59 protein-coding genes (1 of these 59 running past the window's edge) are annotated in these 57,671 nt (G+C 49.0%); 14 read left to right on the forward strand and 45 right to left on the reverse strand.

Annotation, left to right across the window (positions count from 1 at the left end):
• Window positions 1-263: 263 nt before the first annotated feature.
• The 5 genes from ACKTSF_RS06795 to ACKTSF_RS06815 form a co-directional block, all read right to left on the reverse strand.
• Entirely contained in the window at window positions 264-503 is a 240-nt protein-coding gene (locus ACKTSF_RS06795; protein ID WP_407887839.1) for a cytochrome b5 domain-containing protein, read from the reverse strand.
• A 146-nt stretch (window positions 504-649) separates the two neighbouring features.
• Window positions 650-853 (reverse strand): cold-shock protein, encoded by a 204-nt coding sequence (locus ACKTSF_RS06800; RefSeq protein WP_011668621.1) that lies wholly within the window; start codon window positions 851-853, stop codon window positions 650-652.
• 193 nt (window positions 854-1,046) lie between these two features.
• Complete coding sequence (locus ACKTSF_RS06805; RefSeq protein ID WP_407887841.1) at window positions 1,047-1,655, reverse strand: alpha/beta hydrolase; 609 nt, start codon at window positions 1,653-1,655, stop codon at window positions 1,047-1,049.
• An 11-nt stretch (window positions 1,656-1,666) separates the two neighbouring features.
• Complete coding sequence (locus ACKTSF_RS06810; protein WP_407887843.1) at window positions 1,667-1,987, reverse strand: hypothetical protein; 321 nt, start codon at window positions 1,985-1,987, stop codon at window positions 1,667-1,669.
• Window positions 1,988-2,064: 77 nt separating this feature from the next.
• Window positions 2,065-3,192, reverse strand: a complete 1,128-nt coding sequence (locus ACKTSF_RS06815) for an A/G-specific adenine glycosylase (RefSeq protein ID WP_407887845.1) — start codon at window positions 3,190-3,192, stop codon at window positions 2,065-2,067.
• 299 nt (window positions 3,193-3,491) lie between these two features.
• Between ACKTSF_RS06815 and ACKTSF_RS06820 the strand changes: the two genes are divergently transcribed.
• Complete coding sequence (locus tag ACKTSF_RS06820) at window positions 3,492-5,144, forward strand: peptide ABC transporter substrate-binding protein (protein WP_407887847.1); 1,653 nt, start codon at window positions 3,492-3,494, stop codon at window positions 5,142-5,144.
• A 354-nt stretch (window positions 5,145-5,498) separates the two neighbouring features.
• Window positions 5,499-5,666, forward strand: coding sequence for a hypothetical protein (locus tag ACKTSF_RS06825; RefSeq protein ID WP_407887849.1), 168 nt, complete (start codon window positions 5,499-5,501; stop codon window positions 5,664-5,666).
• A gap of 131 nt (window positions 5,667-5,797) precedes the next feature.
• Here the strand turns inward: ACKTSF_RS06825 and ACKTSF_RS06830 are convergent, their stop codons facing one another.
• Together ACKTSF_RS06830 and ACKTSF_RS06835 are read right to left on the reverse strand one after the other, a co-directional pair.
• The gene (locus tag ACKTSF_RS06830; RefSeq protein ID WP_407887851.1) at window positions 5,798-6,112 is read right to left on the reverse strand and encodes a DUF7671 family protein; all 315 of its coding nucleotides are present in this window, start codon (window positions 6,110-6,112) and stop codon (window positions 5,798-5,800) included.
• Window position 6,113: 1 nt separating this feature from the next.
• Window positions 6,114-7,148: a lipoate--protein ligase family protein gene (locus ACKTSF_RS06835; RefSeq protein ID WP_407887853.1), complete on the reverse strand. Its 1,035-nt coding sequence runs from the start codon at window positions 7,146-7,148 to the stop codon at window positions 6,114-6,116.
• 281 nt (window positions 7,149-7,429) lie between these two features.
• Between ACKTSF_RS06835 and ACKTSF_RS06840 the strand changes: the two genes are divergently transcribed.
• Both ACKTSF_RS06840 and ACKTSF_RS06845 read left to right on the forward strand, forming a co-directional pair.
• Entirely contained in the window at window positions 7,430-7,813 is a 384-nt protein-coding gene (locus tag ACKTSF_RS06840; protein ID WP_407887855.1) for a glycine cleavage system H family protein, read from the forward strand.
• A gap of 289 nt (window positions 7,814-8,102) precedes the next feature.
• Entirely contained in the window at window positions 8,103-8,318 is a 216-nt protein-coding gene (locus ACKTSF_RS06845; protein WP_407887857.1) for a P8 family protein, read from the forward strand.
• A 60-nt stretch (window positions 8,319-8,378) separates the two neighbouring features.
• On the opposite strand, the gene ACKTSF_RS06850 is transcribed toward ACKTSF_RS06845, so the two are convergent.
• From ACKTSF_RS06850 to ACKTSF_RS06875, 6 genes are all read right to left on the reverse strand, one after another.
• On the reverse strand, window positions 8,379-9,002 hold the full coding sequence (locus ACKTSF_RS06850; RefSeq protein ID WP_407887858.1) for a histidine phosphatase family protein: 624 nt from the start codon (window positions 9,000-9,002) through the stop codon (window positions 8,379-8,381).
• 23 nt (window positions 9,003-9,025) lie between these two features.
• Window positions 9,026-9,997, reverse strand: coding sequence for a DMT family transporter (locus ACKTSF_RS06855; RefSeq protein WP_407887860.1), 972 nt, complete (start codon window positions 9,995-9,997; stop codon window positions 9,026-9,028).
• A 255-nt stretch (window positions 9,998-10,252) separates the two neighbouring features.
• Window positions 10,253-10,897 (reverse strand): methionine ABC transporter permease, encoded by a 645-nt coding sequence (locus ACKTSF_RS06860; protein WP_407888166.1) that lies wholly within the window; start codon window positions 10,895-10,897, stop codon window positions 10,253-10,255.
• A 39-nt stretch (window positions 10,898-10,936) separates the two neighbouring features.
• On the reverse strand, window positions 10,937-11,998 hold the full coding sequence (locus ACKTSF_RS06865) for a methionine ABC transporter ATP-binding protein (protein WP_407887862.1): 1,062 nt from the start codon (window positions 11,996-11,998) through the stop codon (window positions 10,937-10,939).
• A gap of 197 nt (window positions 11,999-12,195) precedes the next feature.
• A complete protein-coding gene (locus ACKTSF_RS06870; protein ID WP_407887864.1) occupies window positions 12,196-13,011 on the reverse strand; it encodes a MetQ/NlpA family ABC transporter substrate-binding protein in 816 nt (271 codons plus the stop codon).
• A gap of 512 nt (window positions 13,012-13,523) precedes the next feature.
• Complete coding sequence (locus tag ACKTSF_RS06875; RefSeq protein WP_407887866.1) at window positions 13,524-14,072, reverse strand: DNA-3-methyladenine glycosylase I; 549 nt, start codon at window positions 14,070-14,072, stop codon at window positions 13,524-13,526.
• Window positions 14,073-14,458: 386 nt separating this feature from the next.
• On the opposite strand from ACKTSF_RS06875, the gene ACKTSF_RS06880 reads away from it, so the two are divergent.
• Window positions 14,459-14,599: a hypothetical protein gene (locus tag ACKTSF_RS06880; RefSeq protein WP_407887868.1), complete on the forward strand. Its 141-nt coding sequence runs from the start codon at window positions 14,459-14,461 to the stop codon at window positions 14,597-14,599.
• 82 nt (window positions 14,600-14,681) lie between these two features.
• Here the strand turns inward: ACKTSF_RS06880 and ACKTSF_RS06885 are convergent, their stop codons facing one another.
• A complete protein-coding gene (locus ACKTSF_RS06885; RefSeq protein WP_407887870.1) occupies window positions 14,682-16,322 on the reverse strand; it encodes a peptide ABC transporter substrate-binding protein in 1,641 nt (546 codons plus the stop codon).
• A gap of 416 nt (window positions 16,323-16,738) precedes the next feature.
• Here ACKTSF_RS06885 and ACKTSF_RS06890 point away from each other — a divergent pair, with 416 nt between their 5' ends.
• On the forward strand, window positions 16,739-18,988 hold the full coding sequence (locus ACKTSF_RS06890) for a glycoside hydrolase family 3 C-terminal domain-containing protein (protein ID WP_407887872.1): 2,250 nt from the start codon (window positions 16,739-16,741) through the stop codon (window positions 18,986-18,988).
• 56 nt (window positions 18,989-19,044) lie between these two features.
• Here ACKTSF_RS06890 and ACKTSF_RS06895 read toward each other — a convergent pair whose 3' ends face one another.
• From ACKTSF_RS06895 to ACKTSF_RS06915, 5 genes are all read right to left on the reverse strand, one after another.
• On the reverse strand, window positions 19,045-19,491 hold the full coding sequence (locus ACKTSF_RS06895; RefSeq protein ID WP_407887874.1) for a GNAT family N-acetyltransferase: 447 nt from the start codon (window positions 19,489-19,491) through the stop codon (window positions 19,045-19,047).
• Between the two features lie 12 nt (window positions 19,492-19,503).
• Window positions 19,504-20,487 carry a choloylglycine hydrolase family protein gene (locus tag ACKTSF_RS06900; protein ID WP_407887876.1) on the reverse strand — a complete coding sequence of 328 codons (984 nt, stop codon included), beginning with the start codon at window positions 20,485-20,487 and terminating at the stop codon, window positions 19,504-19,506.
• 530 nt (window positions 20,488-21,017) lie between these two features.
• Window positions 21,018-24,179, reverse strand: coding sequence for an AAA family ATPase (locus tag ACKTSF_RS06905; RefSeq protein WP_407887878.1), 3,162 nt, complete (start codon window positions 24,177-24,179; stop codon window positions 21,018-21,020).
• On the reverse strand, window positions 24,180-25,310 hold the full coding sequence (locus tag ACKTSF_RS06910) for an exonuclease SbcCD subunit D (protein ID WP_407887880.1): 1,131 nt from the start codon (window positions 25,308-25,310) through the stop codon (window positions 24,180-24,182).
• Between the two features lie 5 nt (window positions 25,311-25,315).
• The gene (locus ACKTSF_RS06915; RefSeq protein ID WP_407887882.1) at window positions 25,316-25,888 is read right to left on the reverse strand and encodes a DNA-3-methyladenine glycosylase I; all 573 of its coding nucleotides are present in this window, start codon (window positions 25,886-25,888) and stop codon (window positions 25,316-25,318) included.
• Window positions 25,889-26,107: 219 nt separating this feature from the next.
• Here ACKTSF_RS06915 and ACKTSF_RS06920 point away from each other — a divergent pair, with 219 nt between their 5' ends.
• From ACKTSF_RS06920 to ACKTSF_RS06935, 4 genes are all read left to right on the forward strand, one after another.
• Complete coding sequence (locus ACKTSF_RS06920) at window positions 26,108-27,034, forward strand: matrixin family metalloprotease (protein WP_407887884.1); 927 nt, start codon at window positions 26,108-26,110, stop codon at window positions 27,032-27,034.
• A 203-nt stretch (window positions 27,035-27,237) separates the two neighbouring features.
• Entirely contained in the window at window positions 27,238-28,182 is a 945-nt protein-coding gene (locus ACKTSF_RS06925; protein WP_407887886.1) for a GH25 family lysozyme, read from the forward strand.
• Window positions 28,183-28,344: 162 nt separating this feature from the next.
• Window positions 28,345-29,295: a ferrochelatase gene (gene hemH / locus ACKTSF_RS06930; protein ID WP_407887888.1), complete on the forward strand. Its 951-nt coding sequence runs from the start codon at window positions 28,345-28,347 to the stop codon at window positions 29,293-29,295.
• Window positions 29,282-30,610, forward strand: a complete 1,329-nt coding sequence (locus tag ACKTSF_RS06935; RefSeq protein ID WP_407887890.1) for an Nramp family divalent metal transporter — start codon at window positions 29,282-29,284, stop codon at window positions 30,608-30,610. The genes hemH and ACKTSF_RS06935 overlap by 14 nt, the downstream gene beginning before the upstream one ends.
• A 32-nt stretch (window positions 30,611-30,642) precedes the next feature.
• On the opposite strand, the gene ACKTSF_RS06940 is transcribed toward ACKTSF_RS06935, so the two are convergent.
• Entirely contained in the window at window positions 30,643-31,773 is a 1,131-nt protein-coding gene (locus tag ACKTSF_RS06940; RefSeq protein ID WP_407887892.1) for a family 8 glycosyl hydrolase, read from the reverse strand.
• A 185-nt stretch (window positions 31,774-31,958) separates the two neighbouring features.
• Here ACKTSF_RS06940 and ACKTSF_RS06945 point away from each other — a divergent pair, with 185 nt between their 5' ends.
• Window positions 31,959-32,126, forward strand: a complete 168-nt coding sequence (locus ACKTSF_RS06945) for a hypothetical protein (RefSeq protein ID WP_407887894.1) — start codon at window positions 31,959-31,961, stop codon at window positions 32,124-32,126.
• A gap of 91 nt (window positions 32,127-32,217) precedes the next feature.
• Here ACKTSF_RS06945 and ACKTSF_RS06950 read toward each other — a convergent pair whose 3' ends face one another.
• The 14 genes from ACKTSF_RS06950 to ACKTSF_RS07015 all read right to left on the reverse strand — a co-directional run bounded on the left by ACKTSF_RS06950 (window position 32,218) and on the right by ACKTSF_RS07015 (window position 45,750).
• Entirely contained in the window at window positions 32,218-32,538 is a 321-nt protein-coding gene (locus ACKTSF_RS06950) for a carboxymuconolactone decarboxylase family protein (protein ID WP_407887896.1), read from the reverse strand.
• A gap of 14 nt (window positions 32,539-32,552) precedes the next feature.
• The gene (locus ACKTSF_RS06955; protein ID WP_407887898.1) at window positions 32,553-32,963 is read right to left on the reverse strand and encodes a cupin domain-containing protein; all 411 of its coding nucleotides are present in this window, start codon (window positions 32,961-32,963) and stop codon (window positions 32,553-32,555) included.
• A 14-nt stretch (window positions 32,964-32,977) separates the two neighbouring features.
• Window positions 32,978-33,406 (reverse strand): MerR family transcriptional regulator, encoded by a 429-nt coding sequence (locus tag ACKTSF_RS06960; protein WP_407887900.1) that lies wholly within the window; start codon window positions 33,404-33,406, stop codon window positions 32,978-32,980.
• 114 nt (window positions 33,407-33,520) lie between these two features.
• Window positions 33,521-34,090, reverse strand: coding sequence for a TetR/AcrR family transcriptional regulator (locus tag ACKTSF_RS06965; protein WP_407887902.1), 570 nt, complete (start codon window positions 34,088-34,090; stop codon window positions 33,521-33,523).
• Window positions 34,091-34,182: 92 nt separating this feature from the next.
• On the reverse strand, window positions 34,183-34,317 hold the full coding sequence (locus tag ACKTSF_RS06970; RefSeq protein ID WP_407887904.1) for a hypothetical protein: 135 nt from the start codon (window positions 34,315-34,317) through the stop codon (window positions 34,183-34,185).
• 214 nt (window positions 34,318-34,531) lie between these two features.
• Entirely contained in the window at window positions 34,532-36,367 is a 1,836-nt protein-coding gene (locus ACKTSF_RS06975) for a SpaA isopeptide-forming pilin-related protein (protein WP_407887906.1), read from the reverse strand.
• 364 nt (window positions 36,368-36,731) lie between these two features.
• Window positions 36,732-37,610 (reverse strand): PfkB family carbohydrate kinase, encoded by an 879-nt coding sequence (locus ACKTSF_RS06980; RefSeq protein WP_407887908.1) that lies wholly within the window; start codon window positions 37,608-37,610, stop codon window positions 36,732-36,734.
• 1 nt (window position 37,611) lies between these two features.
• Complete coding sequence (locus ACKTSF_RS06985) at window positions 37,612-38,976, reverse strand: purine-cytosine permease family protein (RefSeq protein WP_407887910.1); 1,365 nt, start codon at window positions 38,974-38,976, stop codon at window positions 37,612-37,614.
• A 523-nt stretch (window positions 38,977-39,499) separates the two neighbouring features.
• Window positions 39,500-40,342: an aldo/keto reductase gene (locus ACKTSF_RS06990; RefSeq protein ID WP_407887912.1), complete on the reverse strand. Its 843-nt coding sequence runs from the start codon at window positions 40,340-40,342 to the stop codon at window positions 39,500-39,502.
• 54 nt (window positions 40,343-40,396) lie between these two features.
• The gene (locus ACKTSF_RS06995) at window positions 40,397-41,578 is read right to left on the reverse strand and encodes an MFS transporter (RefSeq protein WP_407887914.1); all 1,182 of its coding nucleotides are present in this window, start codon (window positions 41,576-41,578) and stop codon (window positions 40,397-40,399) included.
• 109 nt (window positions 41,579-41,687) lie between these two features.
• Window positions 41,688-42,875, reverse strand: coding sequence for an MFS transporter (locus tag ACKTSF_RS07000; protein WP_407887916.1), 1,188 nt, complete (start codon window positions 42,873-42,875; stop codon window positions 41,688-41,690).
• Between the two features lie 140 nt (window positions 42,876-43,015).
• Window positions 43,016-43,603, reverse strand: coding sequence for a TetR/AcrR family transcriptional regulator (locus ACKTSF_RS07005; RefSeq protein WP_407888168.1), 588 nt, complete (start codon window positions 43,601-43,603; stop codon window positions 43,016-43,018).
• Window positions 43,604-43,792: 189 nt separating this feature from the next.
• Window positions 43,793-45,028 (reverse strand): ABC transporter permease, encoded by a 1,236-nt coding sequence (locus tag ACKTSF_RS07010; RefSeq protein WP_407887917.1) that lies wholly within the window; start codon window positions 45,026-45,028, stop codon window positions 43,793-43,795.
• Window positions 45,028-45,750, reverse strand: coding sequence for an ABC transporter ATP-binding protein (locus tag ACKTSF_RS07015; RefSeq protein WP_407887919.1), 723 nt, complete (start codon window positions 45,748-45,750; stop codon window positions 45,028-45,030). Before ACKTSF_RS07015 ends, ACKTSF_RS07010 begins: the two co-directional genes overlap by 1 nt.
• Window positions 45,751-45,909: 159 nt before the next feature.
• On the opposite strand from ACKTSF_RS07015, the gene ACKTSF_RS07020 reads away from it, so the two are divergent.
• The 3 genes from ACKTSF_RS07020 (at window position 45,910) to ACKTSF_RS07030 (ending at window position 48,403) form a co-directional block, all read left to right on the forward strand.
• Window positions 45,910-46,335: a MarR family winged helix-turn-helix transcriptional regulator gene (locus ACKTSF_RS07020; protein ID WP_407887921.1), complete on the forward strand. Its 426-nt coding sequence runs from the start codon at window positions 45,910-45,912 to the stop codon at window positions 46,333-46,335.
• Window positions 46,335-47,180, forward strand: coding sequence for an alpha/beta fold hydrolase (locus ACKTSF_RS07025; RefSeq protein WP_407887923.1), 846 nt, complete (start codon window positions 46,335-46,337; stop codon window positions 47,178-47,180). Before ACKTSF_RS07020 ends, ACKTSF_RS07025 begins: the two co-directional genes overlap by 1 nt.
• 410 nt (window positions 47,181-47,590) lie before the next feature.
• Window positions 47,591-48,403 carry an SDR family NAD(P)-dependent oxidoreductase gene (locus ACKTSF_RS07030; RefSeq protein ID WP_407887925.1) on the forward strand — a complete coding sequence of 271 codons (813 nt, stop codon included), beginning with the start codon at window positions 47,591-47,593 and terminating at the stop codon, window positions 48,401-48,403.
• A 135-nt stretch (window positions 48,404-48,538) separates the two neighbouring features.
• Here ACKTSF_RS07030 and ACKTSF_RS07035 read toward each other — a convergent pair whose 3' ends face one another.
• The 11 genes from ACKTSF_RS07035 to ACKTSF_RS07085 all read right to left on the reverse strand — a co-directional run.
• A complete protein-coding gene (locus tag ACKTSF_RS07035; RefSeq protein ID WP_407887927.1) occupies window positions 48,539-49,171 on the reverse strand; it encodes a TetR/AcrR family transcriptional regulator in 633 nt (210 codons plus the stop codon).
• Window positions 49,172-50,065 (reverse strand): lysophospholipid acyltransferase family protein, encoded by an 894-nt coding sequence (locus tag ACKTSF_RS07040; protein WP_407887929.1) that lies wholly within the window; start codon window positions 50,063-50,065, stop codon window positions 49,172-49,174.
• 1 nt (window position 50,066) lies between these two features.
• Window positions 50,067-51,014, reverse strand: a complete 948-nt coding sequence (locus ACKTSF_RS07045; protein ID WP_407887931.1) for a glycosyltransferase family 8 protein — start codon at window positions 51,012-51,014, stop codon at window positions 50,067-50,069.
• A 13-nt stretch (window positions 51,015-51,027) separates the two neighbouring features.
• The gene (locus ACKTSF_RS07050) at window positions 51,028-51,849 is read right to left on the reverse strand and encodes a glycosyltransferase family 8 protein (protein ID WP_407887933.1); all 822 of its coding nucleotides are present in this window, start codon (window positions 51,847-51,849) and stop codon (window positions 51,028-51,030) included.
• A 3-nt stretch (window positions 51,850-51,852) separates the two neighbouring features.
• Entirely contained in the window at window positions 51,853-52,599 is a 747-nt protein-coding gene (locus tag ACKTSF_RS07055; protein WP_407887935.1) for a lysophospholipid acyltransferase family protein, read from the reverse strand.
• Window positions 52,600-52,742: 143 nt separating this feature from the next.
• A complete protein-coding gene (locus ACKTSF_RS07060) occupies window positions 52,743-53,708 on the reverse strand; it encodes an ADP-ribosyltransferase (RefSeq protein ID WP_407887937.1) in 966 nt (321 codons plus the stop codon).
• A gap of 226 nt (window positions 53,709-53,934) precedes the next feature.
• The gene (locus ACKTSF_RS07065; protein ID WP_407887939.1) at window positions 53,935-54,603 is read right to left on the reverse strand and encodes a type 1 glutamine amidotransferase; all 669 of its coding nucleotides are present in this window, start codon (window positions 54,601-54,603) and stop codon (window positions 53,935-53,937) included.
• A gap of 211 nt (window positions 54,604-54,814) precedes the next feature.
• Entirely contained in the window at window positions 54,815-55,357 is a 543-nt protein-coding gene (locus ACKTSF_RS07070; RefSeq protein ID WP_407887941.1) for a hypothetical protein, read from the reverse strand.
• Between the two features lie 471 nt (window positions 55,358-55,828).
• Window positions 55,829-56,239, reverse strand: coding sequence for a prenylated flavin chaperone LpdD (gene lpdD, locus ACKTSF_RS07075; RefSeq protein ID WP_407887943.1), 411 nt, complete (start codon window positions 56,237-56,239; stop codon window positions 55,829-55,831).
• A gap of 1 nt (window position 56,240) precedes the next feature.
• The gene (locus tag ACKTSF_RS07080) at window positions 56,241-56,804 is read right to left on the reverse strand and encodes a UbiX family flavin prenyltransferase (RefSeq protein ID WP_407887945.1); all 564 of its coding nucleotides are present in this window, start codon (window positions 56,802-56,804) and stop codon (window positions 56,241-56,243) included.
• Between the two features lie 14 nt (window positions 56,805-56,818).
• Window positions 56,819-57,671 carry the 3' portion of a UbiD family decarboxylase gene (locus ACKTSF_RS07085; protein ID WP_407887947.1) on the reverse strand. Its footprint extends 614 nt past the window's final position, so only the last 853 of its 1,467 coding nucleotides appear in the window; the start codon falls outside the window, past its right edge; its stop codon occupies window positions 56,819-56,821.

Raw genomic sequence — 57,671 nt, forward strand, 5'->3', positions numbered from 1 at the left:
ATACACCTTATAAATTTAGTCTAGCAGTCTCACTTTAATTTTCAAATCTTTCTTAGTGAGGTACTGTTTAGTGTACACGAAATTTTGAAATATATTTATTTACAGAGCTTGACTAAACGTAGGAAAGAAGAGCCTGGGATAAAACCCCAGACTCTTCTTTTACTTTCCAAAGTTATATGGCTGAAACGTGGGACAGAAGGCAGCTGACTCCGCCTTTTATCCCACTCTTGCCTTTTTTTCTTTCTAAACCATCAAATTACAACTTATTCTTGATACTGACCCACAACGGGTAACTTCTTCAAAACCTTCCGACCGTGTGGCGACTGGCCATCAATCACACTGGTCAGTTCTTGACCAGCGAGGTTGCCATGATGCTTGCCACCAGCCCAAGCTTCCACACCAGAAACGTCATAAACAACGCCATCTACGGCCACATAGGCCGGTTGCCCGTTTTGACCATCAAACTTGGCCAATTCCGTGTGATCGAATACTTTTTCACTCACGTAAAACCACCACCTTAATTAGTTACTCCCATCATAAACTGACCGAACCAACAACTCAAGCAATTCGCTTTTCAGGTGATAATTAGAGTATAAAAAAAACACCAACCGAAGTTGGTGTTTTTTACGATTCAGTTTAGGCTAATAAATTAGTCGACAACTGAGACGTTAGCAGCTTGTGGGCCACGGTCGCCTTGTTCTACATCAAGGGAAACGTGTTGGCCTTCTTCAAGCGTCTTGAAACCTTCGCTGTTGATAGCGGAGAAGTGAACGAAAACGTCTGAGCCGTTTTCCAAAGTGATGAAACCGTAACCTTTATCAGCGTTGAACCATTTAACAGTACCTTGTTCCATAAGAATGAAACCTCCATGCGCATAGCGCAATAATATTTGCATTTGAAAGCTGGGGTAAAAAGGAGCCATTCTTATAAGAACGTCGAGCCTTTAAAACTTCCGAACCATAAATACATTAAACATAGGATAACAGGTATTTCGCAGAATAGCAAATGCAAACTTCGATATTTTTAAAGTATTTTGCAATAAGTGGCTAATTATTTTCCGATAACCACTCTTTAGCAGCTAAAACTTCTTGAGGGGTTAACACATGACTTCCCCCAGTTTGATAGAGCGTTGTGGTCGCCCCACTTTTGCGACAATCCGCCGCGACTTGTTCAACGGTCGCAACCGACACCAATGGGTCGCGCTGCCCGGCAGAGAGCCATACCTGGTAGTCTGTGCGCTGCCGATTTTGTGGTACTGCCAACCATAATGGATGGAATAAAAGGGCCCGTTTTCCAGGCAAAATTCCGGCACGAATTGCGTACGCAGCCATCGCCGCACCGTTAGAATACCCCACCGTAATGAGTCGATTAACGTCCCAATGATGATGCGCACAAATTATTTTTATTTCTTCGCATAGCCACGTCGATTCGGTCATAATTTGCTCTGGATCGACCGGGCCCGCAGCCGTCTGCTGGAAATATTGACGTTGTGCTCCGACCCCACTACGGCCCGCAATTGTGACCAGTGGACTCTGCGGGGCTAACCGACGACCAAAGTTCAACATTTCTGTATTCGTGCCACCAGTCCCCTGTAACAACAACACCGGCGGTTCCGTATTGGCCCCCGGTGCCATTTCAATTAAGTCTTCTGTCAAGACGCCGCCTCCTAGCGCCGAACAATCAACTCAATCTGGCCCTTCTGCGGTGCGAAATTAAGCCCCTCACATGGTTCGCCTAAGATCTTACCATACTCGGCTAAAACGTCGTCAGGCAGCGGTGTGTGCGTCTTCAGCCGTTCAATTAAATTTCCGGCTGAGTTCACGTCTGCTAGTGCAACAAACAATAAGGCGTTATCAATTAAGTCTCGCAACAAGTCAGTTAATAAGCTATTAGGCTTACCCTGGACGTTGGTCACCACAACCTGGTGGCTCTCTACTTCCTGGTGATTTACTGAAACTGTTTTTAACACATCAAAAATCGTTGGCACGACCAGTCACTCCCTCACGAATCCGTTTTCAGTTTAACTAGATGATACAGCAAATTGCGGCCAACGGAAACTAATTCTCATTCAAATAATGGAAAATCTTGTTGTTTAGCAGCCTGTCGCATCATTTTTTCCTGAACCTTAGGCAAAGGTAGCGCGGCGATTTCCGCTGCCGGCACCCATTTTCCCGGAAGAAACTCGAGTGAGGGTACGGTTGGTAAATCTGCCGTTAAAAGCTTTACATGCCAGCGTTGATGCGTATAGGTATGACTGACTGGTTGCCCGCCGACCACGGCCAAAGCGAGTGGAATCTGATAGTCGCTGGCCCACCGTCGCGTAATCTCCGCCACGTCATCGGCGAGCGTTGCGTCCGGATTCTCCGTGTGCAGATCTGCTTGCAAGACCAGTGGAAAACTCCAGTACCCCGTCAGCATTTCCTGGGTCCCACGCTGAACCATCAGATAACCGGCTGGCGAGTGAATCACGAGACCGTAGTACGGCATTGACTTGGGCCGTGGCGCCTTGGTCTTCACCGGAAAGTCCAACACCCTGCCTGCACGGTAAGAAGCATCAAACGCCTTAACTGGCGAATGCTCTGGATCGGGATTCTTAGCCGTCATATAGCTCGACCCCAGATCCATGATGGCCTGATTGAAGGCCCCTGGACGCTGCGGGTCAACGATGGGCTGAATGATTGCCGTAAAGCGCTGACGGGTCTTGGGTTTGGCAATGTCATCATCGATCATCAGTAGTCGGGCGAAAACACGAAAGGCGTTGCCATCCACCGCCGGGACGACCTGATCGAAGGCGATACTGGCAATCGCACTAGCCGTGTAGGGCCCAATACCCACGAGATCTTCCAACTCAGCCGCTGTTCGTGGCCATTCCCCGTGATAGTCCTCGACCAATTGTCGAGCAGCGCGCTGTAAGTTACGTGCCCGCGAGTAATATCCCAATCCTTGCCATGCCTTCAGTAGCGTAGCTTCCTCGGCAGTCGCCAGATCTTCAATCGTTGGGAACGTTGTGAGAAAGTTCTGATAGTAAGGAATCACCGTATTAACCTGCGTTTGTTGCAGCATAACCTCACTGATCCAAGTGTGATACGGGTTACGACCGTGCCGCCAGGGCAAGTCTCGACCCTCATTGTCATACCAGGTCAATAAAGTTTTCCGAAAGTCGCGGATCGTTGCCGCTGACCATTTTTCCATAGTGTCCCTCCGTCCTCGTTTTCCCTATTCTAGCGAATCCCGTGCGCTGCCACAAGCCTTCCGCACAACTAGACCTTGACGTGCCGCCATTGCTCCCCTATTATCAGGGAAGACTATTGGTTAACTATTGCCGCTTGCGGCAGTTAGGAGATGCTACCGTGCTGGAAAAGGCCTCTGCGGACGCCCGCCTTCATCGTTCTTAACTCCCTGCCGTCATCATACACCGGCCGCAGTCAACAATAGCCACATACATACGCTTTATTGAAGAAAATAAAAGTTTAACAATCGGAGGAAGCATCGTGAAACGTTGGGGAATAGTTCTTATTATACTGGTCTGTAGTGCCCTGAGTGGCTGCACGATCAGTCACGAAACGGATACACCCAGTGATAGTAAGGGCGTCATGTCTCGGGATCAGGTCTTAAATCTCGCTTCCCACCATCCCCTGACCACACTGGACACGGATAAACTTACTCAGTTTGGCCGCCTCAACAATACGATTGAGGGGCTTTACCAGGCTACTGACAATAACAACACCGAACTCGCCCTTGCCAAAAAGGTCAAGATCAGTGCTGATAAAACAACCTATACCTTTACCCTCTGGAAGGATTCTTACTGGAGTAACGGCGACGTGATCACGGCCCCAGACTTTGTCTTCTCCTGGCGACGCGCCCTGATGCCCAAGACCAAGGCTCCCGAGGCTGACCTCTTCGATGGGATTAAGAACGCCCGGCAAATTCTAGACGGTGACCTGCCTGCAAGCCAGTTAGGGGTCACGGCCCCCAGCAAATTCAAGCTGGTCGTTCACCTCGATCATCCCATGGCGGAACTCCCGCAGCGACTGGCCTATCCTCTATTTGGCCCGCAGAACCGACGCATCGCCATCAAATATGGCAAGCTCTACGCCACGAAGCCCCGCTACCAAGTTTATGCAGGGCCCTTCATGGTTGCCAATCGTGGGAGTTCTAAGTTGCGCTGGCACATGATTCCTAATCCGCATTACTGGGACCGCAAACACGTCTACCTCAGCCGTATCAACGTCGTGACCTATAAATCAGTGGCGGCGGCTTGGGATGCCTACGATCACGGTCGATTAGATGAGATGCGGATCATCGGCAAGTCCGATGTCAAATACTACGAAAAAAAAGCCGACTACACCGCTCGACCTTATTCCAAAATGGTGCTCCTTAACTATCGACAAACCGGAAATGATACCAAGGTCAATCACCTGCTCCAACAAAAGCTCGCCCGATTAGCCATTTCACACGCGATCAACCGCAAGCACCTGGTCAAACAAGCCTACGGTAATACCTCGCTGACTGCTCAGGGGGTTGTGCCGGCTGGTCTGAGTCGCGGACTCAAGGGCACTGCTGACTTTGCCGCGGCGCAACCCGAACAAGAGACCCTTGCTTACAGTCCTAAGACAGCAAAGGCTGAATGGCAGCTCGCAACCAAACGCGCTGGTGTGACACACGTGACCCTATCGCTCAGCTATCTGGCTGAAAGCAACGGCGCGACAGTGGCCAAGATTCTCCAGCACCAGTTAGAGACCACCTTACCAGGCCTCACAATCACCCTTAAGAAGCGTGTCCAGCCTCTCAATGCCCGCGTGGTCCCGGTCACTTCTGATCTCACCTTAACGACCCAACGCGCCCAATACGCCGATCCACTGGCAATTCTGTCCCTGTTCACCAGCCATAACAGCGCCAACGTCGGCCACTGGTCCAGCACCACCTACGACAGTCTGATCGATCGGGCCAGCAACGCCCCTACTTTCAATTCTAAGCGGTGGCAGACGTTGCTGAGTGCCGAGGGATTGCTGATGCGTGACCAGGGTGTCACGCCGCTTCTACAGCCTGCTAGTACCTACCTAGTTGACCCCCAGCTTAATGGTGTCCTCTACAATACCATCGGCACGCAGTCTAGCTTTAAGACTGCTTACTTTGTAAAATAGTCAACTAAGAGTTGAAAACTCAAGGAATCCTAAAATGGCCAGCTAACAGGGATTCAATCCACAAAATCAGTATCAGTCGAAAATTACCACCTGCGGCTGCCAGAGATTCCGGCTGCTGTGGGGACCGCCTGCGGCCTGAGAAGCGGTCCTCCGGCTCGGTTTGAAGCCTGCCAAAAATCGTCAGTCTCCAAACGCGTCCCACGCTTTAAGCTGCTGCTCAGCTAACACCGTCGACACAGCTACCTGCATCTCTGTCCTCCTCCGGTTACGACTGTTCTTCAACAGGATATTGAGGTGGTCATCACTGGACTGTCAACGTTTATCTAACCGCAATTGGGCACAATCTACGTAGGCGTGAGTGAGCCAAATTTAGGCTCAGCCGTGGGATTTTCCAAATGGGTTAACTTGGAAAATGGCGACTTTGAAGCGCGGGTTGGGCGGTTCAAAGCGAGCTGGCAGACCGCTTCTCAGGCTGGCGGCGTCCTACCCACCGCGTTCCAGCCTAAATTTGGCGAACGGTAAGCCGGCAGCTTTAGACCGTGTTGCCAATATCAAGCGTTATCTCCCTACTATGGACAATTTAACTCTCAACCTTCAGTAGTCAGGAAAAGTGAGCCTAAAAAAAGAACTGAGAAAAACTCCCAGTTCTTTTTTTAACGCTTCAATTGTTCCTGGGCAGTCGCGAGCACATCATCCCCAACGAATTCACTAGTCAGTCGGGCCATGGGCGTATAGCCATGCCGTTCCTTATATGGGACAGGATAGGCGGCCACCACGGCAACTTTCAAGTTGTTTTCGGTCAGAAAGATTTGCCCCACGCCACGATACTTGCCCTTACTGTGACGGCCAGTTCGCCACGAATGGAGCTTAAAATCACCGTCGGGTTCCCGCTTGATTTCATATTTACCGGAAGCGTTCGCAGCCACCGGAACCCCGACATATTGGTTCACTTCGTACTTTGCCTTCATGCTAAGCCTCTTCTACTAAAATTTTCGTCAACGGCGCGACGGCATCCGTCCCGATTACCGCGATCACGTCCGGTTGCTGGAGAATCGCCTGAATGGCCGCAGTCGTTGCTGGCTGTCCCATCAATTGATCCGTGATTGCCAGTAGCTCTGCTGGCGTGCCGACCGTCCCAAATAGTGCGACCGAGCGGAGTTCACCAGCATGCCGCGTATAATTTACATGTAGTTGGCCCGCAGCTAGTGTCAAACGATGGTAAGCCCGTAACCCGGGATTAGCCCCGTAGTTCCAGGCGTCCGTTTGATATTTTTCAACTAGCCGTTGGTCAATAATTTCCCAGTCATGTGCGGACAGGTGATACGTTTCCACCTCGTCCAGCCGGTCAACCTCAAAAATGTGCTGAAGCAATACCGTCTTAAAGTCTTGAATAGCCAAGTTCTGAAACTCCGGTGCCAGATACTGCCGAAGGTTGGTGATGGGCACGCGATTGGATGCTACCCCCCGATGCCGGCGTTCACTGACCGGAATCAGAGCTTGGTGGGCGGCGTCCACGTTCAAGTCATACATGATTGTCCCACCAGCCGCGTAGCCATCACCGCTCTTAAACATGGTCATACCGGAGAATTTCTTATCACCAACGACCAGATTACTTTTCTGACTAATCGCCAAGTCAGGCACACCCATAGCCGTCAATGCCTTTAAAATAGGTGCCGCGAAACCAGCGTAGTCTCCGAACTGTGACCCATCTTGGGGATCGCCATTGACAATGTGCTCAAAGATCAGGTTGCGCTCATCGTGATAAACGGCGCCCCCACCGGAGGTCCGCCGTACCAATTGAACATCGTGCTTGGCCAAGTAGTGAAAGTCCACTTCGGCTGTGACATTTTGGTTAATGCCAACGATGACGGCCGGCCGATTAACGTACATCATCAGGCCGTGTCCGGGGAGTTTGAGGTCATTGACCAAGTAATTATCGATGGATTGGTTGACCATGGCATCGGTCACCACTTGGCCCTGCCGATTCGTATCAATTAGAAACATAGGTGAAACCTCCTTGATTTAATTCCGTTGAAATCATCGCCTGCGTCTAAACTAGTTTCAATACTACTCCTAAGCCTAGCTAAATTATCCGCACCTTTATCAAGCTAATACTTAAAACTCTCCAATTACCCATCAGCAAAGTCAGCCATAATCCCAATATAATTTTGATTTTAGTTTAGCATATCCCCTTGCTGGCAACAACTTGGGCAAGAACATATTGTCAGCGGTTACAGCATAAGGGTATACTAAAGAACGTATTGAGATTAAGGGAGGAATTTACCATGCCTGAACAACAAAGACCATCCGTTTGGGAACTATTTAAAAGCTTCTTTCACCCAAAAAAAGCCGAACCAAAAGTCACCACGCTCAACGGCGTTTGGTGGGAGCAGCGGCACACCATCTACCGCTTAGGCATCACCAGCGAGGCCATTCAACAGCTCGGTAAGATTAGTTTTGCTGACCTTCTCATCGAGCCCGATCAAGTACTGGATCAGGATCAAGATATTATTGAGGTTGAAAGCGACAAGGCCGTGCAGAATTTCAAAACGCCATTTGAAGGGACGGTTGTGGATGTCAACCACTTCCTCATCGAAAATCCAGAAGCCATTACCACTAATCGTCAATTGGAAAACTGGGTCTTAGATATTCGAATTGATTTTGATTAATCTAATCGCCTTAATTAAAGGGGACACTACCAAAAAAAATTCTCGGTAGTTGCGCCCCTTTTCTAGTCGAACACTAATCATTGTCCCATTACCGCAAAAAGTCTACGTGTCAGTGGGAATAGCCTCCTATTAACACTTTTTCTCAAGCCAGAATTTGTCATCGCACCAATTCAGGTGAACAAAATATTTTCTATTTTCGATTGAGAGGACTACCATGAGAATTGAAGCCGGTGGTACCCATGCCAATCACAGATCCGCTGACCCCAAATTTTTTTTGGAGGTAATGGTTATGGCTGTTGTAGAAAAGACTGCTTTACTGGATGACCCAATGAAAGATGCATTTGACTGGTCCGATCAAAAGCTTCCTGTACGGGATGCTCTGTGGGACCACTTCATGGAATCCAATGGTCACAACACCGATGAAAGTGAAGCTTCAATGAAGGAAATCGATGCGAAGACCGATGCTGAAGTTCGGTCTTACGTTGAAGATAACCTCAAAAAGTAACCGGCTGTTTCAACCTAAAAATAACCTCGCCAACTGGCGGGGTTATTTTTGTCGTCTTCATTAAGTTAATTGTGGACTCACACTGTAGAATTTTAAATAGCGGTGGCCCGTTGTCGGATCAATTACCATTCGGGTAACACTAGTGTTCGTTGGTTCCGGTAACGCCGTGGTTGCCGGGGCTGCCAGCATCAACAGTGCCGTCGCCTTGATGGTCAGGCCGTGACTGACGACAAGAATGTGGTCATCGGGATGATCCACGACTTGTTCGGCTAGCCACTGGCCAACCCGGTGTTGAATCGCCAGGTAGGACTCACCGCCCACAGACGCTAAGACGTCTGGCAACGCCTCACCAGTGACTGCATCAAAATCCTGTGGTCGTTGTTCGCTGACTGCTGGTAAACTTTTACCGGTCCAGTCGCCGTAATCAGCTTCCATCAGTCGGTCGTCAAACGATGGTGTCAATGCCATCATCGTTGTCAGAGCTGCCGTTGTCTGTCGCGTTCGATGCAGCGGGCTACTGATCAATTGATCATAGTGTTCCCCCTGCAACCATTGTGCAAGGTGTTCAGCCTGCTGGAGACCGCGCACCGTCAAGTGAGTCGCTGTCGTATCCAATTGTCCTTGCATGATCTGGTCCACGTTTGCCTGCGTTTGCCCGTGGCGTACCCAATCGAAAGTTGTCATTTATTAGTCACTTCCTACTCCCATTAAAGCTCTTTCACAGTGTTTCGTCGACCCCGTTGGAGTAAATAAATTGCCAGAATCACTAAGATTGACCCAATAACTTCAGCACCCGAGATAGCCAAGCCTAGGAAAATAATCGATAGGATAAAGGTCATCACCGGTTGGACGGCATCCACGATACTGATGACATCGGACGGTGCAAAGTGGGTACTGTAAAGAATCAGTGAAAAGGGCACGATGGTCCCAAACACGATGACCGTGGCCATCGAGGCGACCAACGTCCCGGTCAACGGTGGCGTGCTAACCCATACCGGCTGATGCAGGTTGAAGATGATCCCGGCGATAAACGTTCCCCAGCCTAGCACCGTAATTGGTGAGTGGCCCCCACGCACCAATGGCCGTGGCAGCACCACGTAGCAAGCCGCAGTGATGCCGGAACCAATCCCCCACAGTAACGAATCGAATGGAATCGCTAACTGAGACAGGTTGCCTCGCGTAATGGCCAGAAAAACCCCCACCATCGCAATTCCAAAGGCGATCAGGTCGCTCCGCAGTGGCCGATTGTGCTTAAACAGCAAGCTTCCCAATACAATAAATAAGGGACTCAAATACTGCAGAATAGTTGCTGCCGCAGCATTCCCCGTCTGAACCGCGATGTAGAAAGTCAACAGGTTCGCACCCAATCCAATGACCGCGTAAGCAACGAGCCAGCCAACCTCACGCCAGCTACTAAAAACCGAAAAAGTCTTCTTCCAGCCATACAAGATAAAACTGATGATGAGCAACACTACGCCAGCGCCTAGAGTCCGCGCTGACAAGAACCAGTTGGTGGGAATGGACTGTCCCTGTGAAATAAACTGTAAAACTGTTCCGGACACCCCAAACATCGCCGAAGCAATGGTGGCCCAGAAAATACCTTTGATGACGTTCCCCGTCGATACCTCTGAATTTTTCAAACCTGTGAATCCTTTCTCTCTCACACTCACGGCGTGCATTATAATTCTCCAATTTTAACCGATATTCATTAGAATTTGATGGTAAAACAGAGAAAAATTCGATTGTGGCCAACTTTTTTCTGTCCCCGATACCCTTACTCCGCTGAAGGCCTGCCGCTAGCGCTCCGCAACACGACCTATACTTCTGGGCCTTCTGGCAGCCGCAGGTGACCGATTTTAACTAAGTGCATTCAGCTTTAGTGAATCGGACAAAAGTGGACGTGACTCACACTGAGTCACGCCCACACGCTCCGCCTAGGCCGTGTGGTCCACACGACGGGCGAGTAAGTCTCCAATTAATTGAATAGCAAAAACGATGACGAGAATAATCAGCATAGCCATAATGGTCACGTCAGTTTCAAACCGACTGTAACCGACATTGATGGCTAAGTTACCCAAGCCACCACCCCCGATGGCACCAGCCATCGCGGTCAGGTCGATCAGACTGATCAATGTTAGGACGGAGGAACGGATAATATCCGGTAGTCCTTCCTTTAAGTAAACACGGAAAATAATGGCAATCGGCCCGGAACCAACGGACTCAGCAGCTTCAACCACCCCATGGTCAACTTCGGCCAAGGCATTTTGAATCTGACGGGCATAGAACGGTGCGGAACCAATCACTAGTGGGACGATGGCTGCAGTCGTCCCAATCGCCGTCCCCACAATGATCCGAGTCAACGGTGCAATCACGGCCAGTAAGATAACGAATGGAATCGACCGACATAAGTTGACCAGCTTATCCAAGATGTTATAAACGACGCGATTTTCCAAGATACCGCCCGGTTGGGTGACAATCAAACCAATCCCGATAGCCATCCCAATAATCCCCGCAACGATGGCCGTAATGGCCGTCATATATAAGGTTTCACCAGTGGCCTGCAGGAAATCACTCTTCATTGTGACCGCGTTAGGAAAGTATTTTGCTAATAAATTCACTTAGGCCACCTCCGAATCGTTAGGGTTCAAATGGGTAATACTGATGCCGGCATCTTGACAATATTGCCAGGCAGCAGCCAACTTATCCGGCTCTCCAGACATCACCACAATCAAATTGCCAAGTGGCGTGTCCTGCAGAATTTCCACGTTTCCATATAAGATGTTCGAAACCACACCATACCGCTTATACAACTCGGTAATCAGTGGCGCATCGGTACTGGCCCCCACGTATTGCAGCTGAACCAATTGCTGGCTCTCGCTGAGGTTGAGGGATGCTGCTTGCCGGAAAATCTTTTCCAATGCTTGATTGATCTGCGTGGCCGTGTTGATGAAATCCTGTGTCAACGGCTTTTCTGGTCGACTGAAAATCGTAACCAAATCGCCCCGTTCGATGATTTCGCCAGCTTCCATGACGGCAACCTTGTTACAGATTTCCTTAACGGCTTCCATTTCATGGGTAATCAATACCACCGTCAGACCCAATTCCTTGTTCAGCCGTTTCAGTAATTCCAAAATGGATGACGTCGTCTTGGGATCCAACGCGCTGGTCGCTTCGTCACTGATCAGAATCTCCGGATCATTCGCCAAGGCTCGGGCGATGGCGACCCGTTGCTTCTGCCCACCAGAGAGCTGGGCAGGATAATCCTCAGCCTTTTCACTCAGACCAACCAGGTCCAGCAGGTGAGCAACCTTCTTCTTCCGGTTATCACGGGAAAGCCGGCCCTTTAAGGGGTAACCAACGTTATCCGCAATCGTCCGAGAAGCCATCAGGTTAAAGTGTTGGAAGATCATCCCAATTTTCGTCCGCGCAGTCCGTAATTCACGTGGGCTCAGTCCAAGAATGTCCTGACCACTGACCTCCACGGAACCGGCAGAGGGCCGTTGGAGCCGGTTAATCACCCGTACCAACGTACTCTTCCCGGCACCGGAATACCCGACGACCCCGTAGATCTCGCCACGTTCTACCGTCAACGAAACATTTTTAACGGCTTCAACGGTCTGTCCCTTATTATGGAAGGTGACGTCGATATCTTTTAACTGAATAATCGCTTCGTTAGTCAAATCTTCGTTCTCCTTACTCGCCTATGCTGGCAATTTTCTCTCTACTTATAAGTTATTTTCCAACGCCATCGCCAACAGCGCTCAGGCACCACTGCTGTGAGGATACCATTATCACCACAGCATGGTGCCTGTCAGTCATCAACGACGTGTAGTTGGTTAGCTTAAATTAACGTGATGCCCTGAAGACACGCGACTGTTTACCAAGCTGGAATCGTCAAACCATGGTAGTACTTCTTCAACAACTTCTTTGTAGCTTCAGTCTGGTAAGCCTTCACGATCTTCTTGTAGGTCTTGTTGTTCTTATCGGACTTGTTGGTTGCGATGATGTTGATGTAAGGAATGGAAGCCTTGTTGATCTTTTCCTTGTAGATCGTTTCGCTGTTTGGCAGCTTAGCTTCAGCAGCGAATTCGTTGTTGATCACAGCCCCAGCAGCATCAGTCAATGACCGTGGCGTTTGAGCAGCATCAACGGCCGTAATCTTCAAGTTCAGCTTGTTTTGTGTGATGTTCTTAGGCGTTGGTAATTCAACCTTTGAATCCACCTTGATCAAGCCAGCAGATTGCAGTAAATGTAGGGCCCGGCCTTCGTTGGTTGAGTCGTTAGGAATAGTGATTTGGTCACCCTTCTTGATGTCAGAGACACTCTTGACCTTCTTAGAGTACAACCGTAGTGGTGCGCGGACGGTCTTGCCGATGGAAACGATATGAGACTTGTGGGCCTTATTCCATTGATCCATGAAGTACGTGTGTTGGAAAGAATTCAAATCAATTTCGTGGTTCGTTAACGCAGCGTTAGGCTGGTTGTAGTCGGTAAAGGTGACCAACTTGATGTTGATCCCTTGCTTCTTCAATTTCGTTTGGATCGGTTTCCAAATCTTTTCGTCGGAACCCATGATCCCAATTTTAACGGTCTTGTTGCTGGAACTACTGCTGGACTTACCACAACCAGCAACGATTAACAATGGAATCAATAATACCAAGAGCCAACTAAAGTGTTTAAATGATTTCTTCATACTCAATATCCCCTTTATAGATAAGTCATAATTAATTTGTTTAAATGTCGCGAGAGAAAACGGTGACCAAAAGAAAAGAGTCCACTTCTAAATTAATAGAAACGAACTCTGTCGTGGTACCATTCTAATTCAAGTCAGACGTATGCCGACCCCTCATTAACACTCGCCAGCTTGCGCCTTAAAGTGCGTGCACGATAATGAGTGCCAAGCATTACCACTTCATCACTAGGACTTAGCGGTACCAATTCATTTCAGGCCATCTTCACCCCGCCGTGGGTTACTCGCTTTCAGCAAAACGCAAGCTCTCTTGAAACCATTGACGGTGGTTACTCTCCTGATCACATTGTTTTCAATCGCTTAATTTAATAGCAAGTCTAATGCAACTTTAATCCACTGTCAAGGAAAATCTTTAATAATTTTATTTATAAAAAGCCCCGTCCCACCGGGCTTTCATTGTCACGACACCATTTCAATCGGTTTCAAGTCATCCGAAACTCTCACGCAAATTTCACTTAATCAGCGATAATCTGCTCTCGCAAAATCCCCGCAGCCAGTAAGAACATATGCGTCACGACCGGACCGACGAAGCTGAACCCCCGCCGCTTTAAATCCTTGGCCACGGCACTGCCAATGGCCGACTGATTGGTCAATTCATCGCGAGTCACCGCTGGCAAAATATACGGCGTCCCTGCAACAAAAGCCCACAGATAGGCACTAAAGCTGCCAAATTCCGCCTGCACCTTGAGGATCGCCCGTGCATTCCGTAAAACGGCACGGATTTTCCGTTGATTGCCGATCATTTCGGCATCGGCAGCAATCTCTGGAATGGCCAATTCGTCGATCATCGCGGCCACCTCAGGAATTGCCATACCAGCAAAGACGCGCCGGTAGACCGGCAACTTACTGGCAGCCGCCTGCCAACTCAATCCGACTTGGAACACACCAACCGTGAGCAGTTCGAACAGGACATGGTCATCGTGCGTCGGCGTGCCAAAATAATTGTGATACTCCTGCACACCATCCGTGTGCCAGTTTTGGCCGTCGTTTGGACTGATGGTCATGGCTATCTTCCCCTTTCTTTGCTAAATCTATTGTACACGAAGACCGGTTGCGATGCGATTGCCTGCGAGGTTGAGTGCCTATTCACTGCGCTAACATAGATTTCACCCTCCGGTACCGAGCCCCTAACAAGACTTTACCAAAACATCTACAACTTGGATTCACCTGATGATGCGTAACTCTTCCCGGCTAACCATTTACACGCCCAAAAACAAAGACCATTAATTCTGGCGTTTGGTCCAGAATTAATGGTCTTTAAGGGTGATAACTGGGCGTCTAGACAACTCTCTGATTTAGAAAAGCACCTTGAAATCAGCCAGCGCCCACCACTGACAATTTCCTAGAGACTGAAGGTTGAAAGTCCAAGTACTCCTAGAAAAGCCCAACCGTGGGATTTTCCAAGCGGGTTAACTTGGAAAATGGCGACTTTGAAACGCGGGTTGGGCGGTTCAAAGCGAGCCGGCAGACCGCTTCTCAGGCTGGCAGCGTCCTGACCACCGCGTTCCGGCCTAAATTTAGTGAACGATAAGCCGGCTGGTTTAGACGACGTCACCTAATTGTAGTCTCAGTATCGTTGTTGCAACAATGACCAATGACGATCGGTCCGCTAGCTATTTAATATAAGCGTACTTGTAACTCCACTGCGTCCCCGCGGTGTTGTGAATCACGCCCTTGATCGTTGCGCGCTGCAGATAGGCGTAGTTAGCCTGGTAAAGTGGCGTAAAGCTCTGTTCCTTGTTGATCAGCTTAGACGCTTTGAGCATGTCTTGCCACCGCGCTTCGTTGTTCCCAGCGTCAGCGCCCTGAGCCTTGTCGATCAAGGCATCATACTGCTTGTTGGACCACTTGCCGTAGTTCAATGCGTTTGAACTTACTGGAATCTGTAGGAAGGAGATGGGATCGTTGAAGTCGGCCCCCCAGTGAGACAGATAGAGATCGAAGTCTCCACTGGTCGAGCGTGACTGGGCAACGGAAGCTGGGACGTTTTCAATCTTCAAGTTGAACCCACTCAGGTTCTTTTCCAGTGTGCTCTTCAGGTATTGCGTGACCGTGCTGGCCGCCACATCATCGTTTCCGGCTAAGATGTTCAGGTTGACCTTCTTGATGCCCAATTGTTTCAAACCAGCCGCCCACTTTTGCTTGGCCAACTTAGGGTTATAAGTCGTGGCGTTCTTGACCGTCTGTTGCTTGGCAAAGTCTTCACCAGTCTTAGGATCACTCGCCAAACCACTGGCAACAAACCCAGTTGGCGTAACGGAACCATCCCCTAGCACCTTCTTGGTCAACTGACTGCGATTGATAGAGAGTGCAATGGCCTGCCGAATATTACGATTATTCATGATCCGCCGTTTCTCTTGGTTAGCATCCTTGAAGTTATACTTCAGATGAATCACGATGGAATATGGGTATTCCTTGAAGGCACTATTATTCTTGTAATTTTTAACCTGTTCCGTTGAAAGCTGCGCGAAATCAAGCTTCTTATTCTGATACAGGCTCAATCCTGTCTGTGGATTGGTAACGACTTGATAGTTAATTTTTTGAAGCTTAACAACCTTTTTATCCCAATACTGATTGTTTTTGACGAAGGACCAGGTATTCCCCGTCCCACTCCAGTTGCTGATCTTAAAGGGACCACTGTAGACCATGTATTGTGACTTGGTCGCATACTTTTTACCGTACTTGTTGATAACTTTTTCATTTTGTGGGGCAAATAGTGGGTAAGCCATCAGAATCTTGAAGTACGCAATCGGCTTATCCAACTGAATCACGACCGTCTGCTTGTTCTTGGCGTGAATCCCAATAGACTCAGGATTGGCTTTACCAGCAATGATCTTGTCCCCGTTCTTAATGCCGGAAAACATGGTCGTGTAGGATGCCTTAGTGGCCGGCGTTAGCGTTCGCCGCCAGGAATAGACGAAATCTTGCGCGGTAATCTTGTCACCATTACTCCACTTGGCGTTATTTCGAATATGGAAAGTCCACGTCTTCTTATCCTTGGAGACTTTGGCGGAGTCCGCTAATCCTGGTGCTACCTTCCCGTTCTTACCTAGACGGTAGAAACTTTCAAAGACGTTTCCTGTCTGACCATACCCCGTGGCTTTGGCCAGGTCAATAGTGTCTAGCTGTGCCGTGGCGGGCAAATTTAACTCTTGCGCTGGCTTAGTCGTCGATGCCGATTGGCCGCAGGCAGCTAATCCCACTCCCATTGCAACAACTGCGGCAACCAAGCCAATACCGGTCCATTTTTTCATAAAATTCATAGCTCCCTTTTCCTCAAATTTAGTGATGTGCAATCCTAAATTCGTGATTAAGTACAGAAAAAGGCGGGTCTCCCCTCACATAATCGTGATGGGAAACCCGCCTACACTGACAACAATTGCTGTTGTCGTCGCTATGTAGTACTACCGGTTAGCCGGAAAATCACGATTAAACGCAACACAAACAAGCACGTTACATTGGCAACATGCGGCTAACATCATTTGTTGTTGGTTGGCGTTTACGAGCATCGTGATTTTCCCTCCTAACTTTTTGTAATCGAATTGGATTGCACAAGATTAAAGATAGCCTTCTTCTGGTGATTTGTCAAAAGAAAAAACTCGCCACTAACATCTCCCCCTGGAAAACTGTATACTGGTGATAGTTGAACGAGTAGAAAGGATTTGAACGTATGGACATCGAACGAACGCTTGCTGCACTAACGTTACCGGAGAAGGCCGCACTGGTCTCCGGCAAGAATTTTTGGTATACCGCTGCCGTGGACCGTTTAGGCATCCCGGCACTGATGATGACGGATGGACCTTCCGGGTTACGGAAGCAAAAACCCACCGCCTCGGCCGGCGACATTACGGATTCGGTTCAAGCTATCACTTATCCCGCCGCAGCGCTGAGTGCCAGTTCCTGGAATACGACCCTGATGCGTCAACTAGGAGAACATCTTGGCGAAGAGGCTCGCGCAGAACAAGTGAGCCTGTTGCTGGGACCCGGTGTCAACTTGAAGCGGTCCCCCTTGGGTGGTCGCAACTTCGAGTACTTATCCGAAGATCCCTTGGTTGCTGGTAAATTAGCAAGCGCCTATGTCGATGGCGTTCAATCTCAACACGTTGGGGTTTCAGTCAAACACTTTGTTGCCAACAACCGGGAAAATCAACGGTTCACGGCCTCCAGTGATATGTCGGCCAGAACCCTCCGTGAACTTTATTTACGAACTTTTGAAATCATTACCAAAGCCGCCTACCCAGCAACGATCATGACCTCATACAACCGGACCAATGGTGTCTTGAACTCGCAGAACCGCCATTTATTGCGCGATATCTTACGCGACGAATGGGGCTTTCACGGTGCTATCATGTCCGACTGGGGCGCGGTGGCCGACCACGCAGAAGCGCTCAAGGCCAGTCTCGACCTGGAGATGCCAGGAAAGGGTCAAGCTTCGGCGGACGAAATCATTCGTGCCATCCAAACAGGCGAATTGGATGTGGGAACCTTGAATAAGGCCGTCCGGCACCTACTTCACGTCGTTGACAAATGGCAGCCAGCGGATACGGCCGGCACTTACGACCACCAAGCCCATCACGACTTTGCACGTAAATTGGCCGATGACAGTATTATTCTCCTGAAAAACCATCAAAACGAATTGCCTCTAAAGCCTGCCAAGGCGGGCAAAATCGTGGTAATTGGTGAACTGGCCGAACATCCTCGCTACCAAGGTTCTGGAAGCTCCCACGTTAATCCAACGAAATTGGTGACCCCACTGGAAGCCTTGAAGGACACTGGTTTACAAGCAGATTACTACCCTGGTTACCGATTGGATGAAAGTGAAACGGATGATCAACTGGCACAAGTGGCGCTCGACGCTGCCAAGGACGCCGATCACGTCATCGTTTTTGCAGGGTACCCAGCTGCGGATGAATCAGAAGGCTTTGACAAGAATGCCATCTTGCTGCCTGAAAATCAAACAGATCTGATTGGATCATTGGCAAAATTGAATGAACACACAACTGTTGTTCTGCAAAATGGGTCCGCCGTTGAAATGCCTTGGATTCACACCGTTGCGGCGGTGGTTGAAACCTACCTGGCTGGTGAAGCTGTGGGTGAAGCCACTTGGGATATTCTAACAGGAGCAGTCAATCCTTCTGGTCACTTGACCGAAACATTCCCAGTCCGTCTGACGGACACCCCAATGGCACCAACGTTTGCTCAAGATCCGCGCCACGAACTTTACTCAGAAGGGATCTTCATGGGCTATCGGTATTACGATACTCATGAAATGCACGTTCTATACGCCTTTGGCCACGGTCTGAGTTACACTGAATTTGAATTTACGAGCTTAAAGATCACCCAAAGCGAACACGGCGCAACCGTCTCTTTTGACGTCACCAACACCGGTGACTGTGTGGGACAAGCGGTACCACAACTTTATGTGGCCAACCACACCTCACACGCACCAATGCCAACGAAAGAGCTTCGTGGATTCGCCAAGATTACGGTTGACCCGGGTGAAACTAAACCTGTCATTCTGAAATTAACCCGTCAAGATTTTAGCTGGTGGCGTGAAGGTAAGCATCGCTGGCAAGCTGATTCTGGCGATTATGAAGTCATGATTGGCCAATCATCCCGTGATATTCGGCTGCAAACCAAACTGACCATGGACTTCAAGAATTCGCCAGCCCCCATTACGGATGAGACCTATCTCACCGACGTTGCTTGGAATTCTCGCTTGTTAGCGCTCTTTAAGAAAACTGTGATTACACCAGCAAGCCAGGATGGTACCACCCTGTTGGGCGCAACGGATGCGGATGGCACTCCAACTATTCTGCATGATCGCATGTTCCTTAACATGCCGTTGCGGGCGCTGACTGCTCAAGGTATTCCCGCTGACCTAATCGAAGACTTTATCCGTGCCGCTAACGCACGTTAACTGTATGAAAATGACCGTCCTCCCAATTCTCGGGATGACGGTCATTTTGTTGTCAACTAAGTTAAAGACAACACCATATCAATGTGGGGAATACCGGTATCTAAATAAACGGCACTCGTGGGCTGAAATCCAAATGAAGCGTAGAATTTCTGCAAGTAGGCCTGGGCCTGAATCACAATGGTCTGGGCTGCCGGATAGGTCCGTTGTGCTGCAGCAATGGCAGCGCTGACTAACCGTTGGCCCGCACCATTTCCGCGATGACTAGCTGCCACCAACACGCGACCAATTCGAATTTGTTGTCCTTCATCCATCAACCGAGCATAGGCCGTAATTGCTCCGGTGGCATCCTGCGTAAACAAGTGCTGCGCCTGAACATCGAGGTCGTCGACTTCCTGATAAGCGCAGGTTTGTTCCACAACAAACACAGCCACTCGAACCCGATAAATTTCAAATAACTCCTTAGTCGTCAGCTGCTCAAACGATTTCTGTTGAAAGCCTGACATTCACTCACCCGCCTAATTTAAATGTTTAATATGTGTCCGATGCGCCAAGGGATACTCAACCGGTGTATCCCAATCGGTCAGCATCTTATCTGTGATTTCAACACGTTGTAATTCCAGATTATCGTAAGGTTCCATGTAATAGGCCCGCTCATTAAGACCCATGTAGCCACGATATTGTGTGTAATCACTGCTACCATCTTGCTTGAGCTTAACCCCCTTGGGGATGGTGACGCCATCCAGCAAATGTTGCAGGAGGTTCATCGTAGATGGTGTATCAGCAGTCGGCTGGCTAAAGTGTTTGTTGAAGACGGTCCGGACAAAGCGGGATGGTGACGTATAGTCCCCTGGCATGCCAAACGCTCCGGTTCCTGGACCTACCGTCTTCAAATTGAAACCCTGGTAATCATGCAATGGCCGCGTATCGGCAACCAAAGTGCCATACGTACTCAGGTTTTGTAAGTGCCAGCTCAATTGTGGTGAGTTCGCCATGACCCCAACGGGATCTTCAATCAGATGAAGATCGTGATCCGTAGCCTCTAAGACCGCCGTGTCCCCAGAAGGATCACTAAAGATGAAATGTAGTGGCACCGTGATACCCAACAAGGCAACCGGCTTATCCATAATTTGAACGGTCGTAATCAATTCACGTAAATCAGCCACACTCTTTGCATTGCCCAACACCCAAGCCGTCAAATCATGTGGCGCGATGCCCAACTTGTCGGCTGGCACTTCTTCGGCATAGTTGGCGTAATCGGAGAAGTACAGTGCAGCAGCACCTAACCCGTATTCGTTAACGCCGTCGACAAAGATATAATGACTCAGATTCCGACCAGCACCTACGAAACCGTATTTCGTGGTGAACTCACCTGCGTCCCCTTGAATTTTCTGTTGCCGTGGCATAAAGATTGGCTGACCACCCAACTCGAAGCCAAAATCCATGGTCCGTGCTAAGAAGTGATCACCTTGGCTATTCTCATAGGTCAAACTAGTACACATCAAAATCATCCCGTTTCTAATTTAGTTATTCATTATTCTAAACCTAAATTAGACGTTGTGCACGGATAATCGTTGATTATATAACCGATTGTGTCAAATCCCGCTAAATCGCGTCATGCCGCCGTTTAACGGTTTAAGCCTAGAACCGTATTCGGCTAAAACCGTCAGCTACCAAAATTAGCTGACCAACAGAAGTTCACTAGGAAAACTAGGTGTTTTTACAGTATCTCGCGGTTCTCAGATGTCCATCCACAGCGTCCTCGGGTATTCTTGACATGGAAAGTATGCCAGCTAGATTTCTACCACCCCCAAGGCGCTAGTCAATTGGCCTTATAGTCAGCGCAGTCGCCAAAATTAACCAGTCATAGATGGCCGACATCGCTTTATCAAAACAGGTAACCTATCAACTCTATTACCAGGCTACCTGCCCGTTAATCGCTCAAATTACCCTCCCTTTCAGGAACCGTTCGGCCAATCACGACATACTTTTCCGCTAGGAGCCGTCACCCATCATTGATGACGGCTTTTTTCTAGCTTTCGTCGATTTGATAAGTGATTTTACTTTCACCATTACCATTGCTAACAACCTGCAATTGATTAGGAACCTGCGCGCGGAGTTCACTGACATGGCTAATAATACCAATCATACGATGCTGCCCTTCGACAGTCTCAAGTGATTCCAGAGCCGTCATTAAAGCATCCTCGTCGAGAGAGCCAAAACCTTCATCGATAAATAATGCATCAACGTCTACACTACCTGTGGTCTGCTGAATCACTTCACCCAAAGCCAGAGCTAGGGCTAACGCCGCAATAAAGCTTTCCCCACCGGACAGCGTATGCACACTACGCTGCTCACCAACGTGATCATCATAAACATTGATTTCCAACCCGGAATTTTTCTTAAATGTTGCCGGTTGATCGTCCACCAAGAACTGATACCGATCATTGGTCAACTGCTGTAAACGCTGGTTACCCACCGTTAAAATTTGCCGTAAGTAGGTTTGTAAGACGTATCGTTCCAATCCCAGCTTGCTATTTGGACCATCCCCATTGACAACTCCCGTCAATTCGGTGAGTTCCTGAGTCTCTTTGAAGGCGACCGTCTGCTGGTCAATCTGCGTTTGTAATTGTTTCACCAACTGATGATTGTGTTGATAACGATCCTGTTGCTCATGCCGTTGGTCCTGTAAAGTGGCAACCCTTTCCGTCGCGGCTTTCAGTGCAGCCTGCGTTTGGTCACGGTCCGGTACAGGTTGATCCAACACACGCTTCTTCAGTTCGGCAATCGTGGTAGCTACCTGTTCTTGTTGCGTGCGGAAAACTTGTAATTCTTGCCGTTTGGTAGCCAGTGAATCGTGCTTGGTCATTTGTGCCGTAACGATGGCTTCTGTGTCCTCATTAACTATCTCGAAATGCTCAGCCAAAATTGTTTGTACCGCACTGGCCGCCTGTGTCAACCGTTGGTCACTCTGGGTGAGTTCCTGCGTTGCCGTCTTGAACTCTGTCGTCACAATTGTCAGCCGGTCGTTGGCTTGCGTCACTTGCTTAGCCGCTGCCTCCCACGTCTGTTGATCCACCAGCAGTTGCTGTTGTAGCTTCTCCTCTTGATGCTGAAACTCAGCCAGTGTTGGCGCTGTATCCGACAGTTGTTGCTTCTGCGTCGCCAATTGTGCCGTCAGCCGATCCACATGACTAGTCTCTGTTTGCTGGGCAGCTTCATCAGTCTTTAGCTGCTGCGTGAGCCGTGTTGCGACTACCGTCAGCTGTTCAAGCGTGTGTTGCGCCGTCGTCACCATCGCCAATTGACGATCATTCTGCGTTTGATCAGCCTGCTGCTTAGTAGCCAACTGCGCCAAATGGTGAGTGAGACTGTCGAACCTGTTAACTGTCCCATCTGCTTCAGACAACCCAACGCTTTTTAAAAGTGTGGCCATCCCCTGTTGTTGTGGTTCCTTTAGCTCGGTTAAGGTAACCTGTAGATTCTGTAACCGTGCCTTCAGTTTCGTCAGTTGCGCCTGTTCCCTTTGAGCCTGTGATTGTGCCGATTGGACCTCTGCCTCGGTAACTGTTGTATCAGTGACCGCGGTTGGCGCCGGGTGCTCTGTCGACCCACAAACGGGACACGGGCTGCCTGGCTTCAACTGTCCAACCAATCGGACAATTTCATGCGCTAACAGCTCTTGATTCAACGTCTCGGCCTGTTGCTGTGCAGTCAGCGCCGTTTGCGTTTGTACAGTCAATTGCGCCGTTAAATTGTCTATCTGGTGGACCAGTGTCTGCTGTCTCTGGTCTACTGCCTGCAACTCTGCTAGTTGTCGGCGCCACTCCTTTAATTGTCCCGCCCGTTGAGTCAATGTATGCTGCGTCTGGTAGAGTGTCGCTTGAGTTGCAATCACAGTTTGTTGGACTTGCTGCTCCTTTTGGTTCGTTTGTTGCTGTTGTTGTCCTTTGGTAACGCGCTGTTGAACGGTCAACAACGCCGTCTGTGCCGAGGATACTTGTTGCGTTAACTCTGCAATCTGACGATAGACTGGCTTGATCTTAGCTTGTTGCGCAAGCTGATCTTTTGTGGTGTTAATACGTACTTCCACTGGTGCCAACTGCTGTTGGGCTGTCAATGCCTGTTGTTTAGCCGACTGAGCTGCAGTTAGCCGTGCCTGGGCTTGTGTCACCGCTAATTGTCGACGTTGATGATTGGCTTGGGCTAACTCACGCTCCTGCCACTGCGGTCGAATCTGTTGGGTCCACTCCAGCTCTGTGATCAACTGCTGTAACGCATTCATGGCTGGTTGTTGCGCTACTAACGTTTGTTGACGCGCTTGCTCTTGCGTTAACTGGTGCTGGTCCCGAATGAGCTGTTCCTCACGTGTACCCTGTTGTGTCAGCAGCGTCACATGGTTCTGAGCTGTTGTCACTTGCGTTGTGAGCTGTTGCATCGCAGTTTGTGTCGTGGACTGTTGCATCGCCATCAGTGTCAGTACTTCCGTTGTCTGTTGAGCCTGTAATAAAGACGCTGCTCGTCCCTGATTGACCTCCGTCCAGATCAAACTCGTCTCTAAGCGCTGCAATTCCTTTGCGGCTTCCGCATTCTGTGCACGATCTTGACGTAATTTGTCGCGTAATTTATCCGTCCACTGGGCAAAGATCTCCGTGTTGAACAGTTGCTCCAATACCGCCGCTTTGTCTTCACTAGGGGCCACTAGAAAGCGACGGAATTCCCCCTGTGGTAGCAAGACGATCTGGGCAAACTGCTTGCCGTCCATCTGCAGGAGATTTTGTAAATAGTCGTTGACCTGCCGTGTCTTCGTCAACTGCTCTACCTCGGTACCGTTCTCAAACACTGTGAGTTCAACACTGGCGGCAGCCCGAGTCACACCAGATCCACGCTTTTTCTGCAAGGTTTGGGCTGGTTCCCTAATAATACGATAGCGCCGATTACGATGGTTAAATTCAAAAGTCACGCGCGTATGATCTGCGGTCGTGGCAAAGTCTGATCGCATCTCCTGAGGTTCCCGATCCACACCAGAAGATTGATCAAATAGTGCATAGCACATCCCATCAAAGATGGTGGTCTTGCCACTCCCAGTCTTTCCACTAATCAGAAATAATGGTGTCGCGTCAAATTTTTGAAAGTTAATCTCCTCATCGCGATACGGGCCAAAGTATTGGAGGTGTAAGGTTAGTGGTCGCATTTAGTCAGCCTCCTTCATCGCTTGTTGTAACGTTTGCTTCGCCCAATCTGCTTGCTGGGTAGTCAAGGCGTGTTCCGTCACTGTCTTAAAAAAATCATCTAGTAAAGACAACGGATCTCGTTGAACCTCCTCAATGTTGAGGGTTTCCGGTGTCACGTCCAACTGGTTGACCCGCTGCAATTCAATAATCCTTGGAAAGCGTGTCTTCAGTCGTTGCATCACATTGGCAATCGGCGTCGTATCCGTTAACGCCACCGCAATAAAATCGTCTGCCTTCACGGGATAATTAACCTCTGCATCCATCAAATGCTCAAAAGAATCGGTCAGTACAATCAGGTCGTTCAAGGGTTTTAAAGGCTTGAACGTGACGGATACCGGCGTTTGATCCGTATCAACGATCCAGACACCCTTGGTATCTTCGGCTTCGCTGGTTGAAAACTTCAAGGGTGAGCCACTGTACTTAATCGTTGGTTCATTCTGCAAAGCTTCCTTGCGATGTAAGTGCCCTAATGCCACGTAGTCAAATGGTGCCAGCAAATCGACAGGAACCGCGTTCAAGCCTCCCACCTGTACCAGTGTTTCCGAATCACTGTGTTGACTGCCTGCCGCAAAAAAATGGGCAATCAGCACGTGTTTTTTATCCGACGCAAACTGTTCTTGCATGGCAGCAACTAGTCGTTTCATCCCTGCAGTCACGGTCTTAATGCTGTCATCTTCAAAATACTGTCGGACCGCAAACGGCTCAAAATAAGGCAATAAAAAGAATTGTGTATCCCCGAGGACAACTGGCCTGACACTATCCGAAATCCGCGTATTCAAGTAAAAGTCGGTACTACTGAACCACTCACTTCCCTGACTCAAACGAACTGCTGAATCATGGTTCCCACTGATTGCTAACAGTGGAAAATGCTGTTTTCGATTCAGGTCAACCAGCATGGCATCCAATGTACTAACCGCATCTTCACTGGGGAGTGCACGATCATAGAGATCCCCAGCAATTACCACAGCGTCCACTTTTTCAGCGATTGCAATGGCCTTGATCTGCTCGTAAGCGTCTCGCTGCTCCGTCAGCAAGTCATACCCATGAAGCTTCTTGCCAATGTGCCAATCGGCTGTATGTAAAAATCGCATCGCGTTTATCCTCTCTTCTGTTGGTTCTCTGGTGCCCAATCGCAAGACATGAGGTGGTCGTTGACCAGCCCCGCAGCTTGTAGAAACGAATAGACTGTCTTAGGCCCGACAAACTTGAATCCCCGTTTCTTCATTTCACGGGAAATGTGTTGTGCCAGGTCAGTCGTCCCGGGAATCTGGTCCGCACTAGTCAGATGATGGTGAATCGGTTGATTGCCAACAAGCCCCCACAACCAAGTTGAAAAATCCGTCGTATCTGACCAGTTGACCAAGGTCTGGGCATTGTTGACCGTTGCTTCAAGTTTGCGACGATTCCGAATAATGGCGGCGTTAGTCATCAACTGATCCACATCGGCTGGTTGCATGGCTGCGACGGTCGCCACGTCAAAGCCATGGAAGGCCGTTTCAAATGCTGCCTGTTTATTTAATACGATCTGCCAGCTCAGCCCCGCTTGATATGTTTCCAAACAAAGCAACTCAAATAGTTTCTGTTCATCATGCTCTGGACGCCCCCAAACCTCATCGTGATAGCGTTGCATTTCCGGAGAAGACGTCGCCCATTCACACCGTTTAACCATCATGAAACCTCCCTTTTTTCTACTGACCTTACTATACCAGATTACCGTTGGAAACACCCGAACAAATGTTCACTTTTATATTTTTGAAATCGGTAACATCCCCGTCATGACTGAAAAATCCACAAAATAATTTGTAGATTTTTTTACTTGACCCCCTTTGCAGAAAAGTCTATGCTATTGTAAATGTTACGTTTTGGGGAATTGAGGGAGGTTAGCATCATGCACAGATCACACCATTTAAAAGTTCGGTCCTTACTGATTGCGGCAGCATCGGCCCTACTGTTTGCACCGGCCATTGCCACCAGCACCGTTACCGCCCACGCGGCTAGCGTGAATCCATCTTCAGCGACTTTAAAGAAGTCGGCAAGCTATTATCGAAAGCATGCCAAGACTTTAGGGAAGAAGTACAAGCTGGCATTTGACGCTCAAACTGGACTCAAAAAGAATGGTAAAGCGACTGTCTACATCAACACCAAGGACGCCAAACTCAAGAGTAGCGTCAAGATTGCCATGAACTATTGGAATAAGAAGCTGGGCAAGAAGGAATTTGTTCAGGGTTCTAAGAAGAATCACACCCTGACATTCTCTGTTTCTAAGGCACAAGCCACGAAGAGTGACCAAAGTGACGCCTGGTGGACGCCAAGTAGGAAGAGTTTACAGGTACGTTGGTCTTACTACCAAGCTGAAACTAAGAATATTGGGATTGCCATGACAAATCAGCTGAACGACGCCTTCTACAAGAAGTACGCCAAGACGATTGAAGCCAAGGCCAAGGCTAATCTGGCTGCCAAGGGTATCACATCTGCTGATGCGAACTATCAAACTGAATTTAACAACGAAGCAGCGTCTGTTGAGAAGTCTTTGCCGGCCTACTCAACACTGGAAAACGAAGTTAAGGGCGTTAATACTGTCGCTAATAATGGGCGGATGTACGAATACGCCAGCACGATTGCTCACGAATTGGGCCACGTCATGGGACTGAATCATTCCCCTAATAAGTCCGATCTCATGTACTTTGAGAGTGGTAGCAACAACGTTTATAGCTACAAGAAAGTTAACCAAGGTTTATCCAAATACAATCCAATCACTAAAACCGATAAGAACCGGGCTAAGCTTGCTTTAAAGATTTACACCGCCACCCACTAAATTCAACACGACTTAGCCATTCGAATTTTTTTCGAATGGCTTTTTTTGTTATTGCTTCTCTTATTTGTCCCCAATCGTCCACCCACTTAACCAGATGATTTCTTTACCCTTGCAATCTAACTGTAATCAATTGTAAATCTGTAGTAACCTGTTAGCTGGTCACACCGTGTACAATAAGGGCAAAGACTGAGGAGGATGTATTCATGCAAATTAAGTTACATAATTTAGTTGCGGGTGTTGCGGCCTTTGCCGCCGTATTGGCTGTTGGGGTTGGTTTGAACACAACGACTGCTAATGCCGCTGGTAAGAAAGTTGCCGATATTTCGCAATATCAAGGGAACATTAACTGGCAAAAAGCGTCTAAGGACTTAAAGTACGCCATCATTCGGGTACAACACGGAAGTAAGGGCGACGCTGGTTACATGGTCGACAGTAAGCGGAACGTCAACGCTAACGGTGCTTACAAATACGGCGTCCCATTTGGCCAATACATGTTTGCTGAATTCACGAGTGTGAAGGATGCTCAACAGGAAGCCAAGGACTTCTACAAGCGCAGTAACAAGCACACCAAGTTCTTTGTCCTTGATGAAGAAAAGCGGATGTCATCTGCATCTAGCAGTGAACAAACCTACGTTAATGCCTGGCTGAAGACGATGCGTGGCTTGACCGACAAGCCCCTGATCATGTACGCTGGCGAATACTATGCTAACTCTCAAAAGTTGAATTTCGATAAATTCGATGGTACCTGGATTGCCAAATACAGTTCCGTTAAGCCTAAGGTTTCTGGAACTTCTGTTGATCTGTGGCAATACACCAGCTCTGGCCGGGTTTCCGGAATCAGTGGGAACGTTGACCTGAACAAGGTCTTGAACAGTTCTGCCGTCAACAAGTGGTTCTCTGGTAGCGACAAGAAAGCCACTACTAGTTACTACAAGAGTGCTGACAACGTCACTGGTATCAAGGCGAAGAAGACCGTTTACGAATACAAGTCCACGTCGTTCACCAGTAACAAACGGAGCACGAAGGTTAAGGCTGGCACTAAGTTAGCCGTCAAGGCCATCACTAAAAACAGTAAAAATGCCTACCGTTTCCAATTAACGAACGGTAACTACGTCACGGCCAACAAGGCGTACGTTGCAACTTACTAAAGCGAAGCGTTAAAAAGACATCCCGCGGGATGCCTTTTTTCATTTCCACATACTGACGGTATGCACCCATGACGCCCCTCACATAAAACTTGTGCACTCCGGTAGTTATGAAAGCGATTAATTATGCTATCATAACCTTATGAATACTTGGGGGGTCTCGTTATGCAACAAGGTTTACTATTGGTTAATCTCGGGTCACCGGCTTCGCCACAAACTGCGGACGTCCGAGCCTATCTCAAAACATTTCTCAGTGACCGTAGCGTGATTGAAATGCCACCGGCACTGTGGCAACCGATTCTACGAGGGATGATCCTGCCGCTGCGGTCGTGGCGGTCAGCAACCTTTTATCAACACATTTGGACCAAAGAAGGGTCGCCACTGATTGTCTATACCCAACGCATCACCCAACAAGTTCAAGCACAACTGACCGATTGGGACGTGCGTTATGCCATGACTTATGGTGAGCCGGATATTGCGCAAACACTGAAATCCATGGCACAGGCAGGGTGTGATCACATCGTACTCCTACCACTCTTTCCACAATATACACAAAGCACCCACGATTCCATCTTCAGGCAGGCAGCAACCAGTCAAGTCCCACTGACCACCATTCGTCACTTCTATCAAGATAGGGCTTACCTTGATTTATTGGCTGATCAGGTTGGGCAGGCTTATCAGCAGGAGAACTTCGACGCCGTTCTCTTCAGTTATCACAGTATTCCCAGTGCCATGGTCGCTCACGGGGACCCGTACCCCACGGAATGTCAGGCCACGACTCAGGGTATCCTTGATCGGCTACCCGACTTACCTGCCGATAAGGTTCAGACCGTTTATCAGTCTAAATTTGGCCCAATGCCTTGGCAAAAGCCTTACCTCAAAAATACGTTAATGCAGTTGGTTACGTTGGGGAAGCGGCGCGTTTTAATTGCGACACCGTCCTTTGTGGCTGACTGTCTAGAAACTCTGGAGGAAGACTACGTTCAGAATTATCAGACCTTTAAGGCCAGCGGCGGCGACACCTTCAAAATGGTACCGCCCATGAACGACGATCCCCGCTTCGCCAAAGTTCTGGCTGGCCTTGCCCAACGGAAGGTTCGTGATGATCATGCCTGAACCCGATCGTCCCAGTCTCGATGAGGTCAATCGTAGCGTTGCCGTTCCCAACAACGGCGCGTCATTTCTTCAGAAGTTCCTTGCGTACAGTGGACCCGGCGCCTTGGTGGCCGTGGGTTACATGGATCCCGGTAACTGGCTGACATCGCTGGCCGGCGGCAGTCAGTACCGCTATCAGCTCCTAGCTGTACTGGTAATTGCCATTCTGGTCGCCATGTTTATGCAGACTCTGGCCATTAAGTTAGGCGTTGTGGCCCGGCGTGACCTCGCCCAAGCCATTGCAGAACGCGTGCCCGCACCCGTTCGCTATAGCCTCTGGTTGCTCAACGAAGTTGCCATGATGGCTACCGATCTGACCGGTGTCGTGGGGACCGCTATTGCCCTAAAATTACTGCTGGGACTGCCCTTGGTTTACGGTATCTTGCTCACAATCGCGGATGTCTTAATCGTGCTTTTATTCTTACGTTTCGGTATTCGCCGAGTCGAGTTTATTGTCCTGACCGCCATTCTAACGGTCGGCATTATCTTTGCCATCGAAGTCGCTCGAGCTCACCCGGCGATTCCTGCTATTCTGCGCGGTGTCATCCCCACCACCAGTTTACTGACCAACCATGCTAAATTAATTCTGAGCGTCGGTATCATTGGGGCGACCATTATGCCGCATAACCTCTACCTACACTCTTCATTGGCTCAAAGCCGGCGTTATGATGAACACGACCCCGCCCAAGTCAACGAGGCGCTGCGTTTTGGCAAATGGGATTCCAACGTTCATCTGATTGCCGCATTGCTTGTAAACGCCCTCTTGTTGGTTCTTGGCGGAACCCTCTTCTTTGGCCGAACGGGACAGCTAACCAGTCTCCAGGCCGTCTTTAATGGTTTACAGAATTCAGCAATCGTCGGTAGTCTGGCCAGCCCCTTGATGAGTTGGTTATTTGCCTTTGCACTCCTTATCACCGGTTTGATTTCCTCCATCACCAGTACGCTCTCTGGTCAGATTGTGATGGAAGGCTACATTCACATTCGCCTGCCACTCTGGCAACGGCGTCTGCTGACCCGGTTTGTGACGCTGATTCCCATCTTGATTATCGGTTGGCTGATTGGCTTTAATGATCGTACATTTGAGCACCTGATTGTTTATGCTCAGGTAACGCTCAGCATTGCCCTGCCATTCACCCTGTTCCCAATGGTGGCATTGACCGGTAGTCGTCACCTGCTTGGAACCCACGCAAATCGCCGCTGGGTCACAATTATTGGCTACCTGTTAACCGCGGTCATCACTATTTTTAACCTTCAGCTCTTATTAGATATATTATAAAAAGCCCTCAGCAAATACTGAGAGCTTTTCATTTATGACAACCCGGTAACCACCTGTAACGTGGCGGAATAGTAGTTGTGCTTTTCAATTGTCTTCGGCATCTGTTTAGCTGTCTTATTCTTCAATGCTGTCTTCTTCATAGTCACAGCCGCAAAGTGGACCGGCGCCGTGAAAGCCGTGTTCACGTAACTATTAACGGCCTTCCCACCTAACGTGTAAACGGCAGTAATCTTCTTTTTCTTGTTGAAGAAATTCAGCTGTTTTACCAAGGCTTTCTTGGTCACACTATCCTTGCTGATTTTAATCGTCTGTGCTAACCGCCAAGGTACTCGGTTGGCATTGTAGCCGACCTGGTCGTCGGTTCCAGATTCGATACTGTACGGCTTAACGGCCTTAAGTGTGATTCGTGTACCAGTCGCTAGGATAAAGTCCGGGAACAACCCGGTCTTATGTCGTGCGCTAAGTTTCTTAACGGCGGTTTGACTGCGTTTAGCGACCTTAGTCCAAGTGCTATCCCTGGTATATTTGGCAAAAGTCTTGAAATAGCCCGTCATGAGATCCGAGGTCCGTAGCTTGCTAACATCGTAACTCGTCGTGGCCCAATTTCCCATCGTTGGTAAATAGGTCGTCTTGTTGATTTCCTTTTGTTTGATGGCCTTGATGAGCTTCTTGGCCGCAGCTCGGTAGTTCGTCTGCTTGCTTCCCCATTTCTTATCCGCCAGAATTAACGCATAAGCAATGTCCAAGTCTCCATCGGTTGCCGAATTTTTCTGTGACCCAGTACTGGTCATCTTACCAGAACGCTTCGTCTGTTGCCACTGCATCAGTGGCAACTTACTTGAGACCCGGTGAGCCCGATAATACTTGTACATTTGATTGAAGGTTGCGTGGGTGTTCGCCCCCTTCTTAGCTGCCAGCACGGTTGCCAGCATCCCATAGCCCTGCCCCTCGGACAGCGCCGTTGTCGTACCCTGACCGTTATTAGATTTCACGTACTTCTGCGTCTTACCACCTACATAGGCTTTCTGCCATTGCTTGTACTGAGTGACTGCCTGGCTAGTCTTGGCCTGGGCCGGTGTTGGTTGCACGCTGGTTAATCCCCAGACAAGGCCGCCGACAAATACGATGCCCAATAAATTAGTTAAAATTTTCCGTTTTCGCATGTTGTCTGACTCCTCAATTTCAGAATAGGTTATTTAGTTAATTATGCAATATTTACTGATAATTGTCGCTACAAATGGCCCATCTACGCGCTTTTGACCCGAAAAAAACGAGTCCCACCACCATTTTCTGGTCGTGAGACTCGTTTTAGATTAATCTCTGAAAGTTGGTCACTGTCTACATAGGCGTGAGTGAGCCAAATTTAGGCTCAGCCGTGGGATTTTCCAAGCGGGTTAACTTGGAAAATGGCGACTTTGAAACGCGGGTTGGGCGGTTCAAAGCGAGCTGGCAGACCGCTTCTCAGGCTGGCGGCGTCCTGCCCACAGCGTTGCAGCCTAAATTTGGTGAACGGTAAGCCGGCTGGTTTAGACGACGCTGCCTAATTTTAGTCTCAGCATCGTTGTTGCAACAGTTATAACGGGTATTTTAGATCTTTCAACCTTCAGTTAATCCTTAAAGATTTCCTTTGCAATACCAAATGCGGACCACGCCTTAGGCCAACCGACGTAGAAGGCCAAGTGGGTAATCACTTCAGCAATCTCATCCTTAGTGATACCATTGCCCTTACCGATCTTCATGTGGGCTGGTAATTGTTCAAGGTTACCCCCAGAGATCAGCGCAGAAATCGTAATCAAGCTTCTTTGATGCGCGGACAGTTGTTCTTCGCGTGACCAAACTTGTCCAAATAACACATCATCATTCAGTTCAGCAAACTTAGGGGCAAAGTCACCTAAGTTATCCCGACCAGCAGTTTGCTTCTTTGCCATAATTTATCTGCCTCCTAGTCTAAAGCGTCGTAGTGTGCATCGTCAACGGGTTCCAGCCATTCCGGCGTTCCAGCCGTAATGGCAATGTGACTGAACCAGCTATCCTTGGTTGCGCCGTGCCAGTGCTTGACGCCATCCTTCGTAACGACCACATCACCGGCATGTAACCGCCGAGCGGGCTGGCCAGCTTCTTGATACCAGCCTTCACCGCCGGTAACCAATAGGATCTGAAAACCATTGTGATGAATGTGCCAGTTGTTCCGGCAGCCAGGTTCAAAGGTTACGTTACCGACACCCACGCTAACATCTGGATCGTTCACTAGGCCTTGTAAGTAACTCTGACCCGTAAAGAAATCCTGGTATGCCACATTCTTATCACCAGCGGGGAAAATAACACCGTTCTTAATATCTTCGCTTTTTGTCATCTTAAAGCGCTCCTTCATTTGTCATTGAATCGTTGTAAATAATCATGGAAACTCTCGGAATCGGCAATGGTATGCGCAACCTTACCATCATACCAGTCGATCTTCCGGCCCAACACCTGCAAGTGCATCTGCAGTTCCGCAATATCTGCCTCGGCATCGTCCTTGGTCTTCTGCAACATGACCCGTCGCTCGGGAATCGTTGCATCTCCTTCGGCCCGAAGTTTGACATACCGCTTCAGGTCGTTGAGCCGCATGCCAGTCCCCTTCAGATGAAGGATAAAACCAACCCACCGAATATCTTCATCAGTGTAATAACGCACGCCGTTCACATCGCGTTGCGACTTCACCAGCCCTTGATCCTCGTAATACCGTAACGTATATGTGGATAAACCGACTAACTTGGCAAACTCGCCAATCCGGTATTGCCGCTGTGCTTCAACCATCAAACCGCCTCCTTGAATTCCTTACAAGTCTTAGTAAACACCTTCGAGTGCACTTTAAGTCAACCCTCATTCTGAAGATTCTAAAAAAAGTCGACAACTACGGCCGACTTTTCTCTATTCTAACGTAATTTGGTCGATGGCCAACTGCATCATCGCTTGGAAACGCTCATCAATCTTGCGCTGAGGTATCCTCAAATACCCCCCCAATTCTTGCATGATGAATCCAAATAATGCTGATCGATACAGGGTTGATTCCACTAAACTATAATTATTTTCGCCTTCTAAGACGTGGAGACTCTGAAACATTTGATTATACAAGTCACTCAACGCTTGATGTGTTCGCTTCAATTGCCGCAGGTCATTCGGATTGATTAAAATGGATGCCAAATGCTTTTCATGGCGGCAGCCTTTGCGAAACTCTTGAGCGAAGACCATCAAGGCCTCCTTACCGCCAACACCAAATAAGCGCCGCATCAATCGTTCACTCAACTGATTCACGAATCGCACCCCCACCTGATCCAACAGGTCCGTCAAACTATCAGCATAGTTATAAACGGACTGTGGTCGGATCTCTAACGCGTCAGCCAAGGCCCGAATCGTCAACTTATCCAATCCACGCTCCGCAATCAGCTGATCCGCGCGATCTAACACAATCTCCCTGGTCAACGTTCGCCGCTTCACCATATCCTCGCCTCTTCCTGAAGGTCTTCTAGATTATTATACATTGAAAGGGCTTTAACTTAAACGACATCACCGGTTTATCGTCTAAAATATCATTATCTTAATGTGTTGGTCTTGTGCCGAAATAATTCAGCCATTGGCACCCATGCCTGGCCATAGCCGCCACCAATCAGCGCGCTCCCCAGCATCGCTAACAACCAACTGCGTTTTAACGTCTCCGATTGCTTCATGTTGTCCTCCCGTTTAACTATCCGCTACACAAACTGCTCGGCAACAAATATACTAACTCCCCGAAGAATGATTCATAAGCTGAACTTGAATTTTACTCAGTATAGCATATAGTTGTCAGCTAAGATAGTTAATTCTATTATAAATATTTCAATAAAAGGCGGCGGCCTGCGTGCTCCACAGTCCGCCGCCAAGTATTAAGCTATTTAAAATAAATTAGTCTTTCCGTTTCAAAGCTACGATTCCTAATCCACTTGCGACGAGTAAAATCAGCCCTGCCCAAGCTGCTGACTGAGTCGTGTGTTCACCGGTTTGTGGTAAAGTCTGGCCCGCATACTGACCTGAACCTGAGTGCGATCCAGAACCTAGACCAGAACCCGAACTAGAGCCAGACCCAGACCCACTGCTGGAACCACTACCACTGCCAGTCTGCTGGCCGCTCATTGTGGCTCCCGTGTGGCTACCAGTCCCACTAGTCGCGTATGCACCGGCACCGCTATTTACGGGATGCTGACTACTGCTGCCGGGGTAAGACGTTGAAGCCCCCCCTGGCTTATGCGTGGTTACACCAGGATTTGTCGGCTCCACCGGCTTTACAGGCTTCACTGGTTTTATTGGTTTCGTTGGTTTTGTTGGCTTCTGCGGCGTTGTTGGTTTGACAGGCTTCACGGGTTTCGTTGGCGTTGTCGTTCCAGGATTCTCTGGATTTATGGGCGTCGTTGTTCCAGGATTCTCTGGACTTACAGGTGTTGTCGTTCCAGGATTCTCGGGGTTCGTAGTTCCGGGATTAGTTGGTGGCGTGACACCACCAGGATTCTCAGGATTACCACCACCGCCAGTGCTCGAACTATCTGGCGTATCTTCCGCAGCGACCGTTACTGCGGCCGTTTGCCCGTCCTTAATGGTAAATGGAATTGGCGTCTTATTCAGCTCAAAGCCGGCCGGTGGAGTTATTTCGACAAATTGATAGTCGCTAGCGGCCAAGCCTTCAACCTTGATGATGCCTTCAGCATCGGTCACCAAGTCAGACTTGACGACTTCGCCATCGGCATCCTGCAGGTCGTATACCGCCCCTGCTAAGGCTTTACCATTGGACTTTGCGGTCTTCTTCAAAATGACCTCTCCAAATTGTTGATCAGAACCACCATCACCATTACCATTACCTGTACCCGTACCGCCCCAAACGATCCGCGCCCCAACGCTTTGACCGTTCAGTGACGCATTATTCTTCCAAGTGCCACCAGTACCAGAAACATCTGGTGTTGTGTTATACGTTAGATTGACTGCCGTGGTCACATTGCTAAATGTAAAAGTCAACGTGTTTCCCATGGTGCTGATTTCAGGCGTAAGTGACCCTCCATCACTGATAAAGAACCCGTTTGAGTCGTAACTCCCGGTCTGGACATGAACACTTCCCGGGATGTACGTTTGACCAGGTCCCAAGCTGTCGGTAACGACGGCCTTATCCATTTTGGAACTGCTCGGGTTAAACGCAATATTCCACGTTAATTTTGCAGGTGCGCCATCTGGGGTCCGTTCCGAAACCCAACCGACCTTGTTAATGCCCCAGTCCGAATCGACGTTGTTATTCACAGTACTCCCCTTAACGTAGAATTGAAGATGACCCTTCCGATCCTTTGTGGTATGCGCAAGGGCGCCATTAAACGTAATCGTTCCAGTACTCTGGCCTTCCTTAATGCTAAACGTCCCAATCTTCTGACCGTTATCGTCATATAGCGGGAATGTCACATCTCGCCGCCCGACAGCAGTTGGTGGGAACGTTACGGTAACGGTGTCACCATCATTAATGGCCTCACCATCTGGAATACTCCAGACATAATCTACCGTATAGTTATCCCATTTACTCAGATCGGTGCCATTTGAAACGGCCGTACCGTTGGAATCCGTAATGGTCGCGTCACCACCATCTAATCCAGAGACCACAACACTACCGGCGTGAGCGGTAATCCCACCAGTAGCGAAGCCGCCAACTAAACAGACGGCGATGACTATCAGAGCGCCAATCACGACGGTAGTTATCTTCCTTCGCATCGTAATCCTCCTCCAATCAACATCCACTAACAGTTCTCCCTATTGATTGACTTATCAACTATGGTAACTGCTCGCGTCCCAAATCCATTTACTTTGATAACACTTCTACCGCTCTGTATTTACTATAACTGCTCTCGGAAAAAGCAGTCTCACTGCAAGAAGCATTTCGGGTAGTTAGCACCGGAAAAAATGGCAACGCCTAATTTTTGTTGTTTCTAGGTTGACTCACCAAAAAAATCATAACCATTAGCGTTGACCTGACGCGATTTTCCGGTTAATTTAACCTGTTGATGAACTACTAAATGGGTTGTGCAAATCACGTCAAAACGGCCGGTCCATTCAAGGATCAGCCGCATCTAATTCGCTATTTTTCTAATGCACCACCTTGCTGACTGACAACCAGCGCCGCCAACGCATTGGCCCGTTGAACGGCCTGTGCAGTGTCGTTGCCAGCAGCCAACTCAGCCAGTAGGCCACCACAGTGGGTGTCACCGGCACCAATCGTATTAACCACCTGTGTCGCCGTTCCTGGAACCATGTGGCCCCGACCACTCTCAACGTAGTAGCTCCCTTGGGCATCAAGTGTGACCACGACTAATTCGCCCGTAATGGCGTTTAGTCGTAAGGCAATCTCCTGATAGGTCTCGGTTGGTAGTCCCAGACATTTAATTTCTGCCAGGTTTCCGTGAATGAGCATTCCCGGGCGAATTACCTGTTGCAGAACTTCTGGCATTAGGCTCCCGACACGGGGTGACGTATCAAATAAGACACGCAGTTGTGGCTGCTGGCATAATGCCGTTAAAATCACATCTGCTGCCTGGGCATCCTCCAGTTCATATCCAGAGAGATAAACATAGTCATACTTGGCAAGGGAGAATCGTGTGAACCATTCGGCTTGCCAGCGACGCTCAACGCCAGTAATCGACAGAAAGGCACGCTCGCCATTGGCCTCCACAAACGAAACATCCCAGCCGTTATCGGCACTAGTATCAGTGACCATTACCGGAATATTCAGTCGTTGAAAAGTCTCCCGTACAATGGTGGCGTGTTCACCCTGACCAACCGGCGCCATTAGATCCGCCGTGGTTCCCGCATACGTCAGCGCTCGTTGCACGTTGAAGGCAGACCCCCCTACCTGTGTACGACGCCAATCTCCAGCCACGTCCTCACCGCTCTTCGGGAGATGCTGAACGTTAACCACAATATCCACGTAGGCGGCGCCAATCACTAGTACTCGCGCCATCCTAGTCAACCTCTTCAGTTAGGCGCTTGCCTAGTGGCCTCAGTACAACCATGCAGATAATCGCTACGATTCCTGCCACGAAGACACCCAGACTATTGTCACGGAAGATACCGTGCGCAAACGGCCCATTCCAAACGGCATTATTGGTAAACAAGAATCCGGTGATCACTGCAATCACCCATGAGCTGATACCCTTCCAGTTGAACCGATTGGACGAAGTCACCATCATCTCACTGACGGCATAACCATCTCGTCGATAGAGGACGCTGTCGCACAGAAAGACCGCAACCCAGGCAGCCAGACACGTCCCCAAGAACCCGAGGAAGAGTTCGAAGTTACCCATAAAGTTTTCTGAAATAAACAGCACGTATACGGGAACCAAAATCACAATCGCACCGTGTAAGGTCAGGGAGTTCCGTTGCGAAATTCGAATCCCCACGGTCTCCAGATTAATTCGGGCCGAACGTAAGCTGATCATACACTGTGGAATCAAGCCTCCTGCCGCTACCATGAAGTAAATCACTGTCATCCACGATGGCAAGGCGTAACTCATCACTGCAATTGGATTGGCCGCACTAGCCAGTCCCGGTTCAACTGTGCTCAACAGGACCCCACCCCACATCAGAATGAACAACGGCACAGCCCCACCCAATAACGTATGCCAGAATGTAGCGCTCTGACTGGCCTGCGGCTTCACGTAGGCCCCCCAATCAGCCGCAGCCATCGACCAACTGATTCCGGAACCCGCAGCGACAATCGATACGGCGGGCCAGAACCCACCTAACCATTTACCACTCGGTTGCGCTAGTGCTTGTTGCCAGTTAGCCTTCATCAAGAACAGAATTAGAATCACAACCGTTAAAATCCCAAATAACCAGGATAACCAGGTCTGAATCTTTGCCAAAACGGATTCGTTCACTAGTCCGGAGAGAATCACAATACCCGCAAAGACAGCCAGTGCCACGGCAACCGTCCAATCCGACTTTGCAATATGAATCACCTGCAGGAGTGCTACCAATAAAAGTGTCCCAGTAATCACGTTGACCGCGAGCCAACCAACCATGTTGACCCATGCAATCCCATTGGGAAGCTTATTGCCCTGCGTACCGTATGCCGCCCGCGATAATTTGAAGGTCGTCACCCCTTCGCGCTTGCCAATCATCGCGACCCAACCCGGAAAGGCAAATGAGAGTGCCCCGACTAGCGATGCCAATGTTGCTTGCAAAAAGGATAAATGATAGCTAACGATGATTGCGCCAAACACAATCCCCATAATGCCAATATTTGCCGCAAACCAGTTATAAAACAACTTCCCCGGTGTCAGTGTCTTGTCTTTCTGTGGTACCTTAATTGTTTCCCCATTCATAAAGCTCTTACTCCTCAATTGTTATGTATTTGGCTGTTGCAGAAAACTTAGGATAGTCGTCGCTTAGCCGGTCAAATGATACTATAGATGCAGTTGATCAGTCAGAGTGCTCACCCCAGTGGAAGGAAATCACAAATTATCCTAACCCTGGCACACCAATAATTTAGCCATACAGTATCATCGGCCACGTGTGTGTAATCCCTATCGTCCACGTTCCACCTCCTCTAAAAAGTCAATATCCCCACTATACCGAACTTGTACCCCTTTGTCAGAGCTGAACACTTACAAATTTATTTATATAATTATTCGTCTATTGAAGCCATGAAGCGTTAAAAAAGGAGCCCGGGATAAAATCCCAGTCTCCTTTTTGGTTCTCCTAAGCTATATTGCTGAAACGTGGGACAGAAGGCCGTTGACTCCGCTTAAAACTGATAGCCGAACTATCCAAATCCGGGATTATCCGGCTATCAGCCTTAATGCTCGTCAGCTAACCGCCTTTTTTCCCACTCTCCCAAATAATTATTTAGTCAAATTCTTCATATTCATTAGGATCTTGGCCATCGATTCGACCGTCATCACGACTCAACGCGTTGATTGCCGCCATTTCTTCTGACGTCAGGTTGAAGTCAAACACATCCAAATTAGACCGCTGATGCAGCAAGTTGCTGGCCTTCGGAATGGGAACAATGCCGCGCTGGAAGTGCCAGCGAAGGATAATTTGTCCCACATTTTTCTCGTACTTTTTAGCTAGCTTCTGAATCAAGGGTTCCTTCAATGCCGCACTCCCGCGTCCCAGTGGACTCCAGGCCTCAGTGATGATTCCCCGCTCTTGATCCGCCGTCAACATCCGCTGGTTATTCCAGTATGGATGAGCTTCAATCTGATTGACCGCTGGCGTCACACCAGTTTCCTTGACCAGTCGATCCAAATGTCCTGGCTCGAAGTTTGAGACCCCGATGGAACGAATCAACCCGCGTGTCCGGGCATCAATCATCGCCTGCCAAGCCTCCACGTAATGGTCACGCTTAGGCAGTGGCCAGTGAATCAGAAATAGGTCGAAATAATCCAGCCCCATACGGTACAAGGATTCCTGAATTGCCGTCGTGGCATCCGCATAGCGGTGGTACTTTCCCGGTAATTTCGACGTCACAAAGAATGCCGACCGTGGCAACCCGGATTGCCGAATGGCTTCACCTACAGCACCTTCATTATCATAATTTGTCGCCGTGTCGAGGCTCCGATAGCCGTCGCGAATCGCTGCTAGAATCTGATTGACCCCTTGACCACCACGGACTTGGAACGTGCCCAAGCCCACAGTTGGCATCTGGTAACCATCATTAAACGTGACTACAGGTACTTTTGTCATCAAATAACCTCCTGTTTAATTAGTCTCTAGGGTCAACTCTAACGCGAATTTTGCTTAATTGAAACTATTTTGCCGGTACCGCTTGATTACACGGTTCAGAACCAGCGCGAGAATCAGCGAAATACCTGCGTACCCAGCAGCCCCCAAGCTAATGTGGTTCAATCCGACCGTCCCCAGCATCCCGGAAGCCGTCGCCGACCCCAAGGAAATACCGAAGTTAAAGAAGATGGAATTCAATGAAGATGCCAGCACGGTTGACTGTGGATACTCCTCTTCGGCAATGTTCAGGAAATGAATCTGAATGGGCGAGTTGATAATCGTCACGACCAGACTCATCGCTAACAGAATCGCTAAGCCACCAAACTTGAAGTTCAGACCAATCGGCAGTAAGGCTAGCAAGATCACATCTACCACGTAGAATCGTGGCATGATGCGTAGACCATTTCGTTCTGCCAACATCCCCGACAACCGGTTACTAATGATACTCATAACTCCAATTAGGAAGAGCAACCAGTTCAAACTTTGGGTACTGAATCCTAGGGCAGTCGTCAGTAGTGGTCGAATATACGTGTAATAGGCGTACATCGTCGCTGCTGTAAATAGGACTAAGGCAATCCCCACGTAAATTCGGGGATCCTTCAACAGCACCAATTGATTCTTCACACTGCTTTGGACCTGTTCGACTTTGCGAGGCAACAACCACCCCAGCAGGACACAGGTCACAGCACTAATTATTGAGATTAAGTAGAAGGCGTCGCGCCAACTATAGCTGGTACTGATGGCCGTCCCAATCGGCACCCCAAAGACAGAGGCAATACTGAAACCGGCAAAAATCCACGACACCAGACTCGCCCGTTTTTCACGTGGCGCAATCGAACTGGCAAAGGTCATGATCAAGGAAATAATCGCACCAGCCACCATTGCCGTGATAATTCGAGATAGCAACAACACGGGATAGTTCATCGCAAAACCACTCAGCGTGTTCCCCACTAAGAAGATCCCCATCAGGGCCATTAACGTCTTGTAGCGACTAAAACGGCTCGTCAAGACGGTGATAAACGGCGTGCTGACTGCGTATACCGTGGCAAAAATTGTCACCAAATAACCCACGGTCGCCACCGGAATTCGATATTCCTTGGCAATGTCGGAGAGCACCCCGACCACAATAAATTCATTACACCCCAACATAAACGCCACCAGGACAAAAACGATGGCTTGCCAACGATACTTGTTCACGATATTTTCTCCTCTGAATCTTAAGATTTTCACTCATTACCTACCAGAATACACTACCTCTCAGAAAATAAGCAGGAGGACGCCTCATGAAAACGTCCCCAATTAAAAATTATTTTTCTAAGGCCACAGATTGTTGATGGGTCGTGATGACCCGGTTTAGCGCAACTACCAGAATCAGAGAAACCAGTGCGTAGCCGGCGGCCCCAAAGCTGATGTTTTGAAGGCCCACCTGACTCAACATCAGTGAGGCCGTGGCTGATCCCACTGAAATCCCGATGTTAAATGAAATTGCGCTGACTGACGACGCCAGCATCGTCGCCTGCGGATAGCTCTCCGCGGCCACATCCAGGAAGTGAATCTGAATGGGGGCGCCAGCGATAGTCACAATCAGTGTGAGAATCAGCAGGATCCCAAAGCCTGCCACCTGACTGTTGAGCGCAATCGGCAACGCTATCAAGAGGAGCATGTCAGCCACATAGAACCACGGCAATTTCGGCAGCCCCTTACGTTCCGCCAACGCTCCTGACAACCGATTGCTGATAATACTCATGATACCCAATGCGAAGAGCAACCAGTTCAGACTAGTCAGATCAAACCCCATACTGGTCGTAATCAGCGGCCGAATATACGTATAGTAAGCATACATTGTGGCTGCCATGAAGAGATTGACCGCGATTCCTAAGTAGACTCGTTTGTCCGTGAGAAAGACCAGCTGATCCTTCACGCCACCCTTGGTCTGCTCGACGTTACGTGGCAATAACCACGCGAGCAGTAGCGCCGTAACCAACGTGATACCGGAGATAACATGGAAAGCCGCGTGCCAGCTATCGGCAGTACTGATGGCCACTCCAATGGGGACCCCAACGACCGAAGCAATGCTGAACCCAGCAGAGATCCAAGCAATCAGAACCGCCCGCTTGTCATGGGGCGCGATGTCATTTGCAAAAGAAATAATAAAGGATTCGATCGCGCCAGCTACAGAAGCCGTCATCACCCGCATCACTAGCAACATGGCGTAGCTAGTCGCAAACCCACTCAACGTATTTCCCACCAAGAAGATCAGGACGAGCACCATCAACGTCTTGTACCGACTGAAACGATTGGTCAACACCGTGATGAACGGCGTACTGACGGCAAAGACCGTCGCAAAAATTGTGACTAAATAACCCACGGTCGCCACGGAAACATTCAGGGATTTCGAGATATCCGAAATAACCCCGACAACAATGAATTCATTACATCCCAACATGAATGAAGTTAACACAAAAATAATAGTTTGTAGACGGTATTTAGACACGACAAACTTCCTTTCCACGCAATTTTTTCACTTTAGAATACCCGTTCGGTTTTCTCCGGATAAAAGAGCTGTTACCATCTAGATTACACGACAAAAAGAAAAACGGCTAGTCCCCTCAGGCAACTAACCGCTTCATTTTGCTATTTTTTGATTGTCCGAACGACTTGCTCTGCAATCATCTTCAAGTCCTCATCCTTACCATGCACGAGAACCGGTGTAAAGCTAGACTGGATCACGTAAATGGCGAGTTGACCGCCGAGGATCCGAACCAATCCGGCTGCGTCAATGTCGTCACGCAGCTCTCCGGTCTCTCGGAAATTCCGTAAAAGTTCGCCCAGGAAATCAAAGTCGTTGCTCCGAACCAGCTTGCCAAATAGTTCACGCATATCAGCATTCGTCATCATTTCCATGGCGATGATTTTAACTGCCTCTTCATTGCCCTTAATAAACGCATACCGGTCGGTCACCATGAAGTGAACCATCTCCGTCAACGTCTTTTGCCGCGCGATACCGGCAAAGAACTCATCTCGATACTTTGGAAAGAAGTGCTCCATGACGGGCCGCACGACGGCCAACATGAGATCCTGCTTCGTATGAAAATACTTAAAAATGGTTGCCTGACTGATGCCGGCGCGCTTCGCCACATCAACGGTCGACGTCCCGTCGAAACCGTCCTCCGAAAAGAGCTCCATGGCAGCCACCAAAGCTGCCTTCTTACCCTTTGGCATTTTCTGTTGTTCCAGCCAATCACGGTAATTGACAAAAATACTTGGTTCCACACCGCTCACCCTTTCCTATTTATACAAATTCTACTGACACAGATTGCCGTTCACAGTGGGCCCGTGGCCCCCTGGAACGGCAATCATACCTACCAATTCATTATACGCGAATTAGTTAATAAACTCTTGTAATTTCGTTTAAACTTTCCGATAACGCTTCAGCCCGACAACGTTCAGAATGGTTAGTCCAACTAGGAAGATCAGTAAAACCAGGATATCCAATCCTAAGTTGAAGATGGACGTTCCCCGCATGATGATGGCGTTAACGGCATCCCCAGAATATTTCAGTGGAATAATGTAGGAGATATCCTTAACCCAATCGGCCATGGAGTCCAGTGGGATAATCCCGGAGAAGAAGACTTGGGGAATGATAACCAGCGGAATGAACTGCATCATCTGGAATTCTGAGTTGGCAAACGTCGAGAGGAGAATCCCGAATGCCAGGGCGACTAAAGCGAGGATCAAATTGATGACAACCACGCTCGCCATACTGCCGACAACTTCGATACCCAGTAACCACACGGTCGTCAAGACGATCACAATAGTTTGAATTACCGCTAGAACCCCGTAACTTAACATGTAGCCGAAGACGATGGAGGACCGCTTAACAGGGGTTGCCAGTAACCGATCCAAGGTCCCCGTCGTCCGTTCCTTCAACAGGGCCATCCCGGAAATCAGGAAGACGAAGAAGAAGACGAAGAAGCCCATCAGAATTGGTAACATTTTAGCAAAGTAACCCGTGTTCTTATCCCCATATACGTAGTGGTTCGTAATCTTGGGGGGTGATTGACTGGAACTCTTTGTTGAGTTGTTGGTCGACTTGGCTTTGGTAGCAGCTGCTTGCTTAGCCGCTGCCTGCTTGGCTGCCGCAGCGCTACTCGTCGTTGCTGCCGTTGTGCTAGCAGCAGCCTGTTGCTTCTGTAGTGCTTGCAATTGGACTTGGAGTTTAACCGTCGCCTTAGTACTCTGCTTCAAGGCTGATTTTAATTGATTGATACTCGTTGCCGTCACAGCATTCTTGAAGGCTAATTTGACCATCGCCGTCTTAGAGGAATCCGTGTTGGCATAAGTCAAACTGTAGTTGTTCCCATTCTTTTTAATAATGGCATCAACTTTTTCATTATTCAAAGCCTTCTTGGCATCACTCTTCGTATCATAGGTCTTGACGGTCACATGCTTGATTCCGCCCATTTCTTTATTTAATTTCTGAGAAACGGAAACCGTCGCAACATTAACGTCCGTTGAGGAATTGGTATTAAAGATCACACTCATTAACAACATCACTAGGATGGGGGCGATAAACATCAGTGCTAGCGTCCGTTTATCTCGGAAAAGTTCCTTCAGCACCCGGTTCATAATTCCAATCGTTCTCATTATTCAACACCCTCCGCCTTTAAGAATACGTCTTCAATCGTGTTAACGCCGTACTGTTTCTTCAGAATGGCTGGTGCATCGAAAGCCATGACTTCGCCGCCTAAGAGTAAGGCGACCCGGCCAACCAATTCAGCTTCGTCCATCACATGTGTCGTAATCAGAATTGCCCGACCTTCGTCACGAATCCGGTCTAGTTCTGCCCAAATCTGACGTCGTAAGGCTGGGTCAATCCCAACAGTCGGTTCATCTAAGATCAGCAACTCTGGATTCCCCAGTAAAGCAATGGCTAGGGATAACCGTCGCATCATCCCACCGGAGTAACCGGAGACCCGTTTGTTCAAGTCAGCCGTTAAGTCAACGACTTCAGCCGCATGCATAACCTCTTCCTTCATATTTTCCTTAGCAATGCCCTTCATTAAGCCGAAGAACTTTAAATTCTCCAAACCGGACAAGGAATCATATAAAGCATCCGTCTGTGCCATGTACCCGATTCTTCCGAGTAACAGTCGATTGGGCATTGTTGTATCGAAGACCTTGGCAGAACCGCCATTGGCGACCTCCATGCCCAGGGCTACCTTGATAACCGTTGACTTACCGGCTCCTGAAGGCCCGATTAACCCAACGATTTCGCCGGCGTTAACAGTGAGGTTAATATCTTTTAAGACCGTTTGATCGCCAAATTTCTTGGCGAGATGTTGTAAATCAATAATTGCGTTTCCCATGATAGTGCCTCCCAAAACAAATTTTGAAAAGGTGAGTGATTGATTACTTACCTGATAAAGTGAGTATATACTCACCACATATTTTTGTCAACGACTTCTTGCAATTTTTTTAAATAGGTATATCATGTATGTACACGATAAAGAAAGAAAGTGACCCTAATGTCCCACCATTTCTACCAAACCTGCGCCTACTTCACAGCTGCACGGTACATGCGGACCATGGAACAGCTTACCGACAAGATATTTGCCCCCACTGGTATGAAGCCCGCTTACAGCTATCTCATGATGGCGCTTCAAGACGAGCACCCCCAAACCATCAAGCAACTATCCATAAAGCTTGGTTATGAACGCTCAACAACTTCGCGGTTGGCGAAGGTCCTCGCCCAGAAGCAGCTGGTTACGCTGCAAGCACAGGGCAGAGCAACCAGTATTGCCTTAACTGCTGCCAGTGGGGACTTCCTCGTGACGGCCAACCACTGTCTCGACGACCTCACCGTCACAACTGACCAACTTTTGGGTAGCGACAAAGCCCCCATGACAGCCTTACTAACAACTAACAATCAAAAAATTCGGGAGGAATTATAATGATGACTTATCACACAATTGACGTCGATGACTTGAAAATTTTTTATCGTGAAGCCGGTAATCCTGACAAACCCACGATGTTACTCTTCCACGGCTTTCCCTCAGCCAGCCACATGTTCCGTGACTTAATGCCTGCACTGGAAGATCACTTTCACTTGATTGCTCCAGACTTCCCAGGATTCGGCCAATCCAGTGCCCCTGATCACACCCAATTTAGTTATAGTTTCAAGCATCTTAGCGAAATCATGACAGCATTTCTGAAACGACTACACCTGGATTCCTTCTACATGTATGTCTTTGATTACGGTGCCCCCATTGGCTACTACATTGCTCAAGCACATCCCGACTGGATTCGTGGTATCGTTAGCCAAAATGGCAACGCTTATCAGGAAGGCCTCGGTAGTAAGTGGGCTAGCCGGCAAGACTTTTGGGATCACCCGACACAAGCCAAACGAGACAGTTATCGGACAGCCTTTGCACCAGCAACCATCAAGGGACAATATACAACGGGAACTCAGTCCAACCGTGTCTCACCGGATGGCTACACCTTAGATGTCGCTTACACCCAGACACCAGGTTACGCTGAGCGCCAACTGGATTTAATCTTTGACTATCAAAACAACGTTAAGGCTTATCCCTTATTCCAACAATATTTTCGAGACTATCAACCTAAGCTACTGGCCGTTTGGGGCAAGAACGATCCTTCCTTCATTCCCGCAGGTGCCGAAGCTTTTAAGCGTGATGATGCTAACGTTGAGGTGGATTTACTCGATACCGGTCACTTTGCATTGGAGACTCACGCTTTGACAATTGCCCAGCTGATTATTCAATTCTTCCATAAATGAGACACCCCGCGTTTTCCATTAGTTTCTAAAGGTTTAAGGTCCAAATGCACCTAGAAGGGCCAGCCGTGGGATTTTCCAAACGGGTTTACTTGGAAAATGGCGACTTTGAAACGCGGATTGGGCGGTTCAAAGCGAGCTGGCAGACCGCTTCTCAGGCTGGCGGCGTCCTCCCAAACGCGTTCTAGCCTAAATTTGACGAACGGTAAACCGGCTAGTTTAGACGACATGGCCACCAAAACCGGCTTCTCTGGCTCTGGCGGCCTTTTTGTTGTCATGACTTTGGCGTAGTCGCTCAAGCTAAAATTATAAATAACTTGACCTCAATCTGAACGGGTTGTATCATGTAATCAATTAGGTGAGTGAGCAATCACTTACTTAATTAAAATCCTCCAACGAAAGAAGACGTTCTCATGAGATTAGAAAATAAAGTTGCTTTGGTTACTGGTGCTACTAGCGGAATTGGCGAAGCCATTGCTCGACTCTACGCTGCTGAAGGTGCTAAGGTTTTAATTGGTGGACGCAAAGAAGATCTCGGCACGCAAATCACCAATGATATCAAGTCTCAAGGCGGCGAGGCCAGCTTCATTCACCTCGAAGTCACTGAACAATCTAATTGGGATAACGCCGTTACGGTTGCGCAAGAAACTTACGGTGGTTTAGACATCCTGGTCAACAACGCTGGGACAAACGCCGCAACTGCTTTCCCTAAGGTCGACTTGGTCAAGTGGAACCAGATCATGGCAGTCAACGTTACCGGTCCCATGATGGGCATTGAAACGTGTGCGCCGCTCTTAAAGAAATCCGGCAAGAGTGCAATCGTCAACATCTCTTCCCTTGGCGGCATGTATGGCACCCCATCAACCGCTTACTCAACCTCCAAGTGGGCTATGCGCGGCTTGTCCAAGAATGCGGCCTACTCTTACGCCGACTGGGGCATCCGCAGTAACGTTATTGAACCCGGATTCATCGGGGGAACGAACATGACCAAGGCTATCTTGGAGAAGACCCACGGCCAAGATGTCATGGGGGCTATGACACTATTGGGCCATTCTGGTAAGACCAGCGATCTCGCCGGTGCAGCGCTCTTCTTAGCTAGTGAAGACTCTTCATACGTCACTGGTATTGACGTTCCCGTCGACGGCGGTCTGTACAGTGCTGGTTACTACGGTACCGTGAAGGCGCAATTAAGTCAGCAGATTCAGAGTGTCGCGCAGGAAAAATAAACGCTAGATTCCGTAAAAAAAGTTGGTCCAGGAAATTACTTCCCGGACCAACTTTTTTTAGTCATTGACCTCTGCTGCAAGCATTAACTGTTCCTTACCCACAATGATTGGCAAACGTGCGTGGTCACCATTCTGCTAAATCAACTTCATCAACATATGAATCTGACCAGCAATAAACGCATAGGTGCCAGCTGGCAAAGCGCGGTGGTTTCGAATCAACAACTCATCAAATATAACTTTTTGAAAAGTAGCCATGATGGCATTGGCCAGCTGGGTAGCCTCTTCGTGAGTGGTTTCTTCACGTGTTAGTGCAAAGACTGTGTCCGCGATACGCTTTTGAACATTCTCAAAGGAGGCAATCAGCCAGGCAGATTGTTCATCCGATAACATCGATCGGTTACGGATCGTAATAATAAATTCCTGATAACCAATGCCATCCCCGAGCAGTTGCCACATATTCTCAAACAGGCCCACGATATTTTCTTCCATGTTCTCACGCGTCCAACTCGCTGTTAGGTTTTCCGCAACACGGACGCGGTCTTCAACCCCTTCATGCACAATAACGTCTAATAGTTGGCGTTTACCCTTGGGAAAGTAATAGTAAAGTAGCCCCTCCGCAATACCTGCACGTTCATTGATCTCACGTGTGGAGGTTTCTGTATAGCCCTTTTCCGTAAATAACTCCCGGCTAACCGCAATAATATTTTGACGCTGCTGGTCACTTTTCTTCGTCATAACTTTCGTCGCTCCACTCAGTTGTTTCTTCAATTATACCGTTTTTCCGGCTCTGGGGGCAATTGGCATCCGTTCACCACGCCAACCCGCAACATCGCCCGGCTCAAATTGATACGTCAAAGGCTTGCCGTAAGCTTGCTCATAAGCCGCTTTCTTCTGCTGGTAATCACGAGCCATCATGGCACGACTATTATCTCGCACCGATTTTTCTGGATCCGGATAAATCGGCTTAAGCACGTGCATGACGTAACTGACTTGATCGAATTCCGCATTATCTACGCGCGGCAGATCTTGAATTTCCACGAAGCAGGATATAATCGGGACTTGGAACTTGGCGGCATAATAGTAGGCCCCTCGTTTGACTGGCCGCGGTTTACGATAATTGAACCACATTTCCTGTTCAGGGTAGATCAGCACATACTGATCCTGATCGAGCGCCTGTTGCACAAATTTAGGGAAAATGCGGCCGGCGTATTCCTTATCATCACTGATGGGGATCGTGTCGTAGTAGTTCATGAGGTAGCCGATAAACCCGCCCATTTCCAAGTTGGTATCTCGGCTAACGATGTAGAGCCGCTTCCTACTGGTTCGCTGGACCATGCGGCGCACGACCGTATTATCCAGCGGATTAAAGTGATTGCTGGTAATGATCGCCCCACCCGTGATGCCGCTGAGATTCTCCAGGCCCTCGAAACGCGACCGCCGATTGAAATATCGGGTCGCCAATCCGGCAACTTGCCGGGAGACATGATTATTAAAGCGATACGTCAGCGACCCATCCCGCCGCAGGTAGCGTTGGAGGACCGCCTGCTGTTGTTCTCTAGTAAACTGAGGATCATTGACTTCAACCTTAGCGTTGAGATTGCCAGCTAAGGCGTCGTGTGCAATATTTTCGACAACTTTTTCCTTCATCCCACCGATAATCATATTAGCTCAACTCCAATTCTCTTCTAATCTGCTGGACGTCGCCACTGTTCTTCTCTGAGAAGGCGCGAAGTGTTTTTAATAATCCCTGCTCTGCCTCGTGATCCTTGGCCCGGTCCGCATCGGTGAAGGCCTGTTGGATAGCCTTAATTTCTGCAAAGTAAGGTGACTTCGGCGCATAATCCCAGAAATATTGACCGTTCTGGGCATCTTCATAGTGCCAAGGCTTTCCGAACAGACTGTAGTGCAATAGTTTGGGTGCTGTGACTCGGCTTTGCTTCGTTGGCATCACATTCCATGCACGATCAATGTGTAGGACCCGACCGCGACACAGTTCATTTAAGTAGTCTTGGTCTGGCGCAATAAACTCTACATGATAGGTCGTCAGTAGATGGGTAAATGTCTCGTTGAACTTCTCCGCCCGCATCTGCTTCAAGTTCATAAGCATCATCCCGGAATTAAAATAGTCGGCAATTGGTAAGTCCAAATGATTCTTCACATATTGGATGCTCTGTGGGTTATCAGCCGCAAACGTGTCCTGCACCGCCCCCACTAAGTTATCGCCTAAATCCAGCTGGAACAGTTCCGCAAGATCCGTCGTCGCAACCACGTCGGCATCGAGATAGATGGCCTTGTCATACTGGGGGAACATTGCGGCAATGAAGAGGCGGTAATAGATCGTCAGGGTAAACGTGTCTCCCCGCAGCTTCATGTGCTCGCCAGCCAGCTGTTTCATTAAGTCGTCGTTGACCGTCACAAAGCGAATCGACACATTAGGGGTCGCTAACTGACCCAGCCGCTCGCGGTTCTCCGCGCTGAGATCCTCGTATAAGATAATGAGATCATACTGCTGGTGAGTATCGGCGTTGGCAATAATCGAGGTCATCGCCACCGAAAGAAATGGCGCATAAGCATCGTTGATCGAAAAGAACACTGGTATTGGTTGGGTCATGTTAATCTCCTCCTTATAAGGTCACAATTAATTTTTCATATTCTGTCAAAATATCGTCATATTCGTGAAGCTTGAGTTTACAGTGCATGTCTTCAACCTGCCAGGGTTTAACCGTGAGCGTGTGTAGCCACGGAAACAAACGGAAGCTGGTGGTGAAATGTTGAAAGACGGTGTTCGTCTTCAACCGACGCTGCTCGTTGTAGCGCCGCGGCATCAGCCGTTTATGCGCAACCAGGCTGTTGATCGCCGATTGGTCGGGCATAAACATCTCACGGGATTGGCAAAGCTCACAGCTTCGGGCAAATAGTCCCGTCCGGCGAATCTCCTTAAGATTGAGCAGAAGAATACCAGAGTTCAGATAATCAAAGTGTTCCCAGCTCTGGTGGAAGAACCAGCGGCCGTAATGGTCAAGAACTCCCGCCAACTCAATATCTTGAATGTCTTGGTGATAGAATGAGTGACAATTACGCCGGCAGATCACATCGGTATCTAAATACAGGAGTTTGTCCGGTAATTCTGGCACCTGATCGGCATACAATCGAAGCATACAGCACGGGGTAAAGATCGTGTCGAGGTTGGCAGTTGGCGGATTAGCCGCGACTAATGCGGTCACATCAACACGTACTACCCGGTTAGCCGGATTATCATGTTTGACTAATGTGTCCAATTCAGTCGTCGTTTCAACAGTCAATGGATAGAATTTACGCGATTCATTTTGTATAAATGCCGTTAGAATGTAAATGTTTAGTGGCTCGTGGACCTGCTTCAGTAACGAAAGAATCGAGATTAACAGTCCCGGCTTCATATTGGTATCCCCACAATATAGAATATTCACCTTTCATCCCTCCTCATAAGTCACGTACTGGACGTCACTCGTCGCGGCACGCTTGGTCATCTGTACTTGAATCCGTTGCTGGAGATCTCGCTGCTGTTGCTTCGGCGATAGCCGGCCATCCGGCTTAAATGGCCCATCCAGATACACCACCAACCGTGGACGCCGCCATCGACGCTTGCGGTAGGTCACCGTCAGGCAGTAGGCCGGCACCTGCGCGACTACTGGAAAGTGAAACGATCCTGGATTGAACGGTCGAATACCAGTGTAGTACGGCCAAACGTGCTCCTCTGGGTAAATCATCACCCACTCGCCAGCCGCCAACTTGTCGACGACCGAACGATTGAACAATCCTAATTGATGCAGCGTCTGTGGCGTTGGTAAAGCACCACCCAGGGTCGTCAACGGACCAAGCACCGGAATGCCCAGGTTAGCGGGACTAGCTAGGACATTGAATGTCTGTCGATTTCCTAGATAATAAGGAATCAAGACATCGCCCGTGGGTTGCGTATGATTGCCATACACGACAAAGCCACCAGCACCCGCTACCTTTAACCGCCAAGCATTCTTGAACGTGATGGCTCGGCCAAGGTGACAGTAGATGATACTCATAACCTTGGCACTAGCGCGAACCACCCGCTGCTGCCAGCGGTTACCCACTCGTCGCCAGTTATAATCTGCAGGCAATCGCCAATCTTGATGTCGACTCGTCACCAAATCATCATGAAAGCTGTGATAAACATACCTTCTCATGGCAATCCCTCCTCTGCTCATAAAATTAAGTGAGTGCTCAATTACCAACTTCAATATAGCATATTCTTTTCAGAATGCAAGACCCAAAATTAACGATTTTAGTCAAAAAAAGCGCTAATCCCAACGAGGACTAGCGCTAACTCTTATTGTAATAGATTTAAGGTAACCAGTTGGTACGATGATTTTTCATGTTCAACCTTAGTCTTCGACTTGCTTCCAGTCGCGGTCATCATGGTCGTCGTTGTATGCCCGGTCACGCGTTGGATCTTGGTCACAATCAGCTTGGTATTAGGATTAAGCAGGTATTCCTTTTCCCCACGAACCGTGGAAATAGGATCTAGATAGGCTCCATGATAGCCCTTAGGGAAGTTAATCTTGAGTAAAATCTGGGACGTAAATTCCGTTGCGACTGCATGACTGGTACTGGTCGAAGCAAATCCGGGATCGGCATACACAGCACCCGGCTTGAGGGTTTTCTGATGCAGTGCAATTCGGGCAACCTTGTTCGAGGTTCCCCGATAGACCGTCATGGGATGCGTCAGCTTGAAGGTCTTCAGACTCGCCCGCAAATCGTTGACCCGTTGCCGCGTCTTGGCCGTAGTTGCCCGTTTGGGATAACGTAAAGCGTTATTTAACTTGTCAGACCCATTACCGGTATAGTTGCCGATAACCTTGATCTGCCGCTTGCTGAGCTTACCAGCCCACGCCTTGGACCGTTTAACCAGCGTGCGATAATCATGTTTGGTCAGCTTGATCGCCCGATTACTGTAGGTGTAGCTGCCAGTCTGAGCAATCAGAAGTGACTGGGCATTTCCGGGCACGGTCACCATCGTGCCGGTAGCCGTACGTTGGACGACCTTGAGTGCCGTATTTTTGGGAATCGACACACTGACAGGGGTTGACTGGTCGGTCGGCTGAGTTAGCGCAGTAACCGCACGATTCGTGACCACCTGCTGCGTCCCAACCGAAGTGTTGGTCGATGACGTGCTGTCGATGTAGATCAGCTCAGGTGACTTCGACTTAGCACTCGCTGACAGTGGCCCCATCATGGTCCCACCCAATGTGAGTCCAACGGCTGCCAGCCCTAATAAACGGGTAACTTTATTCATGAAATTTCCTCCTCTGGAGCTGAACATGATCGGATTTCCCCACCGATGATGCGTCAATACTCCGCTCATGAGTATAGCACGGTTGAATGCCCATTGAACCATTTAGGGGCAAATTTAATTTTCAAACGGGAGGTCCCACGCTAATCACTCGCGTCACTACCGACACTAAAAGGGAGCGGCTTGAGTTTAGCCCCTCCCCTCACTTATTGGCATACCACAATCCCATTTAATCCTTTGTTATATAATCCAAAATCTGAAACATAGCCGCACGATTCTCGTCAGGTATCTGCGTGGTCTCAATGGCCTTTGCCGTCTGATTGAGAACGGAATCTGCCACGTAATCACCATCGTTGACGACCATCGCGTGGACGTTATCCTCCGTCACTTCTAAGTGAAACTGGAGACCGACCACGTTATCGTTAATCACCAAGCCTTGATTCTGAATCTGTTCGCTGGCAAAGAGTCGGGTCGCATCATCTGGCAACGCGAACATATCCTGATGCCAATGGAGAACTTTCAGCTGCGCTGGCAATCCCGGAATCACATCGGCTTGCCGCGTGACTGGGGCCCACCCAACCTCTTTGACCGGTGCCGGGCTGACTGTTGCACCCATGAGCTTAGCAATCTGCTGCGCACCAAAGCACGCGCCGAAGATGGGCTTATGAGCCGCCATCACTTCACGCATCAAGTAACGTTCGGCAGCAATCCACGGCTCATTATCGTTAGGACTAATGGGACCACCCAAGACCACCAATAGATCCGTCTCCGCCACTGACGGTAACTTGCCGTGTTGTGCCGGATGATAAACATAGACCTGATAGCCGCGAGCGTGGGCCCAAATCCGGATAGCCCCTGGCCCCTCCTCTGGTGTATGTTGCAAAATATTCACGCGCATGTGAAGACCTCCCTGACTCATTTTAGACAATTATAGCAGGTTGCATTGGCAATGGTTCATACACGACTTATCATATGGAACGCGTTTGACGTCTGACAACTGTCGTCGAGCGTCAAACCGAATTGATCACAACCAAAGAGTGAGACAATATAATTTTGGAGAACTAAAAAGAGTCTGGGTTTTTGACCCAAACTCTTTCCAGACATGCCATTTACGCGTAATAGACTTCACTGTGGAATCGGTGATTCTTCATCTGCTTGGCAACTTGCTTTGACGCATAATAATGCTGTGTGACCCAGACACCAGCCCCACCAGCCTCACTGAGGACCGCCAGTTTCTGCCCGTGGTATTGCTTATTAGCCACCTTGTAGTAGGTGCCATCCCCAGCCGATTGGTTCCAACCGCGCAGGTCGATCCAATTGGCGCGACGCACCGTCATTTTGCCACCCACGACCCAGTTGGCATGACGCGCCAGCTTGTCTGGATCAGCGTTGAGCCGCCGTTGGTGCAGGGTTGATGCACTGGCATAGTGGCTACCATTTTGATAGCCCACCGTCCGCCACTTGGTTGCCGTGAATTTAACCTTATCGTACTTTCCGTTACCCTCATAGTGATACCAGGTTCCTTGCAACTTCTTCGGATAAACTTTCACACTCTTCTGGGTGCTGGCCTGCGCTGTGGTCGGTGCAACAAGTTGCGTCCCACCAAGCGTTAAGCCACCCAGTAATGCCATTAACAAAATTTGCTTTTTCATCAGTCAAGATCCTCCCCAGGATTGTGTCGTGTGAATGATACAGACATAGTATACACCAGCTAACCACTCAATTGCGGTATAAAAAAATAAATAATGGCGCCCATGAATTTGGGCCTTATCCAATAATTAGCCCGAGGTTTCACACACTCTCTATCTAATGCTTACATCGTAAGACGACCTGAGAGACGCCTGAACTTGGCGGCTTTCAGGCGAGCCCCCAGCCCGTCCTTTGGCTGGAGGCGTTCCCCACAACAAGCGGCATCCCTAGCAGCCGGAGTGCGACCATTTTCACTAATTTGACTGTGATCATTCCCACTGTCACAAGAATAAAGCGCGCATTTTGGCTTTCAGCCTTCAGTTCACATTCTTTGATCAATTACGTAGCTCAACTTTGCCGAAGTTTACGGATTCTTTAGAGACTAATGGCCAGCCGCATCTTCAGTGGCTGGCCTAATTTGATCCATTACTATTCTACTGCGGTTGTTCGTTATCGCTGTAATATTGAGGCGTTGGCGCGGTAAGTGGCTGCTGGTCCAGCCAAGCCACAATCTGATGGCCTAAGTCTTCACCCATCGGCGCGGACGCTGCAATCTGGGCCTTGGTAATCTGATTGACGTGAATCCCGGCCGTTACCGTACAGCTTCCCGGAAGCACCGGCTGGATTACCTTGGCGACGCGCTCGCCAACAAAGTTGTCCTTGTGAAAACGGCCGTCATGACTGGGATACTTGATGGTCTGCATCGCCGTATCCCGGGTCAGCGTGGTCACATCGCCAATATGGGGATTACTCCCGCCGGTTACGACGATCAGCAAATCTTTACCAATCACCGTCACATCGGCATCGATCGTATAGTTTTCGCGGGTCACACTGAAGATTGGCATACTAATCCCCCTCCCAGCGTTTGGCCGCACCCACATGAATTCCGAAGGCATCAAGCACCTTCATTGTCTGATGATCGACCAGATCCTGAATCGTCTGTGGCTGGTTGTAGAAGGCCGGAATCGGGGGAATGATCTGCGCACCGATCCGTGCCAATTTCGTCAGATTTTCCAGATGAATCACACTGAGCGGCGTTTCCCGCGGCACGACGACCAGCTTACGTTGCTCTTTGATCGTGACATCGGCTGCTCGGGCAATCAAGTTCTCCCCGAAGCCGTAAGCAATGCTGGCCACCGTCTTCATGCTGGCTGGCACGATCACCATGCCGTCATTTAGAAATGAACCGCTGGCAATCGCGGCACCTTGGTCGCGGTCACTGTAAACCACGTCGGCCAACGCCTTAATCTGATCTAGGGTATAGTCCGTTTCCAAGGCCAAGTTTTTCTTTGCCCAAGCACTCATAACCAGGTGTGTCTCAACGTCTGACATGGCGCTCATCTTCTTTAACAGATCAATCGCGTAAATTGTCCCGGAAGCACCGGTGACGCCAATCACAATCTTCTTCATTCCCCATCAGTCCTTTACTTCAAATACTTCTGCCAGTCTGGTACCTTCATGAATTGGGCACGCACGAACTGATCCTTCATATCAAACGGCACCGTCCCGTCAATAACTAACTTAGCAGACATCCCCTGCGTTCGAATCGACTTGGGATCATACTCCGGCCGTTCAGACGGATCTAATGGGTGATTCCGCATGCCCGGCAGTACCATCAGATCTTGATCGGCCTGGAACCGCGTGTTGACGGTCCACATCACGTCATTCATGTCGAAAATATCCACATCTTCGCCAACTAAGATGACCGTCTTTAATTCCTTAAACGCCGAGAAAGCCAACAAGGCTGCCTGCCGCTGAATTCCTTCATCGGCTTCGTCTTCCTTATGAATCTGCATGATGGTCATTAGTTTACCGCCACCTGCTGGCGGATTATAAACGTTGAGGACCTTGCCAGGAATGGCCCAGTTGGTCAGCTCTAAGATACTGGCTTCAGTTGGAATTCCGGCCATGCTGACGTGTTCTTCGGAAGGCCCAATGACACTCTGCATGATTGGATTCTCGCGATGGGTTACCGCCGTTACCTTGATGACCTGTAATGCCGGATTGGCATCACCATCGTAGCCTGGAAATTCAGGCATGGCTTTCCCGGTATGGGTGTTGATATCTTCCTGAATCCGCTCGTTAGGCATGATGTAGCCTTCCAACGTAAATTCGGAGCGTGCAATGGCATTTTCGTCGACGGTCAGCGCTGGCGTCAGGCCAACGGCTTCCTGCCGAATCGCACCGGCGACTCCCAATTCATTGTAGCCAAGTGGGGTAGTCGGCGGCTCAAAGGTGCAGCCGATGGTGATGGCGGGGTCCAATCCAATGTTAATG

Origin of the sequence: Levilactobacillus muriae, from assembly GCF_045862015.1 — a bacterium.
In the GTDB taxonomy this organism is placed as follows: domain Bacteria; phylum Bacillota; class Bacilli; order Lactobacillales; family Lactobacillaceae; genus Levilactobacillus; species Levilactobacillus muriae.

Coding starts and splice junctions, on each gene's coding strand:
- ACKTSF_RS06905 (WP_407887878.1), bottom strand. CDS start 24,179: ATGCGACCACTAACCTTACACCTCCAATACTTTGGCCCGTATCGCGAT.
- ACKTSF_RS06860 (WP_407888166.1), bottom strand. CDS start 10,897: ATGAAGAGTGATTTCCTGCAGGCCACTGGTGAAACCTTATATATGACG.
- ACKTSF_RS06855 (WP_407887860.1), bottom strand. CDS start 9,997: ATGCACGCCGTGAGTGTGAGAGAGAAAGGATTCACAGGTTTGAAAAAT.
- ACKTSF_RS06920 (WP_407887884.1), top strand. CDS start 26,108: ATGCACAGATCACACCATTTAAAAGTTCGGTCCTTACTGATTGCGGCA.
- ACKTSF_RS06800 (WP_011668621.1), bottom strand. CDS start 853: ATGGAACAAGGTACTGTTAAATGGTTCAACGCTGATAAAGGTTACGGT.
- ACKTSF_RS07045 (WP_407887931.1), bottom strand. CDS start 51,014: ATGACCCAACCAATACCAGTGTTCTTTTCGATCAACGATGCTTATGCG.
- ACKTSF_RS06960 (WP_407887900.1), bottom strand. CDS start 33,406: ATGGTTGAAGCACAGCGGCAATACCGGATTGGCGAGTTTGCCAAGTTA.
- ACKTSF_RS06815 (WP_407887845.1), bottom strand. CDS start 3,192: ATGGAAAAATGGTCAGCGGCAACGATCCGCGACTTTCGGAAAACTTTA.
- ACKTSF_RS06980 (WP_407887908.1), bottom strand. CDS start 37,610: ATGGCGCGAGTACTAGTGATTGGCGCCGCCTACGTGGATATTGTGGTT.
- ACKTSF_RS06875 (WP_407887866.1), bottom strand. CDS start 14,072: ATGACCATCAGTCCAAACGACGGCCAAAACTGGCACACGGATGGTGTG.
- ACKTSF_RS07015 (WP_407887919.1), bottom strand. CDS start 45,750: ATGGGAAACGCAATTATTGATTTACAACATCTCGCCAAGAAATTTGGC.
- ACKTSF_RS06835 (WP_407887853.1), bottom strand. CDS start 7,148: ATGTTTCTAATTGATACGAATCGGCAGGGCCAAGTGGTGACCGATGCC.
- ACKTSF_RS06840 (WP_407887855.1), top strand. CDS start 7,430: ATGCCTGAACAACAAAGACCATCCGTTTGGGAACTATTTAAAAGCTTC.
- ACKTSF_RS07040 (WP_407887929.1), bottom strand. CDS start 50,065: ATGATTATCGGTGGGATGAAGGAAAAAGTTGTCGAAAATATTGCACAC.
- ACKTSF_RS06985 (WP_407887910.1), bottom strand. CDS start 38,976: ATGAATGGGGAAACAATTAAGGTACCACAGAAAGACAAGACACTGACA.
- lpdD (WP_407887943.1), bottom strand. CDS start 56,239: ATGCCAATCTTCAGTGTGACCCGCGAAAACTATACGATCGATGCCGAT.
- ACKTSF_RS06965 (WP_407887902.1), bottom strand. CDS start 34,090: ATGGTGAAGCGGCGAACGTTGACCAGGGAGATTGTGTTAGATCGCGCG.
- ACKTSF_RS06895 (WP_407887874.1), bottom strand. CDS start 19,491: ATGTCAGGCTTTCAACAGAAATCGTTTGAGCAGCTGACGACTAAGGAG.
- ACKTSF_RS06990 (WP_407887912.1), bottom strand. CDS start 40,342: ATGACAAAAGTACCTGTAGTCACGTTTAATGATGGTTACCAGATGCCA.
- ACKTSF_RS07080 (WP_407887945.1), bottom strand. CDS start 56,804: ATGAAGAAGATTGTGATTGGCGTCACCGGTGCTTCCGGGACAATTTAC.
- ACKTSF_RS06870 (WP_407887864.1), bottom strand. CDS start 13,011: ATGAAGAAATCATTTAAACACTTTAGTTGGCTCTTGGTATTATTGATT.
- ACKTSF_RS06950 (WP_407887896.1), bottom strand. CDS start 32,538: ATGGCAAAGAAGCAAACTGCTGGTCGGGATAACTTAGGTGACTTTGCC.
- ACKTSF_RS06890 (WP_407887872.1), top strand. CDS start 16,739: ATGGACATCGAACGAACGCTTGCTGCACTAACGTTACCGGAGAAGGCC.
- ACKTSF_RS06955 (WP_407887898.1), bottom strand. CDS start 32,963: ATGACAAAAAGCGAAGATATTAAGAACGGTGTTATTTTCCCCGCTGGT.
- ACKTSF_RS07025 (WP_407887923.1), top strand. CDS start 46,335: ATGATGACTTATCACACAATTGACGTCGATGACTTGAAAATTTTTTAT.
- ACKTSF_RS07010 (WP_407887917.1), bottom strand. CDS start 45,028: ATGAGAACGATTGGAATTATGAACCGGGTGCTGAAGGAACTTTTCCGA.
- ACKTSF_RS06975 (WP_407887906.1), bottom strand. CDS start 36,367: ATGCGAAGGAAGATAACTACCGTCGTGATTGGCGCTCTGATAGTCATC.
- ACKTSF_RS06940 (WP_407887892.1), bottom strand. CDS start 31,773: ATGCGAAAACGGAAAATTTTAACTAATTTATTGGGCATCGTATTTGTC.
- ACKTSF_RS07070 (WP_407887941.1), bottom strand. CDS start 55,357: ATGAAAAAGCAAATTTTGTTAATGGCATTACTGGGTGGCTTAACGCTT.
- ACKTSF_RS06885 (WP_407887870.1), bottom strand. CDS start 16,322: ATGAAAAAATGGACCGGTATTGGCTTGGTTGCCGCAGTTGTTGCAATG.
- ACKTSF_RS07030 (WP_407887925.1), top strand. CDS start 47,591: ATGAGATTAGAAAATAAAGTTGCTTTGGTTACTGGTGCTACTAGCGGA.
- ACKTSF_RS07060 (WP_407887937.1), bottom strand. CDS start 53,708: ATGAATAAAGTTACCCGTTTATTAGGGCTGGCAGCCGTTGGACTCACA.
- ACKTSF_RS07065 (WP_407887939.1), bottom strand. CDS start 54,603: ATGCGCGTGAATATTTTGCAACATACACCAGAGGAGGGGCCAGGGGCT.
- ACKTSF_RS07005 (WP_407888168.1), bottom strand. CDS start 43,603: ATGCCAAAGGGTAAGAAGGCAGCTTTGGTGGCTGCCATGGAGCTCTTT.
- ACKTSF_RS07055 (WP_407887935.1), bottom strand. CDS start 52,599: ATGAGAAGGTATGTTTATCACAGCTTTCATGATGATTTGGTGACGAGT.
- ACKTSF_RS06845 (WP_407887857.1), top strand. CDS start 8,103: ATGGCTGTTGTAGAAAAGACTGCTTTACTGGATGACCCAATGAAAGAT.
- ACKTSF_RS06910 (WP_407887880.1), bottom strand. CDS start 25,310: ATGCGATTTTTACATACAGCCGATTGGCACATTGGCAAGAAGCTTCAT.
- ACKTSF_RS06970 (WP_407887904.1), bottom strand. CDS start 34,317: ATGAAGCAATCGGAGACGTTAAAACGCAGTTGGTTGTTAGCGATGCTG.
- ACKTSF_RS06925 (WP_407887886.1), top strand. CDS start 27,238: ATGCAAATTAAGTTACATAATTTAGTTGCGGGTGTTGCGGCCTTTGCC.
- ACKTSF_RS06830 (WP_407887851.1), bottom strand. CDS start 6,112: ATGAAGGCAAAGTACGAAGTGAACCAATATGTCGGGGTTCCGGTGGCT.
- ACKTSF_RS06900 (WP_407887876.1), bottom strand. CDS start 20,487: ATGTGTACTAGTTTGACCTATGAGAATAGCCAAGGTGATCACTTCTTA.
- ACKTSF_RS06935 (WP_407887890.1), top strand. CDS start 29,282: ATGATCATGCCTGAACCCGATCGTCCCAGTCTCGATGAGGTCAATCGT.
- hemH (WP_407887888.1), top strand. CDS start 28,345: ATGCAACAAGGTTTACTATTGGTTAATCTCGGGTCACCGGCTTCGCCA.
- ACKTSF_RS06915 (WP_407887882.1), bottom strand. CDS start 25,888: ATGGTTAAACGGTGTGAATGGGCGACGTCTTCTCCGGAAATGCAACGC.
- ACKTSF_RS06850 (WP_407887858.1), bottom strand. CDS start 9,002: ATGACAACTTTCGATTGGGTACGCCACGGGCAAACGCAGGCAAACGTG.
- ACKTSF_RS07020 (WP_407887921.1), top strand. CDS start 45,910: ATGTCCCACCATTTCTACCAAACCTGCGCCTACTTCACAGCTGCACGG.